The sequence below is a fragment of the Massilia yuzhufengensis genome (genome assembly GCF_900112225.1).
Classification (GTDB): domain Bacteria; phylum Pseudomonadota; class Gammaproteobacteria; order Burkholderiales; family Burkholderiaceae_D; genus Telluria; species Telluria yuzhufengensis.
Genome location: NZ_FOLD01000020.1, coordinates 1 through 56836, shown reverse-complemented (window position 1 = coordinate 56836; position 56836 = coordinate 1). Strand labels below are relative to the sequence as shown.

Below are 56836 nucleotides of genomic sequence, written 5' to 3'. Positions count from 1 at the left end.
AGCCCGAAGAACACCACCGCCACCAGCTGCATGGTCAGGAACTGCTGGCGCGAGAAGCCCAGCCTGGTCGTGCCCCAGCTCAGCGCGAACACCGTCATCAGGTAGAACACGACGAAGGTCGAGACCGCGATGATGGTGCCCAGCACCAGCGCGCGCCGGTGGTCGCGCAGCACCGCCAGCACCGGCACCTTGACCCGTTCGTTACGTTCGAGCACCTTCTGGAAATCAGGCGTCTCGGTGATCTTCAGGCGCACGTACAGGCCGACCAGCACCAGCAGCGCGCTGGCCAGGAAGGGAATGCGCCAGCCGTAGCTGAAGAAGTCGGCGTCGCTCATCAGCTGGCCCAGCAGCAGGAAGGTGCCTCCCGACAGGAAGAAGCCGATCGGCGCCCCCAGCTGCGGGAACATGCCGTACCAGGCGCGCTTGCCGGGCGGCGCGTTTTCGGTGGCCAGCAGCACCGCCCCGCCCCACTCGCCGCCCAGGCCGAGGCCCTGGCCGAAGCGGCACAGGGCCAGCAGCAGCGGCGCGGCGGTGCCGATCGACGCGTAGGTTGGCAACAGGCCGATCAGGACAGTGGAGATGCCCATGGTGAGCAGGGCCGCGACCAGGGTGGCCTTGCGCCCGACGCGGTCGCCGAAGTGGCCGAATACGGCCGAGCCGACCGGGCGCGCGAAGAAGGCGATCGCGAAGGTGGCCAGCGACTGCAGGGTGGCGGCGGCGGGATCGGCCGCCGGGAAGAACAGCCGCGGGAAGACCAGCACCGCGGCGGTGGCATAGATATAGAAGTCGTAGAACTCGATGGTGGTGCCGATCAGGCTTGCGAACAGGACAGTGCGCGGCTTGTTGGCGGGGGTAGCGGCTGCCTGGCCACTCATGCTGCACCGGCCTGGGCCAGCGCGACGCGCACTTCATCGGCCGACACCGGGCGCACCACGCGCGCGACCTCCTGTCCATCCTTGAGCACGACGACCGTCGGCCACAGCTTGACGCGGAACGCGCGTCCCAGCACGCGCCCGGGTCCATCCTCGACCTTCAGGTGCTGGACGGCGTCGCTGCCTGCGACGGCCCGGTCGATGAGCGGTTCGGCGGCGCGGCAGTAGCCGCACCAGTTGGTGCCGAAATCGAGCAGGACGGTGCCGGGCATGGCTGCCACGGCGCTGCGCTCGGGCTGGGCGGTTTCATAGGGTGTGGACATACGGGTCTCCTTTGCTGGTCGTGCCAATCATGCAAGCGTACCTCAAAAAGTTGCCATTGGCACGGCCCCGCTGGGCGATGCGGGACGGATCGGGCCGAAACGTGAAGCACCGAACGGAACGCATCGGTTTCGGCAGGCATGCTGGCAGCAAGCCATGTGATCAAGGAGGCAATCATGTCTGACAACCTGCAGAACAGCGGCGCCCAGGACCGCGCCCGCATCAACGTGCATGAAGAATGGGAAGTGCGCCACTGGACCGAGGCGCTGGGCGTGAGCAAGGAAGAGCTCGAGCGCGCCGTGAAGCAGGTTGGCACCAGTGCCGACGCCGTACGCGAGCACCTGAAGCGCCATTGAACTTCCCGGGCTGTTGCCTGCCCGTTTCTCCTGGGTGCGCCGGCTCCCCGGCGCGGCCACTGCGCCAGCATTTCGCGCTGCATCCGCCGTAAAACCGCAACGCCCGCAGCTGGCCTGCCCGCTTGCGACCCTGTAGCACTGCCACCGGTGCGGCTGTCCCCGTGCGCCGCCATTGCCGCCTGCCCTACGCCTTCTCCCCCGGTATGCGCGGCCGGTGCCGGTGCGCCCGAAAGGAGTCCGGTTTGAATAATATCTACAACTTTTTTGCGTCCCTAAACATAACTCTGGCCAATGGCCTGTTTGCACTAGGCGCCACCGTCGCCAGCTATATCCTGATGCATGGCGCGCTGATCCTGTTCCGCAGGCGGCTCGGCCAGCTCAGCGAAGAGCGCCAGCACCGCACCATTGCCCAGGTACTGAGCAAGACCCTGGCCCGCACCGGCGCCGTCGCCATTTTCGCCACCGCCGCCCTGATCGGCCTGTCGGTACTCGACCTGCCCGAACCGTGGGAGACCCGACTGGGCCACCTGTGGTTCTTCACCCTTGGCATGCAGGCCGCCATGTTCCTGCATCGCGCCGTCAAGATCGGCGCGCGCCGCTACTTCGTGACGCACGGCCGCGGCGCCGCCAATGACCAGGTCACGGTTGCGCACACGGTCGTCATCTGGCTGTTGCAGACCACGGTCTGGGTGGTGTTCGTGCTGGCCCTGCTGTCCAACCTCGGCATCAATGTCACCACCTTCATTGCCAGCCTCGGGATCGGCGGCGTGGCCATTGCGCTGGCCGTGCAAAACATCCTGGGCGACCTGTTCGCCTCGATGTCGATCGCCGTCGACAAGCCATTCGAAGTGGGCGACTCGATCACCGTCGACAAGGTGTCCGGCACCGTCGAGCACGTGGGCCTGAAGTCGACCCGCCTGCGCGCCGTCGGGGGCGAGCAGATCATCATGTCGAATGCCGAACTGCTGCGCAACACGGTGTTCAATTTCAAGCGCATGAGCACGCGCCGCATCCAGTTCACCCTGCGCGCCTGCCCGGCCACGCCCCCGCAACTGGCGGCCCGGGTGCCCGAAATGCTGCGCGAGATCGTCGGCAAGCACGACAAGGCCCGCTTCGGCCGCGCCCACCTCAAGACGGTGGACCAGAACTGGATCGAGTACGAGATCGTCTACACCATGCTCGACGCCGACTACGAGCTGTACATGGACACCCAGCAGGCGATCAACCTGGACGCCATGCAGATGTTCGCCGACCTGGAGATCTCCACCGCGCCGCGCCCGCAGCGCCTGTTGCTGCAGGAGGCGCCCGCCACACCGGCCGAGGTGCGTGGTCCTGCAACGGCCGCCGCCAACGAATATGCCCCCGACGCCGCACCGGCCATCGTCACCCCGCGCCAGGTGAAGCACTGAGCAGATGAACTGAACCGTGTCTGTCGCTCGTTGCCCATCCGGGCAGGCGCGCACGCATGCAGAAAAGCATTCCGGGCGGATAGGCCTTCTGTTAAGCTTGCCGCCATTGCAACTTTGGAATGGCGCAGCAGCGCATGAAGACCCGCACTTACCTGTTCCTGATGGCCGCCGCGATCCTGGGCCCGGTCGCCCTGGCGTTCTGGCTCGGGGTGTCCATGCTGCTCGACTGGGAACGCGAGTCGCGTATCCAGCGGGTCCAGGAAACCGCGCGCGCCACGGCGCTGCTGGTGGACCGCGAAATCGCCGTCAAGGAAGCGCTGCTCAAGACCATCGCCAACTCGGAAAGCCTGGGCGAACAGAACTACCCGCGCGTCTACCGGCTTGCCGCGCGCCTGAACTCGGCCGATTCCCTGTCGTGGACGACCCTGGTCGACCACCAGACCCGCCCCATCTTCAATACCCTGACGCCGTACGGCACCCGGCTGCCGCCTTCATCGCGCAACTACGCCGAGGAAGTCCTGCGTACCGGGAGGACCCGGGTCTCGGGCTACTTCCATGGCCCCTTGGCCAAGCGCGCGGTGGTGTCGGTCGACGTGCCCTCGCCTCCCGGCGCAGCCGAGCGCTACGTGGTCAGCCAGATCTTCGATGCGCGCTACTTCGAGCGGGTGTTCGCCAACAATGCGCTGCAGCCGAGCTGGCTGGTCGGCATCTTCGATGCCGACGGCGTCACCATCGCCCGCAACCGTCCCGCCACCCACTCGGCCGGCAAGCCGATGCACGGGGAGATGCGCAGCGCCGCCAAACACGCAGGCAGTGGCGTGCTGCGCCACACCACCCACGAAGGCGTCGAGGTCTATGGCGTGTACACGCGCGCCGCCGTCAGCGGCTGGACCATCGTGATCGGCGTGCCGGTGGCGGAAATCGAATCGGCGGCGCGCACCGCCGCGCTCTACGCCACGCTGGCCCTGGCCATCGTGATGGGCCTGGCCGTGTTGCTCGCCGTCTTCCTCGGCAACAAGCTGTCGGCCGCGCTGCAGCAGGCCGGCAGCGTGGCCAACTCGCTGGCGCGCGGCGCCATCGCCACGCCGCGTCCCACCAAGGTGGACGAAGTCGACGCCCTGCTCGACGGCCTGCACTACACCAGCGAAGCGCTGGCACGCGAGAGCGCGGCGCGCCAGTCGCTGCAGCACGAGCGCGAGCAGCTCCTGGTGAGCGAGCAGCGCGCGCGCCGCGTGGCCGAAGCCCAGAGCCGCGCCAAGGACAGCTTCCTGGCCATGCTCGGGCACGAGCTGCGCAATCCGCTGGCGGCGATTTCCGGCGCCATGAGCGTGCTTGAAATTCCGAACCTCACGCCCGAACGGGCGGCCAGCGCGCGCGAGATCAGCCGGCGCCAGATGCGCCACTTGACCCGCATCGTCGACGACCTGCTGGATGTGCAGCGCATCCTGTCCGGCAAGATCGTCCTGCAGCATGCGCCGGTGAACCTGGGCGAGGTGCTGCGCGCGTGTGCCGACGCCAAGCGCCTGGTCGATGCCGGCAACCACCATTGGGACATCGCCCTCGAACCGGCCTGGGTCGACGGCGACCGCACCCGGCTCGAACAGATCGTCGACAACCTGCTGCACAACGCCATCAAGTACACCCCGGCCGGCGGCAGCATCGCGGTGCGCTGCCAGGTGGTGGGAAGCGAGGTGCTGGTGGAGGTGCGCGACAGCGGCGTGGGCATCGCACCGGAGCTGCTGCCGGTGATTTTCGACGTGCTGGTGCAGGGTCCGACCAGCATCGACCGCGCCCAGGGCGGCCTCGGGCTCGGCCTGGCGCTGGTGAAGGAGCTCACCGCCCTGCACGGCGGCCGGGTATCGGTGCACAGCGCCGGCCATGGCCAGGGCTGCAGCTTCACGCTGGTCTTCCCGCTGGCCACGGCCGCGACCCGCCAGGGCGCCCCGGGCCTTGATACCGTCGCGCAAGCCGGCGCCTGACCCTGTCAATCCGGCGGGTTGGCCCCAGATACCAGGAATGCGGACTTTCCTGCGCAGCTTGCTGCTCGCCATCCTCCTCCTCGCCGCCTGGGGCCTGCTGGGTCCCTGGGCAAGGCATGGCCTGTACGCCATGCGCCTGGCGTCGATGCCGGCGCCGGAGCGGCTTGCCATGCCGGTGAACGGGGTGCAGCCGCGTGCCCTGCGCGATACCTGGCACGCCAGCCGCGGCGCGGGCCGGCGTCACGAAGGAATCGATATCTTTGCCAGGCGCGGCACGGCGGTGCGCTCCGCCACCGAGGGCATCGTGCTGCGGGTGGGAAGCAACCGCCTCGGCGGGCAGGTGGTGTGGGTGCTGGGACCGGGCGGGCAGCGCCATTACTACGCCCATCTCGACCACTTTTCCGATGTCGCCGCCGGGATGCGGATCGAGCAAGGGCGGGTGCTGGGCTACGTGGGCAATACCGGAAACGCAAAGACCACACCGCCGCACCTGCACTACGGCGTGTACGGCGCGGGTGGGGCGCTCAATCCATATCCGCTGCTGCGCTAACGGTTCCCCGCGTCAAACGTCGATGTCATCCTCGCCCGTAGGCGGCGGCGGGATAATCTCGGGCATCGGCGGCGGCGGCATCGGCTCCGCCGGTTCCGGTTCGGGGGCGTCGTCCTCGATCGGCGCCGGATCGGGCACTTCGGTTTCTTCCTGCATGCCGCCATCGAACTCCAGGTCGCCCGGCAGTTCGTCGATTTCCTCCTCCGGCTGCTGGACCGGGCGCTGCACCTGGGTGCGCCCGCCCGGCAGCAGCGCGTTCGGATCGAGCTTGCCGCTTTCCAGCGCAGACTTCATGAAGTCGCCCACCAGCAGCAGTGCGTTGTGGCCGCCCTGCCCCCAGTAACTGCTGCGCATGGCCACGCGGTTGTCGTTGAAACCCACCCAGGCGCCGCTGACCAGGTTCGGGTGCATCAGGATGAACCAGCCGTCGTTGTTGTTCTGGGTGGTGCCGGTCTTGCCGGCCACGTCGCCGCTTACTCCGAAGCGATAACGCACGCCGCCGCCGGTGCCGCGGTTGACGACCCCGCGCAGCATGTCGATCAGGTTCAGGGCCGAATCCTGCGACATGGCGCGCTGCGGCGCCTCCGGTGCGAAATCGGCAACGATCTTGCCCTCGCGGTCGGTGATGCGGCGCACGAACACCGGCTTGCGGTAGTCGCCCTGGGCCGCGATGGTGCTGTAGGTGCTGACCATCTCGAGCAGGGTCACGGGGCTGGTGCCCAGCGCCAGCGACGGCACTTCCTCGAGTTTACTCTGGCGGATGCCCATGCCCTGGGCCAGGCGCATGATCGGTTGCAGGCCCACCTGCTGCATCACCTGGGCGGTGATGGTGTTCTTGGAGAACACCAGGCCATCGCGCATCGTCATCATGCCGCCGCTGCTGCCCGACATGTCGGTCGGGCGCCACACCGTGCCGCCCACCTTGATGTCCTGCACCGCGTCGCGGAAGGTCTGGTCGGGCGAGATGCCGCTTTCCAGCGCAGCCGCGTACACGATCGGCTTGAAGGTAGAGCCGGGCTGGCGCGCGGCCTGCACCACGTGGTCGTACTGGTCGCGCTCGAAACTGCGGCTGCCGACCCAGGCCCGCACTTCGCCGGTGTTCGGGTCCATTGCGACGAACCCGGCCTCGAGGCGCGACTTGGCGCTCTTGAGGGTGGACATGAATTCGCGGTCGCCCTTGAAGCGCTTGAGCGCGGCGGCCGGCGCCTCGCCGTCTTCCACCGCGCGCCGGTACTCGGCGCTTTCGCGCACGAAGGCATCGAGTTGGCGCTGGTGCGAGCTCCAGTAGTACGAGAACGGGTTGACCTCGCTGCGCATCGACGTGTACATGCCGGTCGAGGTGGAGCGCGGCATGCCCTGGTAAGCCCATTCGACGTCGGCGATCGCCTGCAGCGTATTGGCCTGCCGCTCGACGGCGCGCAGGGCCGCGGCCTGCAGTTCCTGGTCGAGCGTGGTGTGCACCACCAGGCCGTCGAGCTGCAGGTCGTAGTCGTTGTCCTCGGCCCACTCGAGCAGCCACTTGCGCACATAGGCGGTGAAGTGGCTGTCCTTGCCGCTGCGGTCGTTCAGGCGCGCGAAACGCACCCGCAGCGGGCGCTTGGCCAGGGCGCGGTAGCGCGCTTCGCTGAAGGCGCCGTGTTTGGCCATTTGCGACAGCACCACGTTGCGGCGGGTCTTGGAGCGCTCCGGGTTGGCAACCGGGTTGTAGTAGTGGGTCCCCTTGAGCATGCCCACCAACGTGGCCGATTCGAGCACGTCGAGCCTGGCCGCCGTCTTGCCGAAATAGGTGCGCGCCGCCATTTCGATGCCGTAGGCGTTGTACAGGAAAGGTACGGTGTTGAGGTAGGCTTCGAGGATCTCGGTCTTGCTGTAGGTGTTCTCGATCTTGATGGCGGTGATCAGCTCTTTCATCTTGCGGTTCAGGCTGCGCGCACGGCCGATCTCTTCGGGGAACATATTGCGCGCCAGCTGCTGGGTGATGGTCGAGCCGCCCTGCGCATCGCCCTTCAGGGTGGCGATCAGGGCGCCGCCGATGCGCTTGAAGTCGACGCCGTGGTGGTCGTAGAAGCGGTGGTCTTCGGTGGAAATCAGGGCTTTCACCACGTGCGGCGAGACCTGCGACAGCTTGACCCGCTCCTGCAGGCCCTTTTCAAACGTGCCCAGCTCCTTGCCATCGGCGGACAGGATGACGGTCGGGCGCGCGGTGCTGGCCTGGCGCAGGTCGTCGATGCCGGGGGTGAGGGGGACCAGGATCACCAGGTAGAGGAACAGGGCCACCAGGCCGGCGGCCATGGCCCACAGGCCGATCAGCAGCGCCTGCTCGAAGCGCGGGCGGTCGCGCAGGCGCCCCTGCGCCATCGCATAGCCGGCCCGGGCGCGCACGCCGGCGCCTTCGAACAGGCGGCGGCCATGGCGCCCGATCCGGCTGGCACGCGAGCCCGTGCCGGTGTGCTGGTCCGCGTCGTCGCGGGCGTTGGTCTGTTCGTCCTGGTCCACTATAGAAATCCTTGCTGCACTGATGAGCATTGCGTATGCGGCAAGTATAGCCGACCGGGGCCGGAACCACGGTCCGGTTTGGGCGCCGGGATCAAGCGTGCAGCGGAGTCGGCTCCATGGTCCCCTTGCGCAGCAGCAGTTCGACTTCGCGTACCGGCTCGGGGCGCGCGTAGATGTGGCCCTGCACTTCGTCGCAGCCGCAGCCGCGCAGGTAGTCGAGCTGCTCGAGCGTCTCGACGCCTTCGGCGATCACCTGCATGCGCAGGCCGTGGGCCAGCGAGATGATGGCGTCGACCATGGCCGCGCCGTCCGGGCTGCCCACGATGTCGCGGATGAAGGAGCGGTCGATCTTGAGCACGTCGACCGGGAAGCGCTTCAGGTAGGCCAGGCTCGAGTAGCCGGTGCCGAAATCGTCGATCGAGAGCTTGACGCCCATCGCCTTCAGGCAGCGCATGGTCTCGATCGCCGCTTCGACGTCGGCCATCATCATGCTTTCGGTCAGCTCGATCTCGAGCGAGGGGGCGGCCAGCCCGGTCTCGTCGAGCACCCGGCGCACGTTCTGCACCAGGCCGGGCTCGGAAAACTGGCGCGCCGACAGGTTGACGGCGATGCGCAGCGGCCCCAGTCCCGCGTGCTGCCAGGCGCGGTTCTGGCGGCAGGCGGCGCGCAGCACCCAGTCGCCGATCGGGACGATCAGGCCGGTCTCTTCGGCCAGGCCGATGAAGCGGTCCGGACGCACGGTGCCGAAGTCCGGATGGCGCCAGCGGATCAGCGCCTCGGTGCCGACCACCCGTCCGCTGCCGAGGTCGACCTGCGGCTGGAAGTAGAGCTCGAACTGGTCGTCGCGCAGGGCGCCGCGCAGCGCCCCTTCCAGCGCCAGCCGGTCGATCGCATGGGCGTTCATGTGCGGCGCGTAGAACTGGACCGCATTGCGGCCGGTCTGCTTGGCGCGGTACATCGCCACCTCGGCGTGCTTGACCAGGGTCTCGGGATCGCGGCCATCGGCCGGGTAGCCGGCCACCCCGGCGCTGGAGCCGAACACCAGGGTGTGGCCGTCGCACTCAAGCGGCTCGCCGATGGCCTCGCGCACCGCCTGCAGGCGCGCGGCGGCCTGGCGTTCGTCGGCGCATCCGCACAGCACCAGCATGAAGTCGTCGCCGCCGGTGCGCGCGGCGGTATCGGCCTGGCGCAGCGCGCCGGCGATGCGCGCGGCCAGCCCGCGCAGGGCCTCGTCGCCGAGCTTGCGCCCAAGCGTATCGTTGACCAGCTTGAAGTGGTCGATATCGAGCGCCACCGCCCACACCGGGTTGCCGCCCGCGGTGGCGATGGCGCGCTCGATGCGGTCGGACAGCAGCGCGCGGTTGGCCAGGCCCGTGAGCGTGTCGTACCTGGCCCGGTGCGCCAGCTCGGCCTCGTAGCGCTTGGCCATGGTGACGTCGTAGGTGGTGACCACGAAATGCTCGGTATGGCCGTCGGCATCATTGACCGGCGCGAGATAGACCTCGCTCACCAGTTCACGGCCGTCGAGCGCGGCCTGGTGCACCAGGGCGTGGCCCTTGCGCCGCTCTTGCAGGGCCTGGCGCAGTTCTTCCAGCCCGGGCTCGTCGCCCCCGGCTCGCGACAGGCAGGAAACCGGCTTGCCGACCAGTTCGCCGGGCCCGTAGCCGAGCGTGCGCTCGCAGGACGGGTTGGCGTACTCGATCGGGTAGCCCGGCCGCGTCGCGCTGATCAGGAGGATGGGGTTGGCGGCCGCCTCGATGGCGCGCTGGTGCAGGCGCAGCGCACCGGCCGTCATGGCCAGGTCGGCGGTGCGGCGCTCGACCAGCGATTCGATGCGGCGGGTGCGCGCGCTGCGCTGCTGGACCAGGGCCGCCGCGGCAATGCTGAGCACCAGGCCGTAGCCGAGCATCGACAGCGAGCCGACCTGGCCGTCGAGGCGCCGCGCCACCCGCACCGCCTGCATGTCCCAGTGCGAGCCGGCGACCGTGAAACTGCGCGTGATGGCCACCGCCGGACCGCCCAGCCAGCGCTCCCAGGCCGCCTGCGGGTCGGGCGCGCCGGGGTGGCTGAACACCGCGACCTTCCGGCCGCTGCTGCTGCGGCCATACAGTTCCAGCGTATAGTCGCCGTAGGTCAGCAGGCGCGCGGCGTTCAGGCTGCCGCCGACCAGCAGGCCGGCGTCGAGCACCACCGTGGTGGTGCCGACGGCGGCCGCGCGCCGCCCCGCCACGCTGGACAGGTCGGCGCCGGGCCGGTACACCGGCATCGAGACCAGCACCCCGCGCAGGCCGCCGTCACCCTGCACAAGGCGCAGCACGGGACTGGCCACCGGCTCGCCGCTGTCGATGGCCCGCTGCATGAAGGCGCGCTGCTCGTCGCGGGCCCAGGCGTCGTAGCCGAACACCGCGCTGTTGCTGGCGATCGGCACGACGTAGTCGTTGACCAGGTAGCGCTCGCGCGCCGCGGCCGGCACCAGGACACCGGCTGGGCTGCGTTCGCGGATCGAGAAGCCGGGCCAGAAGCGGCGGCGCGCGGCCTCGAAGGCCGGGCGTTCGGCGGCGCTGACGAAACGCTGGAACTCGAGCGCGACCAGGTAGCCGTTGCGCGAGGCCAGCGGCTGGGCGAAGGCATCGAAGGCATCGCGCGAGACATCGCCGCCACTGGCCGCGAACAGCAGGTTCAGCGCGCGCAGGTCGTAGACCGCGCCGGCGAACGCACGGGTGACCGCGGCGGTGCGCACGGCCGTGCGCTGCTCGAAATCGGCGCGCGCACTCCCGCCCTCCATCTGGCGCGCCGCACCGAACAGCACGGCGGTGAGCACGAACCCAGCCAGGAGGGTCACGACGGCGGCGCGTGACACCGCGCGCCGGCGCCGCAGCAAGGGATGTGCGAGCAGCCGGTTCATGCACCATCCTAGCAAAAGCCGCACCGCGCCGCAGCTTGTTTCGGATGCGCAAACGGCGGGCCCGGCAGCCCCTGCGCCGGCGTTTTCAGCTATGATCGCGGCATGTCCGAGAATTCTCCCCACCCCGACAGCGGCCAGCCGATGCGCGTGCTGCGCCAGTTCCGTATCGTATTCAACGCAGTCAAGACCCATTTCCGCCAGGTCGAGCGCGAAGCCGGCGTTGGCGGCGCCCAGTTATGGGCGCTGTCGGTCATCGAGCGCCAGCCCGGCATCGGGGCGACCGGCCTGGCGCGCGAGCTCGACATCCACCAGTCGACCGCCAGCAACCTGGTGCGCAGCCTGGTAGAACGCGGCTATGTGGTGGGCGCACGCGAAGGCGCGGACCGGCGCAATGTGGCCTTGCGGGTGCTGCCGGCCGGCGCCGAGGTGCTCAAGACCGCGCCCCTGCCCTTCGCCGGGGTACTGCCGGACGCGCTCGCGGGTCTCGCGCCGGAAACACTGGCGCGGCTGGAGCAGGACCTGGAACGCCTGATCGCCCAGCTTGGCGCCGACCCCGAGGCCGGCAGGTTGCCGCTGGCCCAGATCTAGGGCGGCGTCAGGCTGGACGCCCTGACAATTTCCATCCGAACCACGCCATCGGAAGATAAGCGAACACCAGGTCGAGCGCCGAGAACCACAACGGCGACGGCAGCATCGCGATGCTGGCAACACCGCCGGCCAGGAACAGCAGGCCGACGCTGATCGCCATGTAGAGGTGGCGGGCCGGGGCCAGCCGCGCCGCGACCAGTGCGCCGACCAGCGTGCCCAGCGCATGCGCCAGGAAGGGCGCCAGGAAATGCTTCGGCTCGAACAAGTGCATCGAGGCCTGCAAGCCTTCCATCGAGGCCACATCCGCGCCGGCCGGGGCCGGGATCAGCACGCCGCCCAGGCTGATCAGGCCCATGTTGACCAGGCTGCCGACCACGAAACCGGCGACGATCGCCAGCACGTATTTCATCACGGGATGCTTCTGTGTCGCTGCATGCATGGCCGGCGCCTGTGGGCTGGTTGAATAGGGAGATAGCTAAGCAATCACGCCGACGCAGTGTAACGACAGCGTGATGGCGTGTCTAGCTCGGCGGGATTCGAACGCGCGGCCGGCACCGCCGGCCACCCTACGCACCCTCCTCGAAGATCTCGCTGGCCACGCGCGCCAGGTCGTTCATGCCGCCGCCCGCCGCCAGATGCCGGCGCAGCAGGCCGGCCTGGCCGCCATCGCGCAGCAAGTCTTCGATCACGGCGCAGGCCTTGCCGAAGCCGGGGTCGCTGGAACGCTTGAGCAGGCGTTCCAGGTCGGCGCGGATCACCGCGGCGACCGGCAGCGAGGTGCCGGTTTCCGGGTCGATCCACTGCGCATCCACGCCGTCGCGGGCGGCGTTGAAGCGGTTCCAAGTGTACAGCTCGCGGCTGCCGTTGGATGGCCACGCGCCCGGCTGCGCCGCGAATTCCAGGCACAGTTCGCGCGCATAGCAGGCCAGCGCGGCGGCGTACACGGGCTTGAGCGGCGTGTCGAGCACGCGCAGTTCGATGGTGCCGTATTCCGGCTTGGGTCGCACGTCCCAATAGAAATCCTTGATGCTGTTGACGATGCCGAAGCCCGCCAGCCGGTCGAAATAGTCGCGGAAATCCTGCCAGCTGCGGAACTCGTGCGGCTGGATCCCGCTCATCGGGAAGGCCCCGACCACATTGCTGCGCGAACTGCAAAAGCCCGACACCTCGCCCTGCCAGCACGGCGAGTTGGCCGACAGGGCGACGAACAGCGGCGCGCGCTGGGTCAGCCAGGCGCACAGGCGGATCGCTTCGTCGGCGCTGCCGGCGCCGATGTGCACGTGCATGCCGAACACCGTGAACAGCTTGGCCAGGTAGCCGTACTTGCGCTCGGATTCGAAGTAGCGCTCCTTGGGGTAGATACGCTGCTCGTTCCAGCGCTGGAACGGGTGGGCGCCGCCGCCGGAGATCGAGGCGCCGACCTCGAAGGCGGCGCGCCCCACGGTGCTGCGGATGTGCTCGAGCTGCTCCTGGGCTTGGCCAAAGGATTCCAGGATCGAGGTCGCCACTTCCAGCATCGAGGTGGTGATCTCGGGCGTATGCACCCACGGCTTGTCGTGCTTGTCGAGCACGCGCAGGATGTCGGGCGCGGCCGGGAACAGGTCATAGGTGAGGCGGTCGAGCACCATCAGTTCCAGCTCGATGCCCATGGTGCCCAGGGTGGAATCCTTGAAGTCGGGCAGGAAGGCCGGGCCCTGGCCCGCCACCGCCTGGGCCTGGGCCAGCGCCAGGCTTGCCGCTTCGTTCATCGCGATCTCGTTCATGCTCTCACCTCGCTTCTTGTCGGTAGGTCTCGCCGGCCAGGCGCAGGCCGAGCCAGGTCAGGCCGGGGGCCAGCAGCACGTTCAGGGCCAGCAGCGCGCCCATCAGTTCGGTCGATGCCGGGTCCAGGCCGGTGTAGGCGTTCAGCGTCGTGTCGACCACCAGGCCCCCATAGCTGACCAGCGAGCACATCGACAGCGCCATCGCGTGCTTCTTGCGTTCTTCCCAGGCGCTGGCGGGCCACAGGGCCAGGCGGGTGGCGCCGATGCGCACCGCGAACACCAGCAGCGCCCCCATCAGCACCCAGCCCTGGGCCAGCTGCTGAAGGTCGACCAGCGCGGCCGACATCAGGAACAGCAGCACGTAGCCGATATCCTGGGCGGTCTTCAATTGGGCCTGGAACACGTTGTCGCGCCGCTCCGCGTTGCGCAACAACAGGCCCATCAGCAGCAGCGAGAGCAATGCGCTCGACGAGGAAATCGAGCACAGGCCAAGGTCGATCAGCAGCGCGGCCAGCAGCATCCCCGGCCGCATCGTGGCCGGCACCTTGCACAGGCGCGTGGCCAGCGCATACAGGCCGTAGGACAGCAGCGCGATCCCCGCGCCCAGCGCCAGCTTGCCGCCCTGGCGCAGCAGTTCGCCGCCGAAGTCGGCGCCGGCCTCCAGGCCCTGGCTGCGGGTCCAGGCCATGGTTACGGCCAGCACCAGCAGCGCGACCAGGCTGCTCAAGCCCACCATGTTGGCGGTGGCGAAGGTGCTGGTGCCGCTGGCGTTCTCGTCGGCCACCATCGAGTTGACGATCACCGGGTTCACCGCGATCAGGATCGAGGCGATGAAGATGGCCGCGCCCCATGGCAGGCCGAGCAGGCGCACGGTGATGGCCACCGCCACGAAGCGGGCCAGGGTGGCCAGCAGCAGGCTGCCGCCCTGGCGCCCACTGCGCAGCAGCCAGGCCAGGTCCATCTTGCGGCCGACATCGAACAGCACCAGCGCGGCCGCGGCATTGAGCAGTTCCTGGAACTGGGCCAGCAGGGCCCGGTCGATCAGGTTGCCCCCGGTCGAGCCCAGCAACAGGCCGGCGATCACGGCGCCGTACAGCTTGGGCACCTTGAAGCGCTGCAGGGTGAGGCCGATCACCAGGGCCAGCATCAGGCCGCCCCCGAGCACGGCGAGCGGCGACAGCAGCCACAGCGGCGTCGTCAGTTCTTCATTCATGGCGCGCCTCCCAGGCATGGGCGAGCGCAGTGAGCTCGCGTTCGATGAGGGCGGCGCGCTGGCGCACCGCCTCGCCCGCGCCGGCGGCGACATCGCTGGAGATGCGGGCCCGCACGATGCCGCCGTCGTCGCGCAGCGGGATCCACAATTGCCCGTGCAGCGCGGCGCCCTCCTTCCATACGGCGATGAACTTGGCCCCGGTGCGGTCGCCCGAAATGGCCGGCTCGATCAGGGTGAAGGGACGCAGCCACTGCGCGGCCGGGTAGCGGCGCGCTAGTTGCACCTGCATCGCACTGCGCTGCTCGAGCCGGGCGTCGTCGCGCGAAAACGGCAGTGGCACCAGCGCCTGGCCAGGCTTGGCCGTGCGCAGGTCGAGACAGGCCGCTCCGCTGGACCAGCGCCAGCTGTCCGCGCCCAGCATGCGCGGCTTGCCGTTGGTGGCGTCCAGCCAGGCCGTCATCAAGGGCGGGCGCGGCTGGGCCGGATTGCCGGCATCGACTGCGCGCACCGCCTGCGCCACCTTGCCCCAGTGGCCGGCCTGCCAGTTACGGGTCGGCAGCCGGTCCGACGGGCGCCAGCGCCACAGCACGGCCGACCACCGGCCGTCGGGACGGCGCCAGACCGAACCGGCCTGGTGCACGCCGTCGGCCTGGACCAGCATCGACTGGCCGGTCCAGGCCTCGCCCCAGGGCGGCAGCACGGCGCCGGCGCCGGCGCCCAGGCGGTGCCAGGCCACCGCCGGCAAGGGTAGGCAGGCGCTTGGCGCTTCAGGCAACTCCTGCCAGTAGAGCATTTCGACGTGCTGGCTCCATGCGCACTGGCGCAACGTCGGGGCGCCGACTGCCGCAAGGCCGGCGGCCAGCGGCGCGCTGCAGGCGCCGGCCCGGGCGCCCGAGAGGAATTCGAAATCGGCTGCGGCGGGGAGCGCCGGCCGGGCCGGCTTGCGTGGCGCCGCATGGGCCTGGGGCGCCAGGGTCGCGCACAGCGCGAGCGCCAGCATTGCCATCCGTGGGCGGCAGCGGAAGACGCGCCGGGGCGCCAGGGTCGTTGCGGGAATGAGCGTGCTCAAATTTCCTCCGGTGGGTCGCGCAGGAACAGCGAAACGCTCTTGCCTGGGCGGTGGGCCGGCAGGCGCTGGGTGCGCCAGCCACGGCAAGCAGGGCCGCGGCACCGAAAAAAGCCCCCCGGCCGTGGGGCGGGGGACGAAAAGAAACGGGATCAACCGCCTCACTGCTGATGGGGCCCCGCACCGGTCCCGGGCGACGCCACCCGGCTATACTGCACGAAAAATAACTCGGAAGCAATCATATTTGTCCCCATGTATGTACTTCTCGCTGATTCGCTGGCCTGGAAACCGGCGTCGATCATACCTGAAGCTCAATTGTGCCCGATGTAACAGGCAATGTCGCGTTATCATTGCGGCAACAGGTAACGGGAGCATGCATGGGTGGATTGCCGGTATGGCTGCAGGCCGGATTGTGGGGACTGCTGGCCGGTGGCGCGCTGCTGCTCGGCGCGGCGGTGGGTTACCGGTTCAAGGTGCCGCAGCGCCTGATCGCCGCCATCATGGCCTTCGGCAGCGGCGTGCTGATCTCGGCGCTGTCGTTCGAGCTGATGGAACACGCCTTCCACACGGGCGGCTTCGCCTCGACCGCCGCCGGCTTCCTGGGCGGGGCCCTGGTCTATACGGTCGCCAACTGGGCCTTGTCGCAGCGCGGCGCACGCCACCGCAAGCGCTCCGGGCGCCAGCCGTCGATCAAGGATAACGACGGCAGCGGCACGGCGATCGCCATTGGCGCCCTGCTGGACGGGATCCCGGAGTCGATCGTGATCGGCCTGTCGATGCTGGGCGGGCAAGGCGTCAGCATCGCCGCGGTAGTGGCGATCTTCCTGTCGAACATCCCGGAGGGCCTGTCCAGCGCGGCCGGGATGAAGCAGGCCGGCCGCTCGCCGCACTATATCTTCGGGATCTGGGGCGGGATCGCGCTGGCCTCAGGTATCGCCGCGCTGGTGGGGTACGCGGTGTTCCGGCACTTTTCACCGCAGGTGGTGGCGGCGACGACGGCAGTGGCGGCGGGCGGGGTGCTGGCGATGCTGGTCGATACCATGATTCCGGAAGCGTTCGAGGAGACGCACGATTTCGCGGGCTTGATCACGGTGACCGGGTTCCTGGCGGCGTTTGCGTTGACCAAGCTCGGGGCCTAGGGAACCCAATTTTGCATGCGTGCAGCTGACGCAATGTTGCAAACTGACGGGTTGCGCGACCACATTGGGCACCGGTCTTCGCCGGTGCGACGGAGCAAGGGTCAATGAAGGAAACAAGACTGCACACTGCATGCGGTCGTTCAGTCCCACAAGCCGGCGCCAGCCCAGCGCGGCGCCGGGCTCGCGGACCGTGCCGGCACCGCCCTGCCCGCGTAGCCACGGCTTGCGAGCAAGCGCGGGAAGGCGCGGCAGTAAGTGGACTGGATGCCGGCCAGGCGCGCCAGCGTGGCATAGTCGACCACCATCCCCGGCGGCGCCGCGTCCAGCACCTGGAGCACGCGCTCGCGCCAGTCCTCGGCCATCGGAGCCATGCGCCGGTCGAGGATGCGCACCGGATCGCCTTCCCGGATAGCGCCGCCCTGCACCACCCGCGCCAAGATCCCGCGCCGGGCGCCGATGGCGCGCGCCAGGCCCGGGTGGCGGGCGTCGAGGGCGCCGCAGGCTTCGCACTGGAAGGACAGGCGCAGCACCGCCTCAAGACCGACCGCCAGCAGCATGCCGGATTCCAGGCCGACGGTATCAACATCCACCAGCAGGTTCTCGCGCAGGGCCAGCGGCGGCAGGCCCAGATCGTCGTAGGCGGCGCTGCCTGCCAGCAGCAGCTGGCGCGGCGAATGCGGGTCGGCGTGGCGGTCGCCGTCCAGGCCCCTGCCTGCGACCGCCTGCACGGTGGGGACCCGCAGCGGCAGGGCCGATGCCGGCGCGCGCGTCGCCAGTGCGACGACGGTCCCCCTCACTTGGGGGTCGGCGCGGGCGCCGGCATCGAGCGCAGGTAGGCCACCAGCTCGCCCACCTGGCGTTCGCTCATCATGCCCCAGAAGCGCATGCGGTTGCCGGGCACCACGGCGTCGGGGTCGCGCAGGAAGGCTGCCAGCCGCTGTTCGTCCCAGGTAAAACCGGCGCGGCGCATCGCCGGCGAATAGTCGAAGCCAGGGGCCGATCCAGCACGGCGCCCGACGATGCCGTTGAGCTGGGGCCCGAAATGGCTGCGCGCGCCTGGGCCCACCTGGTGGCAGTTGGCGCAGCGCTTGAAGGCGGCGCGCCCGGCGGCGGCATCGACCGCATGCACGGCAGGGGTAGCAAGCAGCATGGCAAGACCGGCGAGCACGACGCGCATGCGGCCGCCCTACTTTACCCGCTGCTTCTCGAGCTTGCGCGCCAGCGTGCGGCGGTGCAGGCCGAGGCGGCGCGCGGCTTCCGAGATGTTGAAATCGGTCTCGGCCAGCACCGCGTGGATGCGCTCCCATTCGAGGGTCTTGATGGAGGTGGAGCGCGCCGTGAGTTCGATCTCGGCATTCCCCGCCACGTGGCCGAAGGCGGCCTCGATGTCGTCGGAGTTCGACGGCTTGGCCAGGTACTGCACGGCGCCGAGCTTGATCGCTTCCACCGCGGTGGCGATGCTGGCGAAGCCGGTCAGCACGACGATCAGCATGTCCGGGTCGTGCTCGTGCAGCAGCTGGACGCAGGCCAGCCCGGAGGTATTGCCCTTGAGCTTGAGGTCGACCACGGCGTAGCCGGGCGAGTGCTGCGCCAGCAGCGCGGCCGCCTCGTCCTGGCTGTGCGCGACCAGCACCCGGTAGCCACGCCGCTCGAAGGAGCGGTTCAGGGTGCGCGCAAACGCTTCGTCGTCTTCGATGATGAGCAGCAGGCGCTCGGGAGTGGTGGTCAAATGCGGTCCTCTTCCAGTTCAATGCTTGCCAGCGGCAGCGTGAGCGCCACCTGCGCCCCGCCCTGCGGCAGGTTCACCGGCACCACCGAGCCGCCCAGCTTGCGCACCACGTTCACGGCCAGGAACAGGCCCAGGCCATGCCCGGGTTCGGCCTTGGTGGACTGGTAGGGCTTGCCGACCTGGCCCAGCATGGATGGCGCAAAACCCGGGCCGCGGTCGGTGACGACCAGGTGCAGGGCGCCGTCTTCGATCCAGCAATCCAGCCCGACCCAGCCGGGCGAGGCTTCCAGGGCGTTGTCGAGCAGGTTGTCGATGGTCTGCCTGAGCGCGGAATCGGAGGCGACCGGGCGGTCTTCGCGGATGCGGTTATTGTACTGGAAGCTGGCCACCGGCCGGCTCGCCTGCCAGTCGTGCGCCAGGGTGTCGAGGAAGCTGCGCACCGTCGTGCGCACCGCCGATTCGCCGCGCGCCTCGCCGGCCGACAGCAGGATGCCGCTGACGATCGACTTGCAGCGCTGGAGCTGGGTCTGCATCTCGGTGAGTTCTTCGAGCAGGCCGGGGTCCCCGCGGAACTGGGGCATGCGCTTCCAGTCGCCCAGGATCACCGACACGGTGGCCAGCGGCGTGCCCAGTTCGTGCGCCGCGCCCGAGGCCAGCAGGCCCATGCGCACGATGTGTTCTTCCTCCACCGCGTGCTGGCGCAGCAGCGCGAGCTGGGCGGCCTTGTCGCGCAGGGTGGCGGAAATGCGCGAGATGAACATCACCAGCAGCGCCGCGTCCAGCGCGAAGCACACCAGCAGGCCCTGGATGTACAGGCTGGAGATGCCGCGCGCGTGGTCGAAGGGCAGCGCCAGCGGCTGCGCGAACATGGCCAGGCCGGCCATGCAGGCGATGGTCACCAGCACGATGATCCAGGTCCACAGCGTTTCCAGCAGCACCGCCGACAGGATCACCTGCAGCAGGTAGAGGAAGGCGAACGGGTTGGCGATGCCGCCCGACAGGTAGAGCAGCACCGTGAGGCTGGCGACATCGACCAGCAGGGCCATGAACATCTCGCCGTTCGAGACCGGCCGCCGCTCGTGCCAGCGCAGGTGGCTGGCGACGTTGAAGGCGATCAGGCAGGCCAGCACCTGCAGCATGTGCACCAGCGGCAGCTCGATGCCGAAGATGAGGATGGCCGCGGCGATGGTCGTGACCTGGCCGATCACGGCGATCCAGCGCAGCTCGATCAGCTGCAGCATGTTCTTGTGGCCGGCCGCGAACTCCACGTTGGCGGCGGCCGCCTGCGGCGAGCTGCGCCCGGCCTTGGCGAAGAAATCGAGGGGGTTCTGGATCATTGCCCTTGTATGCGTGGGTGGTTCAGTCGTCGGCTTTGGCGCCGTGACGGCCGATCCACCACCAGGCCCCCAGCACCATCAGGGCCAGAGCATACCAAGTGAGGGCGTAGACGAGGTGATTATTCTGGAACGCGATGACGGTCAGGCCGCCGACCGCGCGCTGCGGCGCGGCGACCGGGTCCTGACCCTTGCCGGCGTCGATGAAGAACGGGGCGACCACAGGAGCGCCGTTCGGCGCCACGCCCGCCAGGCCGCGCGTCTTGGCCAGCAAGGCGACGTCGCGCGAATACCAGCGGTTGCCCGCCGGGTCGTTTTCACGCAGGAAGCCGCCACCGGGTTCGGCGATGCGCAGCAGGCCGGTCACCGTTACCTGCTCGCCGCCGCCCGCGCACGGGTTGGCTCCGGCACGCCGGGCGGCATAGGTGCCCGGCTTGTTCTCGGCGGCGGGGATGAAACCGCGGTTGATGAAGACGATGTGGTTATCCGCCGTGCACAGCGGCGTGAGCAGCCAGAAGCCCGCGCCCAGCTCACTGAGCGCCTGGACCGGGGTGGTGTAATCGTAGAGGTAGTGCCCGGACACGCGCACGCGCCGGTATTCGTCGGATTTTTTGGAAACCTGCGCCCAGCGCGCCACCGGGGGCGGCGCGGCCGGGGCAGCGTGCACGCGTGCATCGACCCGTGCGATGAGGTCCAGCTTCCACTGCAGGCGGATCACCTGCCAGGTGCCGAGCCCCACGAACAGCACGGCCAGCAGCAGGGCCGCCAGCGCCGCCACGCGGCGCGCGAAGGCGCTGCGGGGTGGATGCCTGGCGGGTCCCGCCGGCTGGTCGCGCTGGTCCAGCATCACGGCATGTCGTGGGTGCCGTGGGTGGTGTCGCTGGCGCCGCCCATGGCCGGCATCATGTTGGCGTTCATGTGGTACATGACCCAGATCGAGCCGGACAGCACGATCACCAGCAGGACGACGGTGAGGATGAGGGCCATCATGTTCCAGCCCTCTTCCGACTTCGAGTTCAAGTGCAGGAAGTAGATCATCTGGACGACGACCTGCACGGCGGCGAAGCCGAGGATCACGAAACGGGTGGTGTCGGTCGGCAGCACATTGGCCATCACCAGCCAGAACGGGATCGCAGTCAGGACCAGCGACAGCACGAAGCCGATCGCATAGTCCCTGGCGCTGTAGTGCGTCACGTAGGTATCGTGACCATGCGCGTGGCCGTCATGGCCGTGCTCGTGGTGTTGGGCGCTCATGGCAGCACTCCCATCAGGTAAACAAAGGTGAAGACGAAGATCCAGACCACGTCCAGGAAGTGCCAGAACAGCGACAGGCACTGCAGGCGGCGGAAGTTCTCGCCGGTGAGGCCGTGCTTCTTGAGCTGGACCATCAGGGTGACCAGCCACACGAAGCCGAACAGCACGTGCAGGCCGTGGGTGCCGACCAGCGAGAAGAACGCGGTCAGGAAGCCACTGCGCGACGGGCCGGCGCCTTCATGGATCAGGTGGTAGAACTCGTACAGTTCCAGCGACAGGAAGGCCAGGCCGAGCAGGCCGGTCACGCCCATCCACAGGATGGTCTTGCCGACATTCCTGGCCTGGGCCGAGATCATCGCGAAGCCGAAGGTAATCGACGACAGCAGCAGGAAGCCGGTGTTAATGGCGATCAGCGACAGGTCGAACAGCTCGGCGCCGGACGGGCCGCCGGCGTAGTTACGGCCCAGCACCGCATAGGTGGCGAACAGGGACGCGAAGATGAGGCAGTCGCTCATCAGGTAGATCCAGAACCCCAGCAGGGTTCCGTTCTCCGGGTGGTGCTCGCGCACCAGGTAGCGCGCGGTCACCTCGTCGGCGCTCAGGGCGCCGGGCATGGTTGCTTTAAGTTCAGACATGGCTTTCCAGCAGACGGGTATGCGCTTCTTCGGTACGGGTGACTTCTTCCGCCGAGATGTAGTAGTCGCGCTTGTAGTTGAAGGTGTGGACGATGACCGCGGCCAGCAGGGCGACGAAGGACACGGCGGTCAGCAGCCACATGTGCCAGATGATCGCGAAGCCTACCGCTGCCGCCAGCGCCGAGATCACGAAGCCGGCCCAGGTATTGCTTGGCATGTGGATGGCCACATAGTCCTTCAGTGGACGCTGGTAGCCGTTCTTCTTCATGTCGGCGAAGGTGTCGTTGTCGTGCACCACCGGCGTGAACGCGAAGTTGTAGTCGGCCGGCGGCGACGTGGTCGCCCATTCCAGCGTACGGCCATCCCATGGGTCGCCGGTGACGTCGCGCAGCTTGGCGCGGTCTTTCCAGGTGAAGAAGATCTGCAGCAGCAGTGCGCCGATACCGCCGGCGATCATCAGGGTGCCCGCGAACGAGATCTGGAACAGCCACTGCACCGATGCGTCCTCGAAGTGGCTCACGCGGCGGGTATAGCCCATGAAGCCCAGGATGTACGGCGGGGTGAAGGCGACCCAGAAGCCGATCGACCACAGCCAGAACGAGACATGGCCCCAGAACTGGTTCAGCTTCACGCCGAACATCTTCGGCGCCCAGTAGTTGAAGCCGGCGAACAGGCCGAACACGACACCGCCGATGATCACGTTGTGGAAGTGGGCGATCAGGAACAGCGAGTTGTGCAGCACGAAGTCGGCCGCGGGAATCGCCAGCATCACGCCGGTCATGCCGCCGATGGTGAAGGTCAGCATGAACGAGACGGTCCACATCATCGGCAGTTCGAAGCGGATGCGGCCCTTGTACATCGTGAACAGCCAGTTGAAGATCTTGGCCCCGGTCGGGATCGAGATGATCATCGTGGTGATGCCGAAGAAGGAATTGACGCTGGCCCCCGACCCCATGGTGAAGAAGTGGTGCAGCCACACCAGGTAGGACAGGATCATGATCACGACGGTGGCATAGACCATCGAGGTGTAGCCGAACAGGCGCTTGCCGCAGAAGGTCGAGACCACTTCCGAGAAGATGCCGAAGGCCGGCAGGATCAGGATGTAGACTTCCGGGTGGCCCCAGATCCAGATCAGGTTCACGTACATCATGGCGTTGCCGCCGCGGTCGTTCGTGAAGAAGGCGGTGTCGAACAGGCGGTCCATGCCCAGCATGGCCAGCACGGCGGTCAGGATCGGGAACGACATCACGATCAGGATGTTGGTGCACAGCGAGGTCCAGACGAAGACCGGCATCTTCATCAGGCCCATGCCCGGTGCGCGCATCTTGATGATGGTGACGATCAGGTTCACGCCCGAGAGCAAGGTGCCGACGCCGGCGATCTGCAGCGACCAGATGTAGTAGTCCACGCCCACGCCGGGGCTGGCGAGGATGCCCGACAGCGGCGGATAGGCCAGCCAGCCGGTACGCGCGAATTCACCCACGAACAGCGAGGCCATCACGAGCACGGCGCCCATGGTGGTCATCCAGAACGAGAAGTTGTTCAGGAACGGGAAGGCCACGTCGCGGGCGCCGATCTGGAGCGGCACGACGTAGTTCATCAGGCCCGTCACCAGCGGCATCGCCACGAAGAAGATCATGATCACGCCGTGGGCGGTGAAGATCTGGTCGTAGTGGTCCGGCGGCAGGAAGCCGTGGTTGGAGCCGAAGGCGAATGCCTGCTGGGCCCGCATCATCAGCGCATCGGCGAAGCCGCGCAGCAGCATCACCAGGCCGAGGATCATGTACATGATGCCGATTTTCTTGTGGTCGATACTGGTGATCCAGTTGTTCCACAGGCCGCCCCACTGGCGGAAGTAGGTGATCAGGGCCACCAGGCCAATGCCGCCCGCGATCACGCCGGCGAAGGTCGCCAGCAGGATCGGCTCATGGAAGGGAATCGCGTCCCAGCTGAGCCGGCCGAAGATGAGCTTCGTCAGGTCGAATGAGTCTTGCATGATTACTTCTTCACAATATTGTTAGGGATGCTGCCGGGCACGCCGCCGGCTGCCGGCGTCACGCACATTTCCAGTTCCGCCAGCTGGGCGGGATTGGCTTTTGGCAGTTGCTTGACGGCGGCGGCGACTTGCGCACGCTTGTGGTCGTCGGCCATCTGCTGGTTCATGCAGACGCTGCCGTCGGCCACGCAACGGTTCAGGATGCGGGTGAACAGCGCCGCTTCCACGTTGCCGTAGTGGCGGACCGGCTCGCGCACGGTCGGCTTTTCCAGTTCCAGGTAGCCGGCGCGGTTCAGTGCGCCAGGGGTGGCCTTCATCTTCTGCACCCAGGCGTCGAACTCGGCGGCGCTGACGCCCTTGTAGCCGAAGGTCATGTGCGAGAAGCCTTCGCCGCTGAAGTTGGTCGACCGGCCTTCGTAGTCGCCGCTCTTGTTCAGCACGGCGTTCAGGGTGGTCTCCATGCTCGGCATCGCGTAGATCATGCCGGCCAGGGTCGGGATGTAGAAGGCGTTCATCACGGTCGAGGCGGTGATCTTGAAGCGGATCGGGGTGTCGATCGGCGTCACCAGTTCGTTCACCGAAGCGATGCCCTGCTCCGGATAGATGAACAGCCATTTCCAGTCCAGCGCCACGACCTGCACCTCGAGCGGCTTGGTCGACGCGGCGATCGGGCGGTTGGCGTCGATGCGGTCGAGCGGGCGGTAGGGGTCCAGCTTGTGGGTCGAGACCCAGGTGATCAGGCCCAGCACGATGATGATCAGGAGCGGCGCGCCCCAGATCACCAGCTCGAGCTTGGTCGAGTGGTCCCAGTCCGGCTCGTACTTCGCTTCGGTATTACCCTTGCGGTAGCGCCAGGCGAAAAAGACGGTCAGGAGCATCACCGGGACGATGATGATCAACATCAGCAGGACCGAGACGGTGATCAGGTCGGCCTGCTGTCTTGCTATATCGCCGTTGGGATTCATTACGACCGTGTTGCAGCCGGACAGCAGCGCAAGCAGCAGTAAAGGGAGTCCGCGGCGGACAATTTTAGGAATCATGCTAGGTATCTAACGTTACATGGGAATAAGAACATGCTACTGTACCGATTAAGGCCTACGGCAACCATTGGACACTTTGTCCCACCCTTGCTATATTGCAATTACTGCAAGAACAGGCCGTAGTACAGCAGATATCAGGAATCAGGCAACAGGCTTCGGGAGACGAACACATGCAAAGCAACACGACCTACGGCGGCCCAGGCGCCGCACCCATCACCCACCCTGCCAGCGGGGCCCGCAACATCAACGCCCGCGATGGCGAAATCCACCCAGGCGACATCGCCGTCGGCGTGATCATCGGCCGGGCTTCGGAATACTTCGAATTCTTCGTCTACGCCATCGCTTCGGTGCTGGTCTTCCCGGCGGTGTTCTTTCCCTGGGCAGACAGGCTGGAAGCAACGCTGTATTCATTCACTGTATTTGCTTTTGCATTCATCGCGCGCCCGATTGGCACCGTGCTGTTCATGGAGATCCAGAAACGCTACAGCCGCGAAATCAAGCTCACCATCGCCCTCTTCCTCATGGGCACGTCGACGGTCGTGATCTCCTTCCTGCCGACCTATGGCCAGATCGGCATGACCTCGGTGGTGCTGCTGTCGCTGATGCGCATCGGCCAGGGCGTGGCCCAGGGCGGCTCGTGGGACGGGCTGCCGTCGCTGCTGGCCCTGTCGGCGCCGGAGGGCAAGCGCGGCTGGTACGCCATGCTGGGCCAGCTGGCCGCCCCGATCGGCTTCCTGATCGCCGCCGGCCTGTTCGCCTACCTGCTCACCAACCTGACCTCGGACGACTTCCTGGTCTGGGGCTGGCGCTTCCCGTTCTTCTGCGCCTTCATGATCAACGTGGTGGCGCTGTTCGCCCGCCTGCGCCTGGTCTCGACCAGTGAATATTCGCGCCTGCTCGACGCCCACGAACTCGACCCGGCGCCGGTCGGCGAGCTGGTGAAGTCGCAAGGCAGCAACATCGCCATCGGCGCACTGGCGGCGCTGGCCAGCTACGCGCTGTTCCACCTGGTCACCGTGTTCCCGCTGTCGTGGATCCAGCTGTACGACACCCGCCCGATGGATGAGTTCCTGCACATCCAGATGTATGGCGCGGTGCTGGCGGTGCTGGCCATCCTGGCCTCGGGCTTCATCGCCGACAAGGTCGGCCGCCGCACCACGCTGGGCACCCTGGCAGCGCTGATCGCGCTGTTCTCGGGCTTCGTGCCGTCGCTGATGGATGGCGGCGAAACCGGCCAGAACATCTTCATCCTGGTCGGCTTCACCCTGCTGGGACTGTCGTACGGCCAGGCGGCCGGCGCGGTCACCGCGAACTTCAAGCAGCAATACCGCTATACCGGCGCGGCCCTGACCTCGGACCTGGCATGGCTGGTCGGCGCGGCCTTCGCGCCGCTGGTTGCACTGGGCCTGTCGGCGCACTTCGGACTGGGTTACGTGAGCCTGTACCTGCTCTCGGGTGCGGTCGGTTCGCTGGCGGCGCTGAGCCTGAACCGGGCGCTGGAAATCCGCGACTGATCCCCGCGGCCACGCGCCGCACACGAAAAAACGCCCCGCCGCCTTGCGCGCCGGGGCGTTTTTTCTTGGCGTCCTGGACTCAGGCGACCGTGTAAAGCGGTGGTTCCGCCACCAGCCCCTGCTTGACGGCCTGGGTGTTCTCGTCGACCAGCACTTCGCTGGCGCCGGCCTCCAGTGCCGCAAACACCCGTTCCACCACGGTGGCAACCGACAGTTTCGGGATATCGAGGCCGCGCGTGAGGTCGGTGTCGATGAAGCCGACGTGCACGCCCAGCACCTGGGTGCCCTGGGCGCGCAGCGCGTCGCGTACGCCATTGCTCAGGTTCCAGGCAGCGGCCTTGGTAACCGCGTAGCCTGCCAGGATCGGGCTGCTCTTCCAGCTCGCGATCGACAGCACGTTCACGAAAGCGCCGCCGCCGTTCTTCCCGAGCACAGGCGCGAAGTGCCGGCTGGTGTTGTACATGCCGAAGACATTGGCTTCCATCATCCAGCGCAGCGCATCGGCGCCCTCCTCCGCCAGCAGGTTGCCGGTATTGGCAACGCCGGCGTTGTTGATCACCAGGTCCACGTCGCCCAGCATCGCGGCCAGCGCGGCGACTGCGGCGGCGTCGGTGACGTCCAGCTTGACCGGGACCACGCCCGCCAGCGTGACAGTGGCCGGATCGCGGGCCGCAGCGTAGACTTTGTTAGCGCCGCCGGCAAGCGCCTGGCGGGCGAATTCGGCGCCCAGGCCGCGGTTGGCGCCGGTGACGAGGACGGTAGCGTTCTGGATCTTCATGGCATTTCCTTTTCTGGCACAAGTGGAAATATGATTCTTGTCATATGACGATCATCATATTTTGGAGCGAGCGAAACCGGCGTGCGCCGGGGATACATCAAGTATGGGGTGTTGATGCGAACAGCCGGGCCAGCGCCGCGCGCGCGGTCGCCAGCACCGCCCTGCCGTCGGCGTTATCGCCCTGCACGCGCGCCAGCTGCAGGTTGCCGACCAGGGCGCCGGCGATGACGCTCGCCAGGCCCGAGTCGCTGGATTCGGGCAGGCTCGACGCCACCCGCCGCACCAGGCGGTCGACGCGCTGAAGCGATGCCTGGCGCACCGCCTCTTCCTGGCGCGGCATCTCGCTGGCCAGCGCGCCCACGACGCAGCCGTGCTCGGCATTGGCCAGGTGTTCGTCGGACAGGTAGAGCTCGATCAGCGCCTGGAGCGGGTTGCCGGTGTCGCGCGCCCGCGCCGCGATCCGCTCATCGAGCAAGGCGCTGCTGATGGCGCCCGCATGCTCGATGGCCTCCACCAGCAGCGCGTCGCGCGAGTCGAAATGGGCATAGAAGCCCCCGTGGGTGAGGCCAGCTTCCTTCATGACCTCGGCAACGCCGACGCCGGCGTAGCCATGCCGGCGCACGGCACGGCTGGCGGCTTCGACGATCCGGTGGTGTGACTGCTCGCGCTTGCTGGCTTTCACGGAGGTAGACATGGTGGCGCCTTAAATATGATGAACGTCATATTACGCCCATCATATTTTTCCTGTCAAGCGGCTTTTTAAGACAGCGCCGTATCCAGTACCGTCATCAGGATGAAGCCGAATACCAGCGCGATGCTGGCATGGGTGCCGTTGCCGCTCTGGCGCGATTCGGGAATGACGTCGTTGACGATCACCAGCAGCATCGCCCCGCCCGCTGCGGCCAGCGCGACCGGCAGCAGCCCCGCCGCGATGCCGATCAGCGCCACGCCGAAGGCGGCCGCGACCGGCTCGATCAGGCCGGATACAATGCCCAGGCCGACCGACGTCAGCCGGCTGTAGCCAACCGTGCGCAGCGCCAGTGCCACCACCAGCCCTTCGGGTACGTCCTGGATCGAGATACCGGTGGCCAGCGCATTGGCCTTTTCGATGTCGATGCCGGCATAGCCGACGCCGATCGCCAGCCCTTCGGGCAGGTTGTGCAGCGCCACCGCCCACACGAACAGCCAGGCCCGGCGCAGCGACACGCCGGCGTCGCTCTGGTCGAGGATGCCTTCCGCATGCACGGCGCGGCTGAGCAGCAGGATGGCCCCCGCGCCCGCCATGAGCCCGGCCCCCACCAGCAGGCTGGCTTCCCAGCTGCCGGCGCCGGCCGCGCGCGAAGCCGCCAGCGCGGGAATGACGAGCGAAAAGGCGGTGGCGCCCAGCATGACGCCGGCGCCGAAGCCCAGGAAGCAGTCGTAGGTGCGTTTCGAGAAATTCTGTGCCAGCAGAACCGGCAAGGTGCCCAGCGCCGTGGCCGCGGCGGCCGTTGCGCCACCGATCAGTGCGCGGTGCATCTTGGGATTGGCGTTGATGATCTGGTCGACCAGGCTGCCAAGCAGGACAATGAAGCCGACGCCGAGGACGGCCAGGATGATCGTGCGGCGCTGGCTCAGCGTGCGGAAGAATTCGCGCAGGTTGAGTTGCCGGTGTCCGTGTGCTTTTTCAGTACGAAAATTCATGCAATGCCCTGGATAAAGCCGCGCACCGCCTTGACACCCGGGCGGCGCGCGGCATGTCTTTACTTCTTCTTCATGGCCTTGGCCGACTTGGCAGTGCCCTTGTCGGATGGCTTGGACAGGCCGGTGTCATCCAGCGGCCCGCCCTTGCTCGCCGTGGTGGGTTCGCCCATTGCGCTGCCAGTGCTTCCGGCCATCGTACCACCGCCTGCCGATTGCATGCTCATACCGAGTTCGGCACCGGTGCGCGGCGAGGCCATCGGGTCGGACATGGTGCGCATGGCCATCTGCTTGAGCAGGTCGATGTCGCCGCTCGGCAGCGCCACTTCGGCTTCGCCCGAGCCGCCGTCGACCGCCTGCTGCTTCTCGCGGTCGGTGACGAAGTCCCAGTCGGCGCCCTGGTTCCACGGTCCGCGCATCTCGCCCGGGCCCTGCGACATGTTGTAGTAGACGCTTGCGAAGCGCGGATCGGCCGGCATTTTGCCCGGCGGGAAGTTCGGCTCGATGGCGTACAGCGCCTTCTCGAAGGACTTCTGGTGCGCCACTTCGCGCGTCATGAGGAAGCCCAGCGCTTCCTTCACGCCGGGATCGTCGGTGAGCGCGATCAGGCGCTCGTAGACGACCTTGGCGCGCGACTCCGCGGCGATGTTCGAGCGCAGATCGGCGGTCGGTTCGGTGATCGAGTCGATATACGCCGCCGTCCACGGCACCCCGGCAGAATTGGTGAGCGGCGCGCCGGCGCCGTACAGGACCTGGGTCAGGTGGCTGTCGTTGCCCGCACCGGTGATGGCCTTGTAGATGTCCGCTTCGCTGTCGACCGCTTCGGCCAGGCGGCCCTTGGCGCCCTTGTTGAGCATCGCGACGATGTGGCCGATGATCTCGAGGTGGCTCAGCTCCTCGGTGGCGATGTCGTACAGCATATCCTTGCGGCCTGGATCGTCCTCGGCAACCGCTTGCGTGAAGTAACGCATGGCCGCGGCGAGCTCGCCTTGCGGACCGCCGAATTGCTCCAGCATCAGGTTTGCCAGTCCAGGATTCGGGCCGCTGACGCGGACCGTGTATTGCAGGCGCTTATTGTGTGCAAACATGAAAACGTACCTCCAGTGATTGGTCTGTGTGGCGCGCCGGGGCGGCGCCCTCCATCCGGCCGCAGTTGTTGCCGGCAGCCGACAAGTACTCATCTTGGCAGCCGGGCCTAGCGATGACATCAGGTGTTGGCGCGTGCGGCTGTAGGAATTGAACGACAAATAATGAATGTCCGGGCAATATTTTCTTGTCGCTAATTTCGAGCTGCGTGTTCGCCCGCGACTGACAGCAGCGCGGCGCGCGCGCCTACAGTAAGGCCGAGCAGCGGCGCTACCATGTTGGTCAACTGACCACGAAGGAGACCGACCATGTTTTCCCTGAATAAGCTGTGCCCGACGATCACCAACATGATCCGCTTCGACCATTCGCACGTAATGGTGACCTTCCATCAATACGAAAAGGACAAATCGCCGCGCGTGAAGAAGGCGCTGGCCGACACCATTTGCGATGCACTGGAAATCCATGCGACGCTCGAGGAAGAAATCTTCTATCCCGTGATGCGCCAGCGCGACGCGGGCGAGCCCTTCATCCACAAGGCCGAACCCGAGCACATGGAAATGCGCCGCATGATCGACGAACTGCGCCGCACCAGCGGCGCCGACCCGCGCCACGACAAGCTGGTGATGGAACTGATGCGCGACGTGATGCACCACGTGGCCGATGAAGAAACCACGCTGCTGCCCCACGCCGAAGCAAAGCTCAGCCGCGACATGCTGACCGACATGGGTGCGAAGATGACCCGCCGCCGCCTGGAACTGGTGGGCCCGAAAGCGGGCAAGCTGGCCAAGGAGCACGCGGTGGGCTTCTCGGGCAGCGCCGCCGCCGTGGTGGTGGGGCTGGCCAGTGCGCTGTTCGCGGCCAAGGCCTTCGGCCCCAAGAAGCCGTGGAAGTCGAGCCCGGCCTGACTCCCGGGCTGGCGCGTCCCTAGCCCAGCCAGCGCATCAGGGCCGGCACCAGCACCGGCGCCACCAATGCGGTAAGCGCGCCGTTCAGGCCCATCGCCAGCCCGGCGAAGGCGCCCATGTCCGGGCTGGCCTGGAACGCACGCGCCGTGCCGATGCCGTGCGAGGCAAGGCCCAGGGCGAACCCGCGCGCGGCCGGCGAGGCGATGCGGAGCAGGTCGAAGATCCAGGGCCCGAGCACTGCGCCGAACACCCCGGTGCAGACCACCAGCGCGGCCGTGAATGCCGGGATGCCCCCGAGCCGCTCCGACACCGCCATGGCGATCGGCGACGTTGCCGACTTCGGCCCCAGCGAGGCCGCCAGTTCCGGCGTGGCGCCGAGCAGCAGCGCGATCGCCACCGCCGAGACGATGGCGGTGATGCAGCCTGCGCCCAGCGCGAGCGCCAGCGGCAGGAAAGCACGCCGTAGCCGCGGCAGCTGGCGCACCAGCGGCACGGCCAGGGCCACCGTGGCCGGCCCGAGCAGGAAGTGCACGAACTGGGCGCCGGCGAAGTAGCGCTGGTAGGACATCCCCGAGAGCCACAGCACCAGCACCACCAGGGCGATCGCGATCGCCACCGGGTTGGCCAGCGGCGAGCCCTTGGCCAGCACGAACAGGCGCTGGGCCAGCAGGTAGGCGCACAGGGTCATCGTCAGCCCCAGCAGCGGCGACGCGGACAGGTAGACCCAGAACTGGGTGAAGTTGGCCAGTTCAGGCATTGTTGTCCTTCTGGTCCAAACCCCGCAGCAACAGGCCGGTGGCGCCGAGCGCCAGTACGGTGCTGGCCACGAGCGACGCGGCGATGGCGAACCAGTGGCCGCTGCCGCTGGCTGCTGTGGCAATGATGCCCACGCCGGCGGGGACGAACAGCAGGGACAGGTGGGAAAGCAGCGTGTTGGCGGCCTGCTCCACCAGCGCCTGCAGGCGCGGCCAGGCGATCAGCGCCGCCATCAGCAGCAGCATGCCGGCGACCGGGCCGGGGATCGGGAGCTTGAGGAGGAAGACGAGGCCTTCGCCGAGGCATTGGAAGAGGAGCAGGATGGTGAAGGCGGACAGCATGGGAGCTTTCCTGTTGTTGAAGAGCTCAGGATAGCAAAGATCAGGTTCGCGGGTGCTCGACGGAATTGGGTCCCGGCCTGCGCCGGGACGACGTTGGTCCACTATTGTGTAGATCCTAAGGGCTACGATTTCTACGCTAACCTAAAGACCGTCGCTCCGGCGAAGGCCGGAGCCCAATTTGACTTTTACACCGCAGCCGCCCCTTCGATCGCCCCGCGCCGCACCTGATCACGCTCGATCGATTCGAACAGCGCCTTGAAATTCCCCTCGCCAAAGCCGTCATCGCCCTTGCGCTGGATGAATTCGAAGAACACCGGACCCAGTTGCGTCTCCGAGAAAATCTGCAGCAGCAGGCGCGGGCTGCCGTCCTTGACCGAGCCATCGAGCAGCAGTCCGCGCGCCTTCAATTCGCCCGCGTCTTCGCCATGTCCCGGCACGCGCTCCTCCAGCATCTCGTAATAGGTCTCGGGCGGTGCGCTCATCAGGGGCACCCCCGCTGCGCGCAGCGAGTCGACGGTCTTGATCAGGTCATCGGACAGCAAGGCGATGTGCTGGATGCCTTCGCCGTTGAACTGCATGAGGAATTCCTCGATCTGGCCGCCGCCCGATTTACCCTCTTCGTTGAGCGGGATGCGGATCATGCCATCCGGCGCGGTCAGTGCCTTCGAGGTCAGGCCCGTGTATTCGCCCTTGATGTCGAAGTAGCGGATCTCGCGGAAGTTGAACAGCTTCTCGTAGAAGCCGGCCCAGAAGCTCATGCGGCCGCGGTAGACGTTGTGGGTCAGGTGGTCGATGATCTTCAGGCCGTGGCCGGCCGGATTGCGTTCGACGCCGGGCAGGAATTCGAAGTCGATGTCATAGATCGACTTGCCGTCTTCGAAACGGTCGATCAGGTACAGCGGCGCGCCGCCGATGCCCTTGATGGCCGGCAGGCGCAGTTCCATCGGGCCGGTCGGGATCTCGACCGCCTGGGCGCCCAGTTCGAGCGCGCGCGCGTAGGCTTTGTGGGCGTCCTTCACGCGGAAGGCCATGCCGCAGGCCGACGGGCCGTGTTCGGCGGCGAAGTAGGCGGCGTAGCTCTTCGGCTCGTTGTTGATGATGAAGTTGATCGCGCCCTGGCGGTACAGGGTCACCGCCTTGGAACGGTGCACGGCCACCTTGCTGAATCCGAGCTGCTCGAACACGGCTTCCAGCACGCCCGGCGTGGGCGATGCGAATTCGACGAACTCGAAGCCCATCAGGCCCATGGGATTCTCAAACAGGTCTGCCATTTCTCTTCCTTCCATGTTGTGGGTCAGGCCGGCCGTGTGTCTCGTCACGGCCGATACAGTCTTTTCTTCATTCGGCGAATACGTCCGCCAGCAGGCCGCGCAGCCACTGGTTGCCCGGGTCCTGGTTGTAGCGCCGGTGCCAGAACACATTGGTCTGCAGTGGCGGCAATTCCAGCGGCGGCGCGATCCATTCCAGCGCGAACGGCGCGGCCGCGCGCTCGGCCAGTTTCTGCGGCACCGTCACCACCAGGTCGCTGGTGCTGACCATGTAGGGCACCGCGGTGAAATGCGGCACCCGGAAACGCACCGCCGGGCCGATCCCGGCGCGCGCCAGCAGACCGTTGATGCGGTCGTACGGGCTTTCGGTCGAGTCGACCAGCATGTGCTCGGCCCGCACGAAGCGCGCCAAGGTCATGTCACCCTTCCCCAGCGGATGGCCCTTGCGGAACATCGTCACATAGGGCTGGCGGAACAGCTGGCGCTGGTACAGCGCTTCCGAGATGTCCTCGAAAGGGCCGATCGCCAGGTCCACCCGCCCGCCTTCCATTTCCTCTTTCAGCGCCACCGCCCGCGCCCGCACCGAGCTGATTTCCACCAGCGGCGCCAGCACGCGGCAGCGTTCGATCAGCGCCGGCATGAAATAAATCTCGCCCACGTCGGTCATCGCCAGCGTGAAGCGCCGGTGGCTGCTGGCCGGGTCGAAGCGGCTGCGCTGGTTCAGCGCCAGCGCCACCTGCGCCATCGCCACCCCGATCGGCTCGGCCATCTGCGTGGCCAGCGGCGTAGGCTGCATGCCGGTGGCGGTGCGCACGAACAGTTCGTCCCCGAAAGCGCGGCGCAAGCGCGCCAGCGCATTGCTCACCGCCGACTGGCTCAGCCCCAGGCGCCGCGCGGCCGAGGAAATCTGCCGTTCGCGGTAGACTTCCTGGAAAACCGACAGCAGGTTCAGGTCGATGGTGTGCGGTTCGATCATGGGCGTCGTGAATTGGCTTGCATTGTGGGCGCGGCTGGCACGCGAGCATAGCTGTATTTAGATGGTGAATAGTCTACATTTTTCTATTCATCTCGTAAAACATGGTGTTTTCTTCTAGAGTAGGGCCGCGACGCACACATTCAGGAGACAAGCATGAGCCAGCCCCTTGGCTACCAGTCGGGTTTCGGCAACCAATTCGCCACCGAGGCCATTGCCGGCGCCCTGCCGCAGCACCGCAATTCGCCCCAGCGCGTGGCCCACGGCCTGTATGCCGAGCAGATTTCCGGCACCGCTTTCACGGCGCCGCGCAGCCACAATCGCCGCTCCTGGCTGTACCGGATCCGCCCGGCCGCCGTCCACGGCAGCTTTGCGCCGATCGACGCCGGGCGCATCGTGAGCCGCTTCGATACGCCGGCGCCGCCCAACCAACTGCGCTGGAGCCCCTTGCCGATGCCCACGGCGCCCACCGACTTCATCGCCGGCTGGGTGACCATGGCCGGCAACGGCGCGCCCGAAACGATGAGCGGCTGCGCGATCCACCTGTACGCCGCCAACAAGTCGATGGAGAAACGCTACTTCTACAGCGCCGACGGCGAGCTGCTGGTGGTGCCGCAGCAGGGCCGGCTGGCGATCCACACCGAACTGGGGCTGCTCGACGTGGAACCGCACGAGATCGCGGTGATCCCGCGCGGGGTACGGTTTCGCGTCGATTTGCCCGACGGCGAGGCGCGCGGCTACATCTGCGAGAACTTCGGCGCCCTGCTCCAGCTCCCCGACCTGGGCCCGATCGGCTCGAACGGCCTGGCCAACCCGCGCGACTTCCTGACCCCCGTGGCGCGCTACGAGGACCTCGAGGGCGACTTCGAGCTGGTGGCCAAGTTCTGCGGCGGCCTGTGGCGCGCCCCGATCGGCCACTCGCCGCTCGACGTCGTCGCCTGGCACGGCAACTACGCCCCCTATAAATACGACCTGCGCCACTTCAACGCGATCGGCTCGATCAGCTACGACCACCCGGACCCGTCGATCTTCCTGGTGCTGCATGCGCCCAGCGACACCGCAGGCGTGTCGAGCCTCGACTTCGTGATCTTCCCGCCGCGCTGGCTGGTGGCCGAAGACAGCTTCCGCCCGCCCTGGTTCCACCGCAACGTCGCCAGCGAATTCATGGGCCTGATCCACGGCGCCTACGACGCCAAGGCCGACGGTTTCGTGCCCGGCGGCGCCAGCCTGCACAACTGCATGAGCGGCCACGGTCCGGACGCCGCCACCTTCGACAAGGCCAGCAAGGGCGACACCAGCAGCCCGCACAAGGTACAGGACACCATGGCCTTCATGTTCGAGACCCGCCACGTGATCGTGCCCACGCCTTACGCACTGTCCTCGCCCCAGCTGCAGCCGGACTACCAGCAGTGCTGGGCCGGCATCGCAAAGCACTTCCGCTTACCAGACTGACAACGGGTGTGGCGTTCAGGGCGCGCGGCATGCGATGATGTGGCCTGCGCCCTCTCCGGGCGCCCGGCCACGGCCCGGTCAGTCCGAGAAAGGCGCGCGCGCCAGTGTTAACCGACATATTGATCATCTCCTTCCTCATCCTGATGAACGGAGTGTTCGCCATGAGCGAGTTATCGCTGGTGTCAGCCAAGCGCATGCGCCTGGAACGGCGCGCCGAAGACGGCAGCCGGGGCGCGCGCGCCGCCCTCAAGCTGGCCGACGATCCCAGCCACTTCCTCTCCACGGTGCAGGTCGGGATCACCCTGATCGGCATTTTCAACGGTGCGTTCGGCGAGGCTTCGCTGGTGAGCCACCTGACGCCCCACTTCGAGACCGTCCCCGTCCTGGCTCCCTATGCGCGCGAAGTCGCGCTGGCCGTGGTGGTCCTCGTGATCACGGTGGCCTCGATCATCTTCGGCGAACTGGTGCCCAAGCGGATCGCCATGGCCTACCCGGAAACGGTGGCCACCCTGATCGCCCAGCCCCTGCGGCTGCTGTCGGTGACGATGTCGCCCTTCGTGAAATTCCTGTCCCTGAGCACCAACGCGATCGTGCGCGTGCTGGGCATCCACGAAGCCAAGGAAGAAGCGCCGACCGAGGAAGACATCGCCGGCATCATCAAGGAAGGCGCCGACACCGGCGTGTTCGAGAAGACCGAATACGACATCGTCTCGCGCGCCCTGCGCCTGGACGACCAGCACCTGAAGTCCCTCATGACGCCGCGCGTGGACCTGGTGATCATCGACCTGGCCGAAGACCGCCACGCCAACCTCGAGATCATCGCCGCCAATCCCTACAGCCGCTTCCCGGTATGCCGCGGCGACCGCTCCCACATGCTCGGCTACGTGATGGCGCGCGACCTGTTCGGCCAGGCGGTGCGCACCAAGTCGGTCGAGGCCATCGACCTCGACGCGGCGATCCAGGAGCTGCTGTATGTGCCGGAGACCGTGAGCGCGATGGCCCTGCTCGAGATGTTCAAGAAAAACCGCGCCGAACTGGCCCTGATCGTCGACGAGTACGGCGACATCCAGGGCATGGTTACCCTCAGCGACGTGATGAGCGCGTTGGTCGGCGACGTCACCGTGGCCGGCGAGGAGCACGACCCCGACGCCGTCCAGCGCGCCGACGGCAGCTGGCTGCTCGACGGCGGCGTCTCGCTCGACCGCTTCCGCGACCTGCTCGGCAGCGCGGCGGTCTTCCCCGGCGAGGACGAAGGCGCCTACCACACGCTGGCCGGCTTCCTCCTGTACCAGCTCGGCTTCATCCCGAAACCCTCCGACCTCGTCGACTGGCATGGCTTCCGCTTCGAAGTGATGGACATGGACGGCAACCGGATCGACCGCATCATGGTGTCGCACCACGCGCCGCCCGACGCCGAACCGAAACTGGACTGACGCGATGGATGCGCTCACCATTGGCCCGGTGGTCCTGTCCACCGCCGTGCTGCTGGCGCTGGCCGGCGTGCTGGTATCGAACGGCGTGGCCGAATGGTTCCGCCGCCGCGGCGTCGATCCCGGGCCGCTGCTGTGGAAGATGACGCTGTCCGGCTTCGTCGCCGCGCGCGCGGTCTTCGTCCTGCGCCACCACGACCTGTTCCTCGCCCGGCCCTGGTCCGCTCTCGACTTCCGCGATGGCGGCTTCGCTCCGATGGCCGGCCTGCTGGTCGCCTGCCTGGTGGGCGCGGGCCTGGCCGGACGCCAGGCCGCGCTGCGCCGCCCCTTGATGGCGGCCAGCGCCGCGGGCGTGGCGGTGTGGCTGGGCGGCACCGTACTGCTGCAGGCGCTGGCGCCGCCCGGCGCGCCCCTGCCCGACATGAGCGTGCGGCGCCTGGATGGCACCGAAGTGTCGCTGCGCAGCTACCAGGGCAAGCCGCTGGTGGTCAACCTGTGGGCCACCTGGTGCCCGCCCTGCCGGCGCGAAATGCCGGCCCTCGGGGCGATGCAGGCGGCGCGGCCGGACGTGGCCTTCGTGTTCGTCAACCAGGGCGAATCGGCGGCAGTGGTGGCGCGCTACCTGGCGGCGCAGGGCCTGCGCATGCAGAACGTGGTGACCGACCCGGCCCGGCAGCTGGCGGCGCGCACGGGGGTGGTGGGGTTTCCGACGACCCTGTTTTACGATGCGGGCGGGGTGCTGCGGGGGAGGCATGTGGGGGAGTTGTCGGAGGCGGCGGTGCGGGAGCGGCTGACGGAATTGGGCCGGTGACTGCGCGACGAACTTGGGTTCCCGCGCCCTCTGCTTCCCCTGAATCCCCACCTGTGGTAAAACATCGCCGCACCCAGGAGCCCCCCATGCAAGTGAACCCCATCCAGCTGTTCGATGCCGAATCGTCCACCTACACCTACATCCTGTCCTCGCCCGACAACCGCGATGCGGTGATCATCGATCCGGTCGACCGCCACTGGGAGCGCGACCTGGCGCATGTCGAGCGGCTGGGACTGACGCTGACCCACGTGCTGGAAACCCACGCCCACGCCGACCACGTCACTTCGGCCGGCAGGCTGCGCGCGCTCACCGGGGCCAAGGCCTGCGTGCCGAGCGGCTGCGGCATCCCGCCGGCCGAAATGCAGCTCGAAGACGGCGACCTGATCGAGTTCGGCCAGCACGAGCACATCGCCGTGCTCCACACCCCGGGCCACACCGCCGGCAGCATGTGCTACCTGTGGCGCGGCAACCTGTTCACCGGCGACACCCTGCTGGTCGGCGGCTGCGGGCGCACCGATTTCCAGGGCGGCAGCGCCGAAGCGCTGTACGACAGCGTCACCGGCAAGCTGTTCGCACTCGACGACGCCACCCGGGTCTGGCCCGGCCACGACTACAAGGGGCAGTCGGTGTCCAGCATCGGCTGGGAAAAGCGCCACAACGCCCGCCTGGCCGGGCGCAGCAAGCCTGAATTCGTGGCCCTGATGTCCGCCCTGGACCTGCCGCGCCCGAAGCTGATGGACGTGGCGGTGCCGGCCAACCGCAACCTGGGACTGGCGCATAGCGTATAGGCGGCGCACACTGTTCAAATACAACAGGCGCATGCGCGCCGCATGACATGACGACATCTTTACGGTATCATATTTCGTTCTATCAACAATTAGTGCGCTAAAGTAACTTTCATCTAGCAAGCGTACCGAGGCTGCTGCATGAAACAGTTCTATGACCTAGCGCACTGGCGCGCCCGGATCTTTACCAAGCTGCTCTCGACGGTCCTCGTCATCGGTACTGCCCTGGCCATCCCGAGCATCATCCTGGTGGTGGCCGACGGCATGTGGCATATCGCGGTCATGGACGTGGTCGCGCTCGGCTGGATCTTCGCGCTCTGGTGGTTCGACCGCCTGCCCTATACGCTGCGGGTACTGAACTTCCTTGCCGTGATCTTCCTGATCGGCGTCGGCCTGATGCTGAGCATCGGCGCGGTCAGCCAGATCTTCCTGATGGGGCCGCCCGTGCTGGCGGTGGTGCTGCTGGGCACCCGCCAAGGACTCGCCTCCTTGTTCCTGAGCGCGGCGACCATCCTGCTGCTGGGCCTGGGCGGCTGGGCCAAGCTGTATGTCAACGGCTTCGACGACCACGAACTGCTCTCGTCGCTGCTGGTCACCCTGAACTTCCTGTGCGTCGGCGCCATCGTCACCCTCACCTGCGGCACCCTGCTCAGCGGCCTGTCGCAGACGCTGGGCGAAGTCCAGGGCTTTGCCGAATCGCTCGAGAACAAGCAGGCCACGCTGCACGCGCTGAACGCCGAGCTGCGCCTGACCTCGGCCGCGGTGGCGCGACTGAACGACATGGTGCTGATCGCGCGCGCGGTCGACGTACCGGGCGCGGAACAGCCGATCATCTTCGCCAACGACGCGTTCGAGCGGCGCACCGGCTACAGCCGCAGCGAGATCATCGGCCGCAGCATGCGCATCCTGCACGGCCCCGATACCGACCCGGGCGAAACCCTGCGCATCCAGCAGGCCATCGCGCGCAACGAGCCGGTCACCGCCGAACTGCTCAACTACACCCGCAGCGGCGAAGCGTTCTGGGTCGAACTGGAGATCGTGCCCTTCGCCAGCGAGGGCGGGCGCAACACCCACTGGGTCGCGGTCGGGCGCGACATCACCGAGCGCCGCAACTCGGCCAAGGCGATCCACAACCTGGCCTTCTATGACGTGCTCACCGGCCTGCCCAACCGCCGCCTGCTGACCGAGCGCCTCGATGCGCTGGTGGCGGCGCGCCATGCCGACGGCGTGCTGGGCGCCGTGCTGTTCATCGACCTCGACAACTTCAAGCACATCAACGACGCGCGCGGCCACGCCACCGGCGACGCGCTGCTGCGCCACGCGGCCGAGCGCCTGGTCGCGACCGTGCGCGGGCGCGACACCGTGGCCCGGCTGGGCGGCGACGAATTCGTCATCCTCCTCAACGACCTCGGGCCGGACAGCGAAACCGCCACCGCCGCCGCACTCAAGGTGGCCAACAAGGTGCTGGCGGCGCTGGGCGAGGAAGTGCGGATCGGCGAACACAGCTACCGCTCGACCGGCAGCATCGGGGTGGCCCTTCCGCTGCGCGCCGGCGTCACCGCCCACGACCTGCTGCGCAAGGCCGACATCGCGATGTACGAAGCCAAGGGCAGCGGACGCAATGGGGTGGCGCTGTTCGAATCGAGCATGCAGGCCGACGCCGAGCGCAAGCTGACCCTGGAGCGCGACCTCGCCCTGGCGCTCGAGAACGGCGAGCTGGCGATGCACCTGCAGCTGCAGGTCGACCACGCGCAGGCGCCGGTCGGCGCCGAACTGCTGATGCGCTGGCGCCGCGCCGACGGCGTGCTGGTGCCGCCGGACGTGTTCATCCCGATCGCCGAATCGAGCGGCCTGATCGTCCCGCTGGGGAACTGGGTGCTGCGCCAGGCCTGCGCCGCCTGGCACCGGCTGGCCGGCGCCGGCCACCCGATGCCGCTGTCGATCAATGTCAGCCCGGCCCAGTTCCGCCAGCCCGACTTCGTCGACCAGGTGCGCGCGGTGCTGCAGGAAACCGCCGCCCCGGCCGGGCAGCTGATCTTCGAGGTCACCGAAGGCCTCCTGGTGACCGACCTGGACGACACCATCGCGCGCATGCACGAACTGGCCGGCCTGGGCATCCGCTTCTCGGTCGACGATTTCGGCACCGGTTATTCGAACCTGGCCTACCTCAAGAAGATGCCGCTGTACGAACTCAAGATCGACAAGAGTTTTATCCGCGACACCCCGAACGACGTCAACGGGACCGCCATCGTGCAGTCGATCCTGGCAATGGCCGACCACCTCGGCCTGCGCGTGGTGGCCGAGGGCATCGAGACCGCGCAGCAAGCCCGGTACCTGGCCGACAACGGCAGCCCGTGCATGCAAGGCTACCTGTTCTCGCGCCCGGCGCCGCTCGAGGACTTGCTGGCCGCCCTGGATAAAACAGGCGCGGCGCGCGCGGCGGCCTAGCCCCGAAAACTGCTAATCTGCCGGCGAAGCGATTCGACCCAGCGGAGCAGCCATGGCCTACCAGTCCACCCTCGAATTTTCCATGCCGGGGCGCGGCACGCGCGACATCACCGGCGCGGTGGCCGATGTGGTGCGCGAGTCCGGCGTACAGTGCGGCCTGGCCCACGTGTTCGTGCAGCACACCAGCTGCTCGCTCTTGATCACCGAGAACGCCGATCTTGAGGTGCGGCGCGACCTCGAGACCGTGCTGGCGCGCCTGGCGCCCGACGGCGACCCCGCCTACCGCCACGACGCCGAAGGGCCGGACGACATGTCCGCCCACGTGCGCAGCATGCTCACCGGCCCAAGCCTGCAGGTGCCGGTCGGCGGCGCCCGCCTGCTGCTCGGCACCTGGCAAGGCATCTACCTGTACGAACACCGCAGCGCCCCGCACCGGCGGCGCGTGGTGGTCACGGTCCTGTAGCGGCCCGCTTCGCCCAGCCGTGGGGGGAAGACCCGGGAGCCGGAGTTACCTACACTGCATGCAGGTCGTCACGCTGCACCTGCGAGGCGCAGCGAAAACGGCCCCGAATTCCCGTCACCAAGGAACCGACCTCGCCCATGGATTTCCTCAACGAGCTTCAATCCGCTCAAGGACTATGCGCTGGCCGAGCTGGAACGCTGCGCCGCCCACCCGCAGCTGCGCCACGGGATCAAGATGCACTTCGGGAATTCCGACGTGCAGCTGGAAAACCCGGCCCACATCGCGCGCCTGAAGGAAGTCTTCCGCGCCGCCAACCGGCACCGGATGGCGATTGCGATCCACATGCGCGCCTCGATTTCGCTCGAGCGCCCCTATGGCGAAGCGCAGGCGCGTGCCTTCCTCGATCACCTGATGCTTGAAGCGACCGACATCGTGGTGCAGGTGGCACACCTGGCCGGCGCCGGCCCCGGCTACGAAGACCCGCCGGCCAACGAGGTGATGCGTACTTTCGCCGACGCCGCCGCGCGCAAGGAACCGAGCACCCGCAACCTGTACTTCGACGTGGCCTCGATCGCCACGCCCGACATCACGCCTGAACACGCGCGCGAGATGGTCGAGCGCATCCGCAAGGTCGGCGTCGACAAGATCTTCTACGGCTCGCGCGCGGCAACCCCCACCAACCTGAAGCCGCGGGAAGCCTGGGCCGCCTTCCGCGCGCTGCCGCTGACCGAAGCCGAGATCAATCGCATCGCCGACAATGTGGCGCCCTACCTGCGCTGACCCGCCGCGTGCGCTGCCGGGCGCGGGTGCATGCTATCTTTGCTCGGCAATAACGCGCGCCGAACGGGAACTCCCGCATGCATCCGTCCAACATCGTCCTGCTCGAATTCCATCCCGAACGCGATGAACTCTGCTACGGCAAGGAATTGCGCGATGGCCTGTCGGTGGCACTACGCATGGGCGATTCGCTGTGGCTTGCCAACGACGAGTCGGTGAGCCTGGAACGCCTGACGGTCTGCCAGGAAGACAGCACCGGCAACAGCAGCTTCGCGCGCGAGCACCGGCAATATGCGCTGCACGACTACCTCGACCTGCCGCTGCCGCCCCACGGCGAGACCCCGGACGACATCAACGAAGCCGACATCGAGGGCCTGGCCTGCGATGGCAAGTACCTGTGGATCGCCGGTTCGCACAGCTTGCGTCGCAAGCAGCCGAAGGATGGCGACGGCGCCAAGAAGGCGCACCGGCGCCTGGCGACGGTGAGCGCCGACGGCAACCGCTACCTGCTGGCACGCATCCCGGTGCTGAAGGAAGGCGACGGCTACACACTGGCGCGCGAGGCCGCGCACAAGGGCGGCAAGCACAGCGCGGCCCTGCTGCGCGGCGACGAACACGGCAACGAACTGACGGCCCTGCTCAAGCATGACGAGCACCTCGGGCCCTTCCTCGCCATTCCCGGCAAGGACAATGGCTTCGACATCGAGGGCCTGGCCGTGGCCGGCAAGCACCTGCTGCTCGGCCTGCGCGGCCCGGTGCTGCGCGGCTGGGCGGCGGTCGTCGAAATCGCGCTGGTCGAGGACGAACTGCCCGGGCGCCTGCGCCTGGCGCCGGTGGCCGACGACGGCCGCCTCTACATCAAGCATTTCCTCGACCTCGGCGGGCTGGGCATCCGCGACCTGTGCGTGCTCGGAAAAGACATCCTGGTGCTGGCCGGGCCGACCATGGACCTCGACGGGCCGGTGTCCCTGTTCCGCTGGCGGCTTGAGCCGAAACGCGGCAAGGAAAGCGTCGTTCCGGCAAGCGATCTCGCGCGCCTGCTGCAGCTCCCTTTCGGTGAAGGGGTCGACCATCCGGAGGGCATCACACTGTTCGACGCCGGTAAGGGCGCGGGCAAATCGCTGCTGGTGGTGCACGACGCGGCATCGCCCAGCCGGCAGATCGGCGAAAGCACCGTAGTGGCCGATGTCTTTACGGTGCCAGGCTCGCTGTAATGCTGTCAGGAAATCTTCCAGGCGTTTCTTACGCCAATAAAAAGATGCACTGAATCAAGGGTTGCCTTTCCGGAACGGAAATTGCTTTTGTTGCCTCCCAAATAACTGGGGAGTCCTTCATGTACGCGCATTTCCGCAGGTCCGCCAGCCTGTTCCTCGCAGCCCTCGCCTTCGCGGCATCTGCCCACGCGGGCCCCGTCATTGCCAACGGCGGGTTCGAAACCGGCGATTTGGGTGGCTGGAGCCTCGGTGCATCGAGCGCCTTTGCCGCTGCCGAAACCGGCGTGCAGCGCAGCGGCGATTATGCGGCCGTGTTCGGCGAGGTGGGCGCCTCCGTCCTGCTGCCGCAAAGCGTGGCGACCGAAGCCGGCCGCAGCTACCGGCTCAGCTTCTGGCTCGAGAACGCCGGCGGCAGCAGCAGCGCCGATTCGGTCAACCTGTTCCAGGTGATGCTTGGCGCCAACACCCTCTACGCCTTCTCCGACAAGAGCGCGGCCGGCTACCAGCAACACGCCTTCACCTTCACCGCCGACGCCGCCCTGTCGGAACTGGTCTTCAGTTTCCAGCATGACGACACGTTCTGGCTCTTCGACGACGTATCGATCAGCGAAGTCGCCACCGGCACCCCGGTGCCGGAACCATCGTCGGTGCTGCTGTTCGGCGCGGCCCTGGCCGCCTCCGCGCTGCGCCGCCGCGCCTGACCTGGACAGGAACCGATCATGTCCATCCAAGACAGCCAGCACCTCGATCCGGAAGCGCGTATCTTGTCGCTCGGCGACACCCCGTCGGTCCAGGCCGGCAGCAACGACTGGCTCAACGCCTGGTCCAAGCGCGGCGTGACGGCGACCCACAAGGCCAACCTCACCAATGCGCTCGAAGCCTGGAGCGCCGTCAAGTACACCAACCTGCTGGCCACGACCCTGCTCGGCGGCGACATCGCCGCCGGCGCCCTGGGCGTGGGCGGCCAGTCGGCCGCCACCAGCGCGGTGCGCCAGGAAATCGACGGCAAGGAAGCGCTGCGCTTCACGCTGGGCGAACCGGCGTCCGCCGTATCGATCAGCCTGGCGTCGTTCTTCGCCAACGACGACGGCACTGCCTACGCCGAAGGCGCGCGCGTGCGCCTGTTCGACGGCGCCGGCGCCATGGTCGGCCAGGGCTTCGTGTTTGCGACCCAGGCCAGCGGCAAGCAACTGGTGCAGCTCGCATCGAACCAGCCGTTCGTGACGGTCGAGCTCAGCGCCGGCGCCCAGGGCGCCAGCGGCGCGTTCGTCCATGGCGCCTATACCGACGCCCAGGGCGCCTTCGCCACCGCGATCTTCAGCAACGCCAGCGGCGCCCACGGCAGCGATTTCCTGGTCGAGCAGGTCGTCTTCGAATTCGCCCGCCCCAAGGCCGCAGGCGACGCCTACCAAGCCACCGAGGATGGCGGCGTGCAGGCTTTTTCCAGCGTGCTGGCGAACGACCGCGACGCCGCCGGCGCCGCCCTGAGCGCCGAGTTGCAGTTCTCGCCCGAACACGGCACGCTCAGCCTCAACGCCGACGGCAGCTTCACCTACGTCGCCGACCCCGACTACTTTGGCGAAGACAGCTTCAGCTACCGCGCCTTCAATGGCAAGGACTATTCCGACCCGACGATCGTTGAGCTGCAGGTGCGCAGCGTCAATGACGGGCCCACGGCAGCCGACGACAGCGCTACCGTCTACCAGGGCGGCCATGCCAGCCTGATCGACGTGTTGGCCAACGACAAGGCCGGCCCGGCCAACGAAGCCGGCCAGGTGCTGGCAATCACCGCGGCCTCGGCCGCGAACGGCACGGCATGGGTGCGCGAAGACGGCCAGCTTCTGTACGTCCCCAACGCCGGCTTCACCGGCACCGACACCATCCGTTATACCGTCACCGACAATGGCCTGAGCAATGGCGTGGCCGACCCGCGCAGCGCCAGTGCCCAGGCCAGCGTGACCGTCGTCGGCGTGAACGGCGCGCCGGTCGCGCGCGGCGACAGCGCCGCGACCGACGAAGACAGCGCCGTCTCCGGCAACGTCCTCGACGGCAGCAACGGCGGCCTCGATACCGACCCCGACGACGACCCGCTGGTCGTCACCAGCACCGGCAGCTTCACTACCGCGCTGGGCGGCAGCAGCACCGCCCAGGTCGCCATCACCGTGCATGGACGCAACGAGGCGCCGTCGCCAGTGGCAGGCCAGGGCGTCATCAATCGGAGTGTCGAGCCGGGCACCGACATCAGCTACTACCTGCGCTACACCAACGCTGCCGGCGCCGTGCAGTGGCTGGCGGTCGACTCCTTCGCCTGGGACGCGTCCGCGGAAAACTCCTTCACCAAGGGCGGCGGCGCGGCCGTCGGCAAGCCCAACCCCGGCCAGTTCGACCTCGTGCTCGGTTCAAGCCGGGCCACGACCGAATTCCTGGCCAAGATCATGGAAGGCAAGCACTTCGCCGACCTGGTGCTCGAAGGCATCGTCATGGACCGCTCCGGCCGCCCGGCCTCGGTCCAGGAATACCTGCTCAAGGATGCGTTCGTGACCTCGGTGCGCATCAGTGGCAGCGCCGATTCCACGTCCATCGGCCTGAGCCTCGTGGCCAAGGAAATCAGCCTGGGCATTGCGCCGCTCGATGCCCAGGGGCGCGCGCCGGCAAGCGCATTCGACTTCGCCTGGAACATTCCCGCGGGGAACCTCACCGCCCTGCCCGTCAACCCGCGCGTCAACGCCGACCTGGACCACCTGGGCCAGTCGCTGCCGGTGGACGCGCCGCTCGACTACTACGTGCGCATCGACGGCATCGACGGCTGGTTCAGGCTGTCCGGGTTCAGCATGGGCTTCACGGCGGAATCCAGCTATCTCAAGGGCGCCGGCGCCGCCGTCGGCAAGCCGGTCCCGGACACCGTGACCATGGCACTGGGCTCCAGCCAGGCCATCACGGACCTGCTGGCCAAGCTGGTGAAGGGCGCCCATGGGCCGGTCGTCGAAATCGAGACCTACGCGAGATTGCCAGGCGCCGAAGGCAAGCAAGTGCTGGTGGAGGAATTCTTTTTCAGGACTGTCTTCACCACCAGCGTCGCGCAATCGGATGACGGGCATAACGACATCAGCTTCGTCTACAAGTCGTTCTCCGAAAGCCATATTGCCTACAAGGCCGATGGTCAGGTGGACGCTGCCAACTCGGGCAGGTTCGGCTACGACGTCGGAAGCGCGCAAGTGATTGGCGTGCCGGATCCCGTTGCCGACCTGTTCTAGGGCACTGCCCGCCACGCATAGGAAAAGGTAAAACGGTATAAATAGGGGCAATAAACCTCCAGATATGCATCGGTTGGTGAGTTTTGTTGAAGTTTGCGCACGGAGGCGGATGGTATCCTCGCTGCCTTCGTAGCCGATTCGATGCAATGACACCCAAGAACACCCTGCTGGCGCTGCTGGCGCTCATGTTTGCCTGCGGTATGGCCGACGCCCTGTATGCCGCCACCCATATGCAGATGCCCGCATGGTGGACGGTGCTGTCGGCCCTCCTGCTCAATTTCCTCCCCTTCTACTGGTACCGCCTGGACAGCGAAGCGCGCCAGTTCCGGCGCTCGCGCTGGATGAGCTCGGCCGTCGTGGCGATCTCTCCGCTTGCCATCCCGCTCTACCTGCTGCGCAGCCGCCCACAGGGCGCCCGCCTGCATTCGCTGGCGCGCATGTCCGGTTTCGTGCTGATGATGCTGGCCGCCGGGGTGGTCGGCGTGTTCGCCTTCTTCGTGATGCCCGGGTGACATAGCCTGCGCCCCAACTGCGCCGATCCTGCTAAGCTCATTTCCGTGCCGCGCGCCGCGCGGCCTACCGACCCACGAATGGAGCTTACGATGCGCAAAATCATCATGATGGCAATTGCTGGTTTCCTCTGGAAGAAGTTTGGCGGCAAAACCGCCCAGCGTTTCCCGCTCGGCCGCGGCTATCGCCGCTACTGATCCGCAACACGGGACGGCCGCCGGCAAAAATCGCCCGGCGCGCCGTCCGCTGCGCGCGTCCTTGCAGTAGAATCGCTGGCTTTAAGGCAATACTTTCTTAAGGCCGAAGATGGAACACGCGACGCACGAACTCAAGCGGGGACTGAAAAACCGCCACATCCAGCTGATCGCCCTCGGCGGCGCCATCGGCACCGGACTGTTCCTGGGCGTGGCCCAGACCATCCAGCAGGCCGGTCCCTCCGCCCTGCTCGGCTATGCGTTCGCCGGCCTGATCGCCTTCCTTATCATGCGCCAGCTCGGCGAGATGATCGTCGACGAGCCTGTCGCCGGCTCCTTCGGCTATTTCGCCAGCAAGTACGGCAGCCCGATGGCCGGTTTCGTCTCCGGCTGGAACTACTGGGTGATGTATATCCTCGTCAGCATGGCCGAACTGTCCGCGCTCGGCATCTACGTCCAGTACTGGTTCCCTGACATTCCGACCTGGGTCTCGGCGCTGGGCTTCTTCGTCCTCGTCAACCTGCTCAGCCTGCTCAACGTGCGCGCCTTCGGCGAGCTCGAATTCTGGTTCTCCATCATCAAGGTCGCGGCCGTGGTCGGCATGATCCTGTTCGGCTCCTACCTGTTGATCAGCGATACCGCCGGCCCGCAGGCGGGCGTGGCCAACCTGTGGCAGCACGGCGGCTTCTTCCCGAATGGCTTTGCCGGCCTGGCGCTGTCGATGGCCGTCATCATGTTCTCCTTCGGCGGCCTGGAAATGATCGGCATCACCGCCGCCGAAGCCGACAACCCGGGCCACACCATCCCGCGCGCCATCAACCAGGCCATCTGGCGCATCGCCATTTTCTATGTGGGCGCGCTGGCCGTGCTGCTGATGCTGTACCCGTGGCAGAAGGTCGTGCTGGGCGGAAGCCCCTTCGTGCTGATCTTCGCGGCGCTCGACAGCAATGCGGTGGCCAATATCCTGAACCTGGTGGTGCTGACGGCGGCGCTGTCGGTCTACAACGGCTGCGTGTATGCCAACAGCCGCATGCTGTTCGGCCTGGCCGAACAGGGCAATGCGCCGCGCGCGCTGCTGAAAGTGTCGAAACGCGGCGTGCCGCTGGCGGCGCTGGGCGTCTCGGCGCTGGCCACCGGCATCTGCATTACCATTAATTACTTCTTGCCGCGCGACGCCTTCGGCATGCTGATGGGGCTGGCGGTGGCCGCCCTCGTCATCAACTGGGGCATGGTGTGCTGGAGCCACCTGCGCTTCCGCCGCGCCAAGCAGGCGGGCGGCCAGGCCACCGCCTTCCGCAGCCCGCTGTTCCCGCTGACCAATTACTTGTGCCTGGCCTTCCTGGCCGGCATCGTGGTGGTGATGTACCTGACGCCGGGGCTGCAGCTGTCGGTGTGGATGATCCCGGCCTGGCTGGCATTGCTGGCATTTGGCTACTGGCTCAAGCAGCGCCGCGCGGCGGCCGCAGGGGCGGTATCGGCCTGAACTCCCGACAGTTCGTAGGGTGTGCGGCTCTGCCGCACGCGCGTCCAGCCAAGGCACGCCCAGCCACGATGCCAGTAGCAGTCGAACGCGCGGTCGGCACAGCCGACCACCCTACGATTCATCCAGCCGCGCGCACCAGCGCCGCCTCCGCCAGTTCCGCCGCCTCCATCTGGCGCACCACCTCGCCGAACGACACCGGCCGCCCGAACAGCCAGCCCTGGCCGAACTGCACGCCGTGCTTGCGCAGGAAGTCGGCCTGGGCCTGGCTCTCGACCCCTTCGGCAATCATGCGCAGCCCCAGGTCCTTGGCGATGCGGATGATGTGCTGCACCACCTGGCTGGTAGGCGCCCCGGTGCCGATCGCCTCGATGAAGCTGCGGTCGATCTTGAGGTAGTCCAGTTCCAGCGTCTCCAGGTAGGACAGGCTCGAATAGCCGGTTCCGAAATCGTCGATGGCCAGGGCAAAGCCGTGGCGGCGCAGGTTGGCCGTATTCTCGCGCGCCACGACCGGATCCATCAGGCCGCGCTCCGTCACTTCGAGGATCAGGTTGCCGGGGGCGGCGCCCATCGCCTCCAGCGTTTCCTGCAGGCGCAGCAGCAGGTTGCCCGCGTAGAAATCGGCAGGTGCGACATTGATGCCAACATGGAAATCCGGGTGGGCGGCGAGCCAGTGGCGGGTGTCGTGCGCCACCATCTCGAGCACCTGGCCGGTGAGGCGCACGATCATGCCATTGTCTTCCGCGATGGCGACGAACAGGTCGGGCATGACCACTTCGCCGGTCGGGCGGCGCCAGCGCACCAGCGCCTCGACCCCGACGCAGCGTCCCGTCGCCAGTTCGACCACCGGCTGGTATTCCAGGAAGAACTCCTTGCGTCGCAAGCCCATCTTGACCGCGTTGGGCAAGGACATCTGCTGGCGGCCGAGGAGCATGATGGCCGCCACCAGCATGACGCCCGCCACCAGGCCGGCCGGCACCAGGCGCCGCGCCACCGCTTCCGAACGGCTTTCCAGGTAGCTGATGGGCACGGCTGCGACGCCGGCCGTGAGGAAACGCTGCGACCGGACGACGGCCACCACGCTGCCGTTGTCGACGAACACCACTTGCCGCTCCCGTCCCAGCCGGCGCAGCCATTCCGGCTTCACCTTGCCGCGCACGATGATCGGCGCCGGGTCCTCCAGCGACAGCACGGCCAGGGCGATATCGGGCTCGCTGTTGGCCATATCGACGATGAGCCGCTGATGGATGATCGCCGCGAAGCTGTCGAACTCGAGCACGATGAAGGAGTTCTGCGCCGCGAACGGAAAACGCACCTGGCGCCGCACGGCCGCGCCGGCCGAGGTGGTGTAGTCGGGCGGGCCCAGGTCGAGCACGCGCGACTGGCCGGCGATGGACGAACACAGCATCTGGTTGCGTTCGATGTAGCCGATCGCCTGCAGGTAGCTCGAGCCGAGGTCGATCTCGCGCATCAGGTCGATGGCCGCGGGGGAACAGGGATTGTCTGCGTGCAGGGCCTTCAGGCGGTCGACGCCGCCACGCGCCTGCCTGCCGGTTTCGTCGGCCCGCACCAGGATGTCGCTGGCGAAGCCGAGTGCGCGCACGCTCTCGGCCTTGTAGGCCTGGCGCTCCGATTCCTCGATCGCCAGCCAGATCGGCAGGCCGATCCCGGCAATGGCAAGGAGCAGCGTCAGGAAAACGGCGGCAGTTTTTTTCATGTTTCCCTGCGCTCGGCATGTGGGGAAAAGCACGGGTTGATCCATACTACCGCCACCGCGCGGGGGCCGCAATAAGCAAAGCAGGCTGGTCTATCCAGCCTGGTGATGCTGCGGTTTATGCTGCAAAGCAGTATGAAAATAATTGGCCCACACGCCCGTGCGGGACGCTGTTGGCCGTATCATGCTTGCCGCAAGTCACCTTACAAAGGGGTAGCGTTTATGAGTCAGAGTAAGCCTCTGTCGCTGCATGTACCGGAGCCTACCGGCCGCCCGGGCTGCAAGACCGATTTTTCGTACCTAGCTGTCAGTCCCGCCGGTTCCGTCCGGCGTCCGCCCGTCGATGTCGCGCCGCTCGACACCAGCGACATCGCGACCACGCTGATCCGCGTGCTCGACGAGCATGGCAATGCCGTCGGCCCCTGGGCCCCCGAGCCCGACCGCGAACTGCTGCGCTTCGGGCTGCGCACCATGATGAAGACCCGCATCTTCGACGCGCGCATGGTCATTGCCCAGCGCCAGAAGAAAATGTCCTTCTATATGACCTCGCTCGGCGAGGAAGCCATCGGCACCGCGCAAGCGCTCGCCCTCGAAGACGGCGACATGCATTTCCCGACCTATCGCCAGCAAAGCCTGCTGTTCGCCAAGCAGGTGCCGCTGGTGGAAATGATCTGCCAGCTGCTGTCCAACGAGCGCGATCCGCTCAAGGGCCGCCAGCTGCCGGTCATGTACTCGGTGCGCCGCGCCGGCTTCTTCACCATTTCCGGCAACCTGGCCACCCAATACCCGCAAGCGGTCGGCTGGGCCATGGCGTCGGCCATCAAGGGCGACACCAAGATTGCCTCGGCCTGGATCGGCGACGGCGCCACCGCCGAATCCGACTTCTCCACCGCCCTCACCTTTGCCCATGTGTACCGGGCGCCGGTGATCCTCAACGTGGTCAACAACCAGTGGGCGATCTCGACCTTCCAGGCCATTGCCGGCGGCGAGAGCGTCACCTTCGCCACCCGCGGCATCGGCAGCGGCATCGCCTCGCTGCGCGTGGACGGCAACGATTTCCTGGCCGTGCTCAGCGCCTCGCGCTGGGCCGCCGAACGCGCGCGCAGCAACCTCGGGCCGACCCTCATCGAATGGGTTACCTACCGCGCCGGCCCCCACTCCACCTCGGACGACCCGGGCCGCTACCGCCCGGCCGACGACGTGGCGCGCTTCCCGCTGGGCGACCCGATTGCCCGCCTGCGCCAGCACCTGACTTTGCAAGGGTGGTGGTCGGACGAAGAGAACGACGCCGTGCAGGCTGAGTTGGAAGCGGAAATCCTCGCGGCCCAGAAAGAGGCCGAAAGCTACGGCATCCTGGGCGACGAACGCGCGCCGAGCGCCGCCACGATGTTCGAGGACGTGTACAAGGACATGCCGGAGCACTTGCGCCGGCAGCGCCAGGAATTGGGAGTATGAGCATGGCGAGAGACGATCAAGAAAAAGACACGGCCACCATGCCGATGACCATGATCCAGGCCCTGCGCTCGGCGATGGATGTCGTGATGGAGCGCGACGACGATGTGGTGGTATACGGCCAGGACGTGGGTTACTTCGGCGGCGTGTTCCGCGTCACCGACGGCCTGCAGGCCAAGTACGGCAAGTCGCGCGTGTTCGACGCGCCCATTTCGGAAGGCGGCATCGTCGGCACCGCCGTGGGCATGGCGGCCTATGGCCTGCGGCCGGTGGTGGAAATCCAGTTTGCCGATTATTTCTACCCGGCGACCGACCAGATCGTGTCGGAAGCGGCGCGCCTGCGCTACCGCTCGGCCGGCGAATTCACCGCTTCGATGGTGATCCGCATGCCTTGCGGCGGCGGCATCTGGGGCGGCCAGACCCACAGCCAGAGCCCGGAAGCCTTCTTTACCCATGTGTGCGGGCTGCGCACGGTCATGCCGTCCAATCCCTACGACGCCAAGGGCTTGCTGATCGCGTCGATCGAGAACGACGACCCGGTGATCTTCCTGGAACCCAAGCGCCTGTACAACGGCCCCTTCGACGGCCACCACGACCGTCCGGTGGTGCCCTGGTCCGGCCACGCGATGGGCAATGTCCCTACCGGCCACTATACGGTCGACCTGGATAAAGCCTCGATCGTCCGCCCCGGCAGCGACGTCACCGTGCTCGCCTACGGCACCATGGTGTGGGTGTCGGAAGCGGCGGCGCGCGAATCGGGCATCGATGCCGAGGTCATCGACCTGCGCAGCATCTGGCCGCTCGACCTCGACACCATCGTCAAGTCGGTGCAAAAGACCGGCCGCTGCGTCATCGTCCATGAAGCGACCAGGACCAGCGGCTTTGGCGCCGAACTGGCCGCGCTGGTGCAGGAACACTGCTTCTACCAGCTGGAGGCGCCGATCGAGCGCGTCGCCGGCTGGGATACCCCTTACCCGCATGCGCAGGAATGGGCTTACTTCCCGGGGCCCGACCGCGTTGCGGCGGCCTTGACACGTGCGATGGAGGGTCGTTAAACATGGGCATTCACGTCATTAAAATGCCGGACCTGGGCGAAGGCATCGCCGAAGTCGAAGTGGTTGCATGGCACGTGCAGCCGGGCGACACCGTCAAGGAAGACCAGGTGCTGGCCGATGTCATGACCGACAAGGCGACCGTGGAAATCCCGTCGCCGGTGGCCGGCACCATCACCAGCCTGGGCGGCGCGATCGGCCAGTCGATGGCGGTCGGTGCGGAACTGATCCGCCTGGAAGTCGAAGGCGCCGGCAACTATTCCGGCGACAAGGCCAAGCAGGAACCCGTGAAGTCGGCGGCCGCCACGGCGCCGGCCGAAGAAGTGGGCGAGCCGCAGCTGGAAGCGGTAGCGGCGGCAGAAGCGTCCTCGCACGCCACGGCCCGCGCCCCGGCGCCGGCCGCGCCTCGACCTGCGCAGCAGCCGCCGCAGCGCGGCCAGCAGGCCCCGGCCCCGATGCGCGCCGACGGCGACAAGCCGCACGCCGCACCGGCCGTGCGCCAGCGCGCCTGGGACCTCGGCATCGAGCTGCAGTTCGTGCATGGCAGCGGCCCCGCCGGGCGCATCACCCACGCCGACCTCGACGAGCACGTGTCGGGCCGGCGCCAGGGCGGTGCGCGCGCGGGCAGCGACAACCGCTATGCCCAGCTGCACGGCGAGCACGCCACGCCGATCATCGGCCTGCGCCGCAAGATCGCCGAGAAGATGCAGGAGGCCAAGCGCCAGATCCCGCACTTCACCTACGTCGAAGAGATCGATGTCACCGAGCTGGAACTGCTGCGCGCCCAGCTCAATGCGCGCTATGGCGCCGAGCGCGGCAAGCTGACACTGCTGCCGCTGCTGATGCGCGCCGTGGTGCTGGCCATCCGCGCCTACCCCATGATGAACGCGCGCTACGACGACCAGAACAACCTGCTCACCCAGTACGAGCCGGTCCACCTGGGCATCGCCGCGCAAACCGAGGCCGGGCTGATGGTGCCGGTGGTGCGCCACGCCGAGGCGCGCGACCCGTGGGACAGCGCGCTGGAAGTGGCGCGCCTGGCCGACGCCGCCCGCAGCGGAAAGGCCACGCGCGACGAACTGACCGGGTCGACCATCACCATCACCAGCCTGGGCCCGCTGGGCGGCATCGTCACCACCCCGGTGATCAACCGTCCGGAAGTGGCGATCATCGGCACCAACCGCATCGTCGACCGTCCGGTGATCAAGGACGGCGCCATGGTGGCGCGCAAGATGATGAACCTGTCGTCCTCGTTCGATCACCGCGTGATCGACGGCCAGGTGGCGGCCAAGTTCATCCAGGCCATCCGCGGCTACCTTGAAACCCCGGCCACCATTTTCGTGGAGTGACGATGGAGACCCTGAATACTACTTTGCTGATCATCGGCGGCGGTCCCGGCGGCTACGTGGCCGGGATCAAGGCCGGCCAGCTCGGCGTGGCCACCATCCTGGTGGAAGGCGCGCAGCCGGGCGGCACCTGCCTGAACATCGGCTGCATCCCGTCCAAGGCGCTGATCCACGCAGCCGACGAATTCTGCAAGGCGCGCAGCTATGCGGCCGAGACTTCGCCGCTCGGCATCACCTCCAGCGACCCGCGCATCGACCTCGATCGCACGGTGGCCTGGAAGGACGGCATCGTCAAGAAGCTCACCGGCGGCGTCGGCGCCCTGCTCAAGAAGAACGGCGTCAAGCTGGTGGACGGCTGGGCCACCATCCTCGATGGGAAAACGGTCGAAGTCACGCCGCAAGGCGCAAGCGAACCCACGGTGCGGATCCGCTGCGAGCACATGCTGCTGGCCAGCGGCTCGGTGCCGGTCGAACTGCCCTTCATGCCGTTTGGCGGGCCGGTCATCTCGTCCACCGAAGCCTTGTCGCCGGACGGGATTCCGGAGCGGCTGGTGGTGGTGGGCGCCGGCTACATCGGCCTGGAACTCGGTACCGCCTACCGCAAGCTGGGCGCGCAGGTCACGGTGGTGGAAGCGGCCGACCGCATCCTGCCCGCCTACGACGCCGACCTGGTCAAGCCGGTGGCGGCAAGCCTGGCCCGCCTGGGCGTGGAGCTGCGCCTGGCCACCTCGGTGCTGGGCATGGACGATGAGGACGGGCTGAAGCGGGTGCGCGTGCGCGATGCTTCCGGCGTCGAGTCCCTGCTGGAAGCGGACCGGGTGCTGGTGGCGGTCGGACGCAAGCCGCGGACCACCGGCTGGGGCCTGGAGAACCTCATGCTCGACATGGATGGCCGCGCGCTCAAGATCGACAACCAGTGCCGCACCTCGATGCGCAATGTGTGGGCCATCGGCGACCTGGCCGGCGAGCCGATGCTGGCGCACCGGGCGATGGCGCAGGGCGAGATGGTGGCCGAGATCGTGTCCGGCAAGCGCCGCCACTTCGCCCCGGGTGCGATTCCGGCGGTGTGCTTCACCGACCCGGAAATCGTGGTGGTGGGGATGTCGCCGCTTGAGGCAGACAAGGCGGGCATCGAAATCATTACCGCCAACTTCCCGTTCAGCGCCAATGGCCGGGCCATGACCATCGAGAGCACGGACGGATTCGTGCGCGTGGTGGCGCGCAAGAGCGACCACCGCATCGTCGGCTGGCAGGCCGTCGGCGGCGCCGTCTCGGAACTGGCGGCCGGCTTCACGCAGTCGATCGAACTGGGCGCCCAGCTGGAAGACATCGCCGGCACCATCCACGCCCACCCCACCCTGGGCGAAGCCGTGCAGGAAGCCGCCATGCGCGCGCTCGGCCACGCGCTGCACATCTAAGCCTTACCCGCTGCCGTCCGCCCGGGCGGCAGCTTTTCCTATGCAAGCGCCATATATTTGCCTGTTTTGGCTCACAGGCAAAGCAATCATGCATACAACGTTACATTTGCAAACAATATTTGCATATTTGTGCCTAGTGCAAAATTACGATAAGCGTAATAATCGCACCGCGCTCGGGACTGTCCCCAGCGCACCACCAGATAAAAGGCACATAATATGTTCAAGAAAATCGCAGCCGTCACCACCCTGATCCTCGCTTCGTCGGCCGCTGTCGCGGCCCAGCCAGGCACCGTGTACGCCGGCGCCGACGTCGGCAAGACCAAGATCGACGGGTTCAATCGCGACACCAGCGTCGGCGCCTTCGTCGGCTACAACTTCCACCAGAACTTCGCAATCGAAGCCGGCTATCGCCGCCTGGCCGACTACGAGTTCCGCATGGGCGGTTCGTCGGTCGACGTGAGCGCCGACCAGCTCGCGCTGTCGGTCATCGGCAGCATGCCGGTGGGCGAAAGCTTCAGCGTGTATGGCCGCCTGGGCGCGAACCGCCTCGAAGCCAAGTCGCGCTTCATGGGCGCGAGCATCAAGGACTCGACCACCAAGGCCCTGTACGGCGTCGGCGTGAGCTACGCCTTCACCCCGGCCGTGTCGGCGCGCCTCGAGGTGCAGAAGCCATCGAGCGACAGCACCAACCTGAGCGCAGGCGTGGCCTTCCAGTTCTAAGCGGCTTCCGGCACGCTTCGAAGCCCGGCCTGGCCGGTAATGCCGTTCAGTTAAGGTAGTTTCTTGACCTTCCTGACGGCATAGCGCTTCGGCGTTGCCTTGACGGCCCGGTCGCATTTGCGGCCGGGCCGTTCGTCTTTCAGAAGGCTAACCAGCCTTTCTCGCAAGTGTTTCATCGAGGCTGGCAATTTTCCGTACGACCTAGTGACGCCCGCCCAATGCAGTTCGAACTGGATCAGGTGGAAAGCACGAATGAAGCTCACCTCGGTCGGCTCGCACTTGACCGCCAGCGCGGCCTTGGCGATTTCAAGGCGGATTAGGTTGTAGGCAATGAGCGTACCCCAGATTTCCTGATATACCCCATCCATTG

51 protein-coding genes and 1 pseudogene (1 of these 52 cut by a window edge) are annotated in these 56836 nt (G+C 67.2%); 25 read left to right on the top strand and 27 right to left on the bottom strand.

Features of this window, described 5'->3' with window-relative positions; translation table 11 throughout:
* Together BM031_RS16320 and BM031_RS16315 are read right to left on the bottom strand one after the other, a co-directional pair.
* A protein-coding gene (locus BM031_RS16320; protein WP_091875624.1) for an MFS transporter crosses the window boundary here: on the bottom strand, window positions 1–875 show its 5' portion. The gene continues 427 nt to the left of window position 1, outside the view; only the first 875 of its 1302 coding nucleotides appear in the window; its start codon is at window positions 873–875; the stop codon falls past the left edge of the window.
* Entirely contained in the window at window positions 872–1195 is a 324-nt protein-coding gene (locus BM031_RS16315) for a thioredoxin family protein (RefSeq protein WP_091875623.1), read from the bottom strand. The genes BM031_RS16320 and BM031_RS16315 overlap by 4 nt, the downstream gene beginning before the upstream one ends.
* A gap of 174 nt (window positions 1196–1369) precedes the next feature.
* Between BM031_RS16315 and BM031_RS16310 the strand changes: the two genes are divergently transcribed.
* From BM031_RS16310 to BM031_RS16295, 4 genes are all read left to right on the top strand, one after another.
* Complete coding sequence (locus BM031_RS16310; protein WP_091875676.1) at window positions 1370–1549, top strand: DUF3606 domain-containing protein; 180 nt, start codon at window positions 1370–1372, stop codon at window positions 1547–1549.
* A gap of 242 nt (window positions 1550–1791) precedes the next feature.
* On the top strand, window positions 1792–2958 hold the full coding sequence (locus BM031_RS16305) for a mechanosensitive ion channel family protein (protein ID WP_229408946.1): 1167 nt from the start codon (window positions 1792–1794) through the stop codon (window positions 2956–2958).
* Window positions 2959–3092: 134 nt separating this feature from the next.
* Entirely contained in the window at window positions 3093–4937 is a 1845-nt protein-coding gene (locus tag BM031_RS16300; RefSeq protein ID WP_177207788.1) for a sensor histidine kinase, read from the top strand.
* 37 nt (window positions 4938–4974) lie between these two features.
* On the top strand, window positions 4975–5487 hold the full coding sequence (locus BM031_RS16295; RefSeq protein WP_091875620.1) for a M23 family metallopeptidase: 513 nt from the start codon (window positions 4975–4977) through the stop codon (window positions 5485–5487).
* Between the two features lie 12 nt (window positions 5488–5499).
* Here the strand turns inward: BM031_RS16295 and BM031_RS16290 are convergent, their stop codons facing one another.
* On the bottom strand, window positions 5500–7983 hold the full coding sequence (locus BM031_RS16290; RefSeq protein ID WP_229408945.1) for a penicillin-binding protein 1A: 2484 nt from the start codon (window positions 7981–7983) through the stop codon (window positions 5500–5502).
* A 91-nt stretch (window positions 7984–8074) separates the two neighbouring features.
* Window positions 8075–10888, bottom strand: coding sequence for a bifunctional diguanylate cyclase/phosphodiesterase (locus tag BM031_RS16285; RefSeq protein ID WP_091875619.1), 2814 nt, complete (start codon window positions 10886–10888; stop codon window positions 8075–8077).
* Window positions 10889–10990: 102 nt separating this feature from the next.
* Between BM031_RS16285 and BM031_RS16280 the strand changes: the two genes are divergently transcribed.
* A complete protein-coding gene (locus BM031_RS16280) occupies window positions 10991–11476 on the top strand; it encodes a MarR family winged helix-turn-helix transcriptional regulator (protein ID WP_091875618.1) in 486 nt (161 codons plus the stop codon).
* 7 nt (window positions 11477–11483) lie between these two features.
* Here the strand turns inward: BM031_RS16280 and BM031_RS16275 are convergent, their stop codons facing one another.
* From BM031_RS16275 to BM031_RS16260, 4 genes are all read right to left on the bottom strand, one after another.
* Entirely contained in the window at window positions 11484–11915 is a 432-nt protein-coding gene (locus BM031_RS16275) for a hypothetical protein (RefSeq protein WP_091875617.1), read from the bottom strand.
* Window positions 11916–12042: 127 nt separating this feature from the next.
* Window positions 12043–13239: a YbdK family carboxylate-amine ligase gene (locus tag BM031_RS16270; protein WP_229408944.1), complete on the bottom strand. Its 1197-nt coding sequence runs from the start codon at window positions 13237–13239 to the stop codon at window positions 12043–12045.
* Window positions 13240–13243: 4 nt separating this feature from the next.
* Window positions 13244–14452, bottom strand: coding sequence for a cation:proton antiporter domain-containing protein (locus tag BM031_RS16265; RefSeq protein ID WP_091875616.1), 1209 nt, complete (start codon window positions 14450–14452; stop codon window positions 13244–13246).
* On the bottom strand, window positions 14445–15521 hold the full coding sequence (locus BM031_RS16260; protein WP_143084613.1) for a hypothetical protein: 1077 nt from the start codon (window positions 15519–15521) through the stop codon (window positions 14445–14447). Before BM031_RS16260 ends, BM031_RS16265 begins: the two co-directional genes overlap by 8 nt.
* A gap of 374 nt (window positions 15522–15895) precedes the next feature.
* On the opposite strand from BM031_RS16260, the gene BM031_RS16255 reads away from it, so the two are divergent.
* Window positions 15896–16657 carry a ZIP family metal transporter gene (locus BM031_RS16255; RefSeq protein ID WP_091875614.1) on the top strand — a complete coding sequence of 254 codons (762 nt, stop codon included), beginning with the start codon at window positions 15896–15898 and terminating at the stop codon, window positions 16655–16657.
* A 140-nt stretch (window positions 16658–16797) separates the two neighbouring features.
* On the opposite strand, the gene BM031_RS16250 is transcribed toward BM031_RS16255, so the two are convergent.
* From BM031_RS16250 to cyoA, 9 genes are read right to left on the bottom strand one after another with little or no spacing between them, the layout of a single operon-like run.
* On the bottom strand, window positions 16798–17454 hold the full coding sequence (locus tag BM031_RS16250) for an MOSC domain-containing protein (protein ID WP_229408943.1): 657 nt from the start codon (window positions 17452–17454) through the stop codon (window positions 16798–16800).
* Window positions 17451–17834, bottom strand: coding sequence for a c-type cytochrome (locus BM031_RS16245; protein WP_091875613.1), 384 nt, complete (start codon window positions 17832–17834; stop codon window positions 17451–17453). The genes BM031_RS16250 and BM031_RS16245 overlap by 4 nt, the downstream gene beginning before the upstream one ends.
* A 9-nt stretch (window positions 17835–17843) precedes the next feature.
* Window positions 17844–18386 (bottom strand): response regulator transcription factor, encoded by a 543-nt coding sequence (locus BM031_RS16240; RefSeq protein ID WP_091875612.1) that lies wholly within the window; start codon window positions 18384–18386, stop codon window positions 17844–17846.
* Entirely contained in the window at window positions 18383–19723 is a 1341-nt protein-coding gene (locus BM031_RS16235) for an ATP-binding protein (protein WP_091875611.1), read from the bottom strand. The genes BM031_RS16240 and BM031_RS16235 overlap by 4 nt, the downstream gene beginning before the upstream one ends.
* A gap of 22 nt (window positions 19724–19745) precedes the next feature.
* Window positions 19746–20567, bottom strand: coding sequence for an SURF1 family protein (locus BM031_RS16230; RefSeq protein ID WP_091875610.1), 822 nt, complete (start codon window positions 20565–20567; stop codon window positions 19746–19748).
* Window positions 20567–20974: a cytochrome o ubiquinol oxidase subunit IV gene (cyoD, locus tag BM031_RS16225; RefSeq protein WP_091875609.1), complete on the bottom strand. Its 408-nt coding sequence runs from the start codon at window positions 20972–20974 to the stop codon at window positions 20567–20569. Before cyoD ends, BM031_RS16230 begins: the two co-directional genes overlap by 1 nt.
* The gene (gene cyoC, locus BM031_RS16220; RefSeq protein WP_177207787.1) at window positions 20971–21609 is read right to left on the bottom strand and encodes a cytochrome o ubiquinol oxidase subunit III; all 639 of its coding nucleotides are present in this window, start codon (window positions 21607–21609) and stop codon (window positions 20971–20973) included. Before cyoC ends, cyoD begins: the two co-directional genes overlap by 4 nt.
* The gene (gene cyoB / locus BM031_RS16215; RefSeq protein WP_091875607.1) at window positions 21602–23605 is read right to left on the bottom strand and encodes a cytochrome o ubiquinol oxidase subunit I; all 2004 of its coding nucleotides are present in this window, start codon (window positions 23603–23605) and stop codon (window positions 21602–21604) included. The genes cyoC and cyoB overlap by 8 nt, the downstream gene beginning before the upstream one ends.
* A 2-nt stretch (window positions 23606–23607) precedes the next feature.
* Window positions 23608–24645, bottom strand: coding sequence for a ubiquinol oxidase subunit II (gene cyoA / locus BM031_RS16210; protein WP_091875606.1), 1038 nt, complete (start codon window positions 24643–24645; stop codon window positions 23608–23610).
* A 170-nt stretch (window positions 24646–24815) separates the two neighbouring features.
* Between cyoA and BM031_RS16205 the strand changes: the two genes are divergently transcribed.
* On the top strand, window positions 24816–26159 hold the full coding sequence (locus BM031_RS16205) for an MFS transporter (protein WP_091875605.1): 1344 nt from the start codon (window positions 24816–24818) through the stop codon (window positions 26157–26159).
* A 79-nt stretch (window positions 26160–26238) separates the two neighbouring features.
* Here the strand turns inward: BM031_RS16205 and BM031_RS16200 are convergent, their stop codons facing one another.
* The 4 genes from BM031_RS16200 to BM031_RS16185 form a co-directional block, all read right to left on the bottom strand.
* Window positions 26239–26937: an SDR family oxidoreductase gene (locus BM031_RS16200; protein ID WP_091875604.1), complete on the bottom strand. Its 699-nt coding sequence runs from the start codon at window positions 26935–26937 to the stop codon at window positions 26239–26241.
* Window positions 26938–27034: 97 nt separating this feature from the next.
* Window positions 27035–27631 carry a TetR/AcrR family transcriptional regulator gene (locus BM031_RS16195; RefSeq protein WP_091875603.1) on the bottom strand — a complete coding sequence of 199 codons (597 nt, stop codon included), beginning with the start codon at window positions 27629–27631 and terminating at the stop codon, window positions 27035–27037.
* Window positions 27632–27696: 65 nt separating this feature from the next.
* Entirely contained in the window at window positions 27697–28620 is a 924-nt protein-coding gene (locus BM031_RS16190) for a ZIP family metal transporter (protein ID WP_177207786.1), read from the bottom strand.
* A gap of 59 nt (window positions 28621–28679) precedes the next feature.
* On the bottom strand, window positions 28680–29705 hold the full coding sequence (locus BM031_RS16185) for a manganese catalase family protein (RefSeq protein WP_091875602.1): 1026 nt from the start codon (window positions 29703–29705) through the stop codon (window positions 28680–28682).
* 306 nt (window positions 29706–30011) lie between these two features.
* Between BM031_RS16185 and BM031_RS16180 the strand changes: the two genes are divergently transcribed.
* Complete coding sequence (locus BM031_RS16180; RefSeq protein WP_091875601.1) at window positions 30012–30608, top strand: hemerythrin domain-containing protein; 597 nt, start codon at window positions 30012–30014, stop codon at window positions 30606–30608.
* A gap of 19 nt (window positions 30609–30627) precedes the next feature.
* Here BM031_RS16180 and BM031_RS16175 read toward each other — a convergent pair whose 3' ends face one another.
* The 4 genes from BM031_RS16175 to BM031_RS16160 form a co-directional block, all read right to left on the bottom strand.
* The gene (locus tag BM031_RS16175; protein WP_091875600.1) at window positions 30628–31365 is read right to left on the bottom strand and encodes an LrgB family protein; all 738 of its coding nucleotides are present in this window, start codon (window positions 31363–31365) and stop codon (window positions 30628–30630) included.
* Window positions 31358–31705: a CidA/LrgA family protein gene (locus BM031_RS16170; RefSeq protein ID WP_091875599.1), complete on the bottom strand. Its 348-nt coding sequence runs from the start codon at window positions 31703–31705 to the stop codon at window positions 31358–31360. The genes BM031_RS16175 and BM031_RS16170 overlap by 8 nt, the downstream gene beginning before the upstream one ends.
* Before the next feature lie 185 nt (window positions 31706–31890).
* Window positions 31891–32976, bottom strand: a complete 1086-nt coding sequence (gene hppD / locus BM031_RS16165; protein WP_091875598.1) for a 4-hydroxyphenylpyruvate dioxygenase — start codon at window positions 32974–32976, stop codon at window positions 31891–31893.
* Between the two features lie 67 nt (window positions 32977–33043).
* The gene (locus BM031_RS16160) at window positions 33044–33949 is read right to left on the bottom strand and encodes a LysR family transcriptional regulator (RefSeq protein WP_091875597.1); all 906 of its coding nucleotides are present in this window, start codon (window positions 33947–33949) and stop codon (window positions 33044–33046) included.
* Between the two features lie 153 nt (window positions 33950–34102).
* Between BM031_RS16160 and hmgA the strand changes: the two genes are divergently transcribed.
* The 12 genes from hmgA (at window position 34103) to BM031_RS16100 (ending at window position 48767) form a co-directional block, all read left to right on the top strand.
* Window positions 34103–35398: a homogentisate 1,2-dioxygenase gene (gene hmgA / locus BM031_RS16155; protein WP_091875596.1), complete on the top strand. Its 1296-nt coding sequence runs from the start codon at window positions 34103–34105 to the stop codon at window positions 35396–35398.
* A gap of 104 nt (window positions 35399–35502) precedes the next feature.
* Window positions 35503–36831 carry a hemolysin family protein gene (locus BM031_RS16150; RefSeq protein WP_267873320.1) on the top strand — a complete coding sequence of 443 codons (1329 nt, stop codon included), beginning with the start codon at window positions 35503–35505 and terminating at the stop codon, window positions 36829–36831.
* Between the two features lie 4 nt (window positions 36832–36835).
* A complete protein-coding gene (locus BM031_RS16145; RefSeq protein ID WP_091875595.1) occupies window positions 36836–37639 on the top strand; it encodes a TlpA disulfide reductase family protein in 804 nt (267 codons plus the stop codon).
* 86 nt (window positions 37640–37725) lie between these two features.
* A complete protein-coding gene (locus BM031_RS16140; RefSeq protein ID WP_091875594.1) occupies window positions 37726–38427 on the top strand; it encodes an MBL fold metallo-hydrolase in 702 nt (233 codons plus the stop codon).
* Between the two features lie 138 nt (window positions 38428–38565).
* The gene (locus tag BM031_RS16135) at window positions 38566–40872 is read left to right on the top strand and encodes a putative bifunctional diguanylate cyclase/phosphodiesterase (RefSeq protein ID WP_091875593.1); all 2307 of its coding nucleotides are present in this window, start codon (window positions 38566–38568) and stop codon (window positions 40870–40872) included.
* Window positions 40873–40924: 52 nt separating this feature from the next.
* Window positions 40925–41335, top strand: coding sequence for a secondary thiamine-phosphate synthase enzyme YjbQ (locus BM031_RS16130; protein WP_091875592.1), 411 nt, complete (start codon window positions 40925–40927; stop codon window positions 41333–41335).
* Between the two features lie 234 nt (window positions 41336–41569).
* A complete protein-coding gene (locus tag BM031_RS16125; protein ID WP_370660058.1) occupies window positions 41570–42115 on the top strand; it encodes an amidohydrolase family protein in 546 nt (181 codons plus the stop codon).
* 77 nt (window positions 42116–42192) lie between these two features.
* Window positions 42193–43326: a DUF3616 domain-containing protein gene (locus BM031_RS16120; RefSeq protein WP_091875591.1), complete on the top strand. Its 1134-nt coding sequence runs from the start codon at window positions 42193–42195 to the stop codon at window positions 43324–43326.
* Window positions 43327–43445: 119 nt separating this feature from the next.
* Window positions 43446–44027: a carbohydrate binding domain-containing protein gene (locus tag BM031_RS16115; protein ID WP_091875590.1), complete on the top strand. Its 582-nt coding sequence runs from the start codon at window positions 43446–43448 to the stop codon at window positions 44025–44027.
* 18 nt (window positions 44028–44045) lie between these two features.
* Window positions 44046–46580, top strand: a complete 2535-nt coding sequence (locus BM031_RS16110; RefSeq protein WP_091875589.1) for an Ig-like domain-containing protein — start codon at window positions 44046–44048, stop codon at window positions 46578–46580.
* A 146-nt stretch (window positions 46581–46726) separates the two neighbouring features.
* Window positions 46727–47092, top strand: a complete 366-nt coding sequence (locus BM031_RS16105) for a hypothetical protein (RefSeq protein WP_091875588.1) — start codon at window positions 46727–46729, stop codon at window positions 47090–47092.
* A gap of 304 nt (window positions 47093–47396) precedes the next feature.
* Complete coding sequence (locus BM031_RS16100) at window positions 47397–48767, top strand: amino acid permease (protein WP_091875587.1); 1371 nt, start codon at window positions 47397–47399, stop codon at window positions 48765–48767.
* Window positions 48768–48885: 118 nt separating this feature from the next.
* On the opposite strand, the gene BM031_RS16095 is transcribed toward BM031_RS16100, so the two are convergent.
* Window positions 48886–50481 carry an EAL domain-containing protein gene (locus BM031_RS16095; RefSeq protein WP_177207785.1) on the bottom strand — a complete coding sequence of 532 codons (1596 nt, stop codon included), beginning with the start codon at window positions 50479–50481 and terminating at the stop codon, window positions 48886–48888.
* Between the two features lie 219 nt (window positions 50482–50700).
* On the opposite strand from BM031_RS16095, the gene BM031_RS16090 reads away from it, so the two are divergent.
* The 5 genes from BM031_RS16090 to BM031_RS16070 all read left to right on the top strand — a co-directional run bounded on the left by BM031_RS16090 (window position 50701) and on the right by BM031_RS16070 (window position 56466).
* Window positions 50701–51933, top strand: a complete 1233-nt coding sequence (locus tag BM031_RS16090; protein WP_091875585.1) for a 3-methyl-2-oxobutanoate dehydrogenase (2-methylpropanoyl-transferring) subunit alpha — start codon at window positions 50701–50703, stop codon at window positions 51931–51933.
* Window positions 51934–51971: 38 nt separating this feature from the next.
* Entirely contained in the window at window positions 51972–52985 is a 1014-nt protein-coding gene (locus BM031_RS16085; RefSeq protein WP_218147612.1) for an alpha-ketoacid dehydrogenase subunit beta, read from the top strand.
* A gap of 2 nt (window positions 52986–52987) precedes the next feature.
* On the top strand, window positions 52988–54331 hold the full coding sequence (locus tag BM031_RS16080) for a dihydrolipoamide acetyltransferase family protein (RefSeq protein ID WP_091875583.1): 1344 nt from the start codon (window positions 52988–52990) through the stop codon (window positions 54329–54331).
* A gap of 2 nt (window positions 54332–54333) precedes the next feature.
* Window positions 54334–55746 carry a dihydrolipoyl dehydrogenase gene (gene lpdA, locus BM031_RS16075; RefSeq protein WP_091875582.1) on the top strand — a complete coding sequence of 471 codons (1413 nt, stop codon included), beginning with the start codon at window positions 54334–54336 and terminating at the stop codon, window positions 55744–55746.
* A gap of 216 nt (window positions 55747–55962) precedes the next feature.
* Window positions 55963–56466: an outer membrane beta-barrel protein gene (locus tag BM031_RS16070; RefSeq protein ID WP_091875581.1), complete on the top strand. Its 504-nt coding sequence runs from the start codon at window positions 55963–55965 to the stop codon at window positions 56464–56466.
* 50 nt (window positions 56467–56516) lie between these two features.
* On the opposite strand, the pseudogene BM031_RS16065 reads toward BM031_RS16070, so the two are convergent.
* A pseudogene (locus tag BM031_RS16065) lies at window positions 56517–56836 on the bottom strand (IS4 family transposase); the annotation flags it as partial.

Bases quoted from the DNA above. Each gene is read 5' to 3' on its own strand.
- BM031_RS16180 (WP_091875601.1), top strand. From the start codon at position 30,012: ATGTTTTCCCTGAATAAGCTGTGCCCGACGATCACCAACATGATCCGC.
- BM031_RS16245 (WP_091875613.1), bottom strand. From the start codon at position 17,834: ATGCGCGTCGTGCTCGCCGGTCTTGCCATGCTGCTTGCTACCCCTGCC.
- BM031_RS16190 (WP_177207786.1), bottom strand. From the start codon at position 28,620: ATGAATTTTCGTACTGAAAAAGCACACGGACACCGGCAACTCAACCTG.
- BM031_RS16280 (WP_091875618.1), top strand. From the start codon at position 10,991: ATGTCCGAGAATTCTCCCCACCCCGACAGCGGCCAGCCGATGCGCGTG.
- BM031_RS16145 (WP_091875595.1), top strand. From the start codon at position 36,836: ATGGATGCGCTCACCATTGGCCCGGTGGTCCTGTCCACCGCCGTGCTG.
- BM031_RS16235 (WP_091875611.1), bottom strand. From the start codon at position 19,723: ATGATCCAGAACCCCCTCGATTTCTTCGCCAAGGCCGGGCGCAGCTCG.
- hmgA (WP_091875596.1), top strand. From the start codon at position 34,103: ATGAGCCAGCCCCTTGGCTACCAGTCGGGTTTCGGCAACCAATTCGCC.
- BM031_RS16175 (WP_091875600.1), bottom strand. From the start codon at position 31,365: ATGCCTGAACTGGCCAACTTCACCCAGTTCTGGGTCTACCTGTCCGCG.
- BM031_RS16185 (WP_091875602.1), bottom strand. From the start codon at position 29,705: ATGTTTGCACACAATAAGCGCCTGCAATACACGGTCCGCGTCAGCGGC.
- BM031_RS16255 (WP_091875614.1), top strand. From the start codon at position 15,896: ATGGGTGGATTGCCGGTATGGCTGCAGGCCGGATTGTGGGGACTGCTG.
- BM031_RS16285 (WP_091875619.1), bottom strand. From the start codon at position 10,888: ATGAACCGGCTGCTCGCACATCCCTTGCTGCGGCGCCGGCGCGCGGTG.
- BM031_RS16270 (WP_229408944.1), bottom strand. From the start codon at position 13,239: ATGAACGAGATCGCGATGAACGAAGCGGCAAGCCTGGCGCTGGCCCAG.
- BM031_RS16265 (WP_091875616.1), bottom strand. From the start codon at position 14,452: ATGAATGAAGAACTGACGACGCCGCTGTGGCTGCTGTCGCCGCTCGCC.
- BM031_RS16125 (WP_370660058.1), top strand. From the start codon at position 41,570: ATGCACTTCGGGAATTCCGACGTGCAGCTGGAAAACCCGGCCCACATC.
- BM031_RS16110 (WP_091875589.1), top strand. From the start codon at position 44,046: ATGTCCATCCAAGACAGCCAGCACCTCGATCCGGAAGCGCGTATCTTG.
- hppD (WP_091875598.1), bottom strand. From the start codon at position 32,976: ATGGCAGACCTGTTTGAGAATCCCATGGGCCTGATGGGCTTCGAGTTC.
- BM031_RS16310 (WP_091875676.1), top strand. From the start codon at position 1,370: ATGTCTGACAACCTGCAGAACAGCGGCGCCCAGGACCGCGCCCGCATC.
- BM031_RS16230 (WP_091875610.1), bottom strand. From the start codon at position 20,567: ATGCTGGACCAGCGCGACCAGCCGGCGGGACCCGCCAGGCATCCACCC.
- BM031_RS16205 (WP_091875605.1), top strand. From the start codon at position 24,816: ATGCAAAGCAACACGACCTACGGCGGCCCAGGCGCCGCACCCATCACC.
- BM031_RS16115 (WP_091875590.1), top strand. From the start codon at position 43,446: ATGTACGCGCATTTCCGCAGGTCCGCCAGCCTGTTCCTCGCAGCCCTC.
- BM031_RS16275 (WP_091875617.1), bottom strand. From the start codon at position 11,915: ATGCATGCAGCGACACAGAAGCATCCCGTGATGAAATACGTGCTGGCG.
- cyoC (WP_177207787.1), bottom strand. From the start codon at position 21,609: ATGTCTGAACTTAAAGCAACCATGCCCGGCGCCCTGAGCGCCGACGAG.
- cyoB (WP_091875607.1), bottom strand. From the start codon at position 23,605: ATGCAAGACTCATTCGACCTGACGAAGCTCATCTTCGGCCGGCTCAGC.
- BM031_RS16070 (WP_091875581.1), top strand. From the start codon at position 55,963: ATGTTCAAGAAAATCGCAGCCGTCACCACCCTGATCCTCGCTTCGTCG.
- BM031_RS16105 (WP_091875588.1), top strand. From the start codon at position 46,727: ATGACACCCAAGAACACCCTGCTGGCGCTGCTGGCGCTCATGTTTGCC.
- BM031_RS16315 (WP_091875623.1), bottom strand. From the start codon at position 1,195: ATGTCCACACCCTATGAAACCGCCCAGCCCGAGCGCAGCGCCGTGGCA.
- BM031_RS16095 (WP_177207785.1), bottom strand. From the start codon at position 50,481: ATGAAAAAAACTGCCGCCGTTTTCCTGACGCTGCTCCTTGCCATTGCC.
- BM031_RS16200 (WP_091875604.1), bottom strand. From the start codon at position 26,937: ATGAAGATCCAGAACGCTACCGTCCTCGTCACCGGCGCCAACCGCGGC.
- lpdA (WP_091875582.1), top strand. From the start codon at position 54,334: ATGGAGACCCTGAATACTACTTTGCTGATCATCGGCGGCGGTCCCGGC.
- BM031_RS16090 (WP_091875585.1), top strand. From the start codon at position 50,701: ATGAGTCAGAGTAAGCCTCTGTCGCTGCATGTACCGGAGCCTACCGGC.
- BM031_RS16195 (WP_091875603.1), bottom strand. From the start codon at position 27,631: ATGTCTACCTCCGTGAAAGCCAGCAAGCGCGAGCAGTCACACCACCGG.
- BM031_RS16300 (WP_177207788.1), top strand. From the start codon at position 3,093: ATGAAGACCCGCACTTACCTGTTCCTGATGGCCGCCGCGATCCTGGGC.
- cyoD (WP_091875609.1), bottom strand. From the start codon at position 20,974: ATGAGCGCCCAACACCACGAGCACGGCCATGACGGCCACGCGCATGGT.
- cyoA (WP_091875606.1), bottom strand. From the start codon at position 24,645: ATGATTCCTAAAATTGTCCGCCGCGGACTCCCTTTACTGCTGCTTGCG.
- BM031_RS16130 (WP_091875592.1), top strand. From the start codon at position 40,925: ATGGCCTACCAGTCCACCCTCGAATTTTCCATGCCGGGGCGCGGCACG.
- BM031_RS16080 (WP_091875583.1), top strand. From the start codon at position 52,988: ATGGGCATTCACGTCATTAAAATGCCGGACCTGGGCGAAGGCATCGCC.
- BM031_RS16120 (WP_091875591.1), top strand. From the start codon at position 42,193: ATGCATCCGTCCAACATCGTCCTGCTCGAATTCCATCCCGAACGCGAT.
- BM031_RS16140 (WP_091875594.1), top strand. From the start codon at position 37,726: ATGCAAGTGAACCCCATCCAGCTGTTCGATGCCGAATCGTCCACCTAC.
- BM031_RS16100 (WP_091875587.1), top strand. From the start codon at position 47,397: ATGGAACACGCGACGCACGAACTCAAGCGGGGACTGAAAAACCGCCAC.
- BM031_RS16085 (WP_218147612.1), top strand. From the start codon at position 51,972: ATGCCGATGACCATGATCCAGGCCCTGCGCTCGGCGATGGATGTCGTG.
- BM031_RS16170 (WP_091875599.1), bottom strand. From the start codon at position 31,705: ATGCTGTCCGCCTTCACCATCCTGCTCCTCTTCCAATGCCTCGGCGAA.
- BM031_RS16160 (WP_091875597.1), bottom strand. From the start codon at position 33,949: ATGATCGAACCGCACACCATCGACCTGAACCTGCTGTCGGTTTTCCAG.
- BM031_RS16295 (WP_091875620.1), top strand. From the start codon at position 4,975: ATGCGGACTTTCCTGCGCAGCTTGCTGCTCGCCATCCTCCTCCTCGCC.
- BM031_RS16135 (WP_091875593.1), top strand. From the start codon at position 38,566: ATGAAACAGTTCTATGACCTAGCGCACTGGCGCGCCCGGATCTTTACC.